This is a genomic window from Agrobacterium genomosp. 2 str. CFBP 5494, assembly GCF_900013495.1.
In the GTDB taxonomy this organism is placed as follows: Bacteria; Pseudomonadota; Alphaproteobacteria; order Rhizobiales; family Rhizobiaceae; genus Agrobacterium; species Agrobacterium pusense.
This window is the reverse complement of sequence record NZ_LT009719.1, coordinates 1,669,243-1,726,913: the sequence shown is the minus strand read 5'-3', so window position 1 is coordinate 1,726,913 and position 57,671 is coordinate 1,669,243. Positions and strand designations below refer to the sequence as shown.

The 57,671-nt window shown below is 60.4% G+C and carries 42 protein-coding genes and 2 pseudogenes (2 of these 44 only partly in view); 29 read left to right on the top strand and 15 right to left on the bottom strand.

Translation table 11 applies throughout. The features are described from left to right. The 6 genes from AGR2A_RS22830 to AGR2A_RS22805 all read right to left on the bottom strand — a co-directional run. Window positions 1–641, bottom strand: partial view of an ABC transporter ATP-binding protein gene (locus AGR2A_RS22830; protein WP_004445301.1) — the 5' portion only. Its footprint begins 385 nt before the window's first position; 641 of the gene's 1,026 nt are visible here — the first part of the coding sequence; the start codon lies at window positions 639–641; the stop codon falls past the left edge of the window. Further along, window positions 634–1,413 (bottom strand): ABC transporter permease, encoded by a 780-nt coding sequence (locus AGR2A_RS22825; protein WP_004445302.1) that lies wholly within the window; start codon window positions 1,411–1,413, stop codon window positions 634–636. Before AGR2A_RS22825 ends, AGR2A_RS22830 begins: the two co-directional genes overlap by 8 nt. Continuing rightward, complete coding sequence (locus AGR2A_RS22820; protein ID WP_004445303.1) at window positions 1,410–2,237, bottom strand: ABC transporter permease; 828 nt, start codon at window positions 2,235–2,237, stop codon at window positions 1,410–1,412. The genes AGR2A_RS22825 and AGR2A_RS22820 overlap by 4 nt, the downstream gene beginning before the upstream one ends. A gap of 172 nt (window positions 2,238–2,409) precedes the next feature. Further along, window positions 2,410–3,432: an ABC transporter substrate-binding protein gene (locus AGR2A_RS22815; protein WP_022562787.1), complete on the bottom strand. Its 1,023-nt coding sequence runs from the start codon at window positions 3,430–3,432 to the stop codon at window positions 2,410–2,412. Then, a complete protein-coding gene (locus tag AGR2A_RS22810; RefSeq protein ID WP_072493070.1) occupies window positions 3,429–4,490 on the bottom strand; it encodes a LacI family DNA-binding transcriptional regulator in 1,062 nt (353 codons plus the stop codon). Before AGR2A_RS22810 ends, AGR2A_RS22815 begins: the two co-directional genes overlap by 4 nt. Before the next feature lie 133 nt (window positions 4,491–4,623). Next, entirely contained in the window at window positions 4,624–5,544 is a 921-nt protein-coding gene (locus AGR2A_RS22805; RefSeq protein ID WP_004445308.1) for a LysR family transcriptional regulator, read from the bottom strand. 96 nt (window positions 5,545–5,640) lie between these two features. On the opposite strand from AGR2A_RS22805, the gene AGR2A_RS22800 reads away from it, so the two are divergent. Beyond that, window positions 5,641–6,828: an acyl-CoA dehydrogenase gene (locus tag AGR2A_RS22800; protein WP_072493071.1), complete on the top strand. Its 1,188-nt coding sequence runs from the start codon at window positions 5,641–5,643 to the stop codon at window positions 6,826–6,828. 87 nt (window positions 6,829–6,915) lie between these two features. Here AGR2A_RS22800 and AGR2A_RS22795 read toward each other — a convergent pair whose 3' ends face one another. Continuing rightward, complete coding sequence (locus AGR2A_RS22795; protein ID WP_080823379.1) at window positions 6,916–8,982, bottom strand: TonB-dependent receptor; 2,067 nt, start codon at window positions 8,980–8,982, stop codon at window positions 6,916–6,918. Between the two features lie 294 nt (window positions 8,983–9,276). On the opposite strand from AGR2A_RS22795, the gene AGR2A_RS22790 reads away from it, so the two are divergent. Then, window positions 9,277–10,053, top strand: a complete 777-nt coding sequence (locus AGR2A_RS22790) for an IclR family transcriptional regulator (protein ID WP_034496869.1) — start codon at window positions 9,277–9,279, stop codon at window positions 10,051–10,053. Here the strand turns inward: AGR2A_RS22790 and AGR2A_RS22785 are convergent. Beyond that, complete coding sequence (locus tag AGR2A_RS22785) at window positions 10,050–11,357, bottom strand: NtaA/DmoA family FMN-dependent monooxygenase (protein WP_072493072.1); 1,308 nt, start codon at window positions 11,355–11,357, stop codon at window positions 10,050–10,052. The two genes, AGR2A_RS22790 and AGR2A_RS22785, sit on opposite strands and share 4 nt — an antisense overlap. Window positions 11,358–11,571: 214 nt before the next feature. Here AGR2A_RS22785 and AGR2A_RS22780 point away from each other — a divergent pair, with 214 nt between their 5' ends. The 7 genes from AGR2A_RS22780 to AGR2A_RS22750 all read left to right on the top strand — a co-directional run bounded on the left by AGR2A_RS22780 (window position 11,572) and on the right by AGR2A_RS22750 (window position 19,659). Beyond that, window positions 11,572–12,372: an ABC transporter ATP-binding protein gene (locus tag AGR2A_RS22780; RefSeq protein ID WP_034496875.1), complete on the top strand. Its 801-nt coding sequence runs from the start codon at window positions 11,572–11,574 to the stop codon at window positions 12,370–12,372. Further along, window positions 12,369–13,382, top strand: coding sequence for a FecCD family ABC transporter permease (locus AGR2A_RS22775; RefSeq protein ID WP_072493073.1), 1,014 nt, complete (start codon window positions 12,369–12,371; stop codon window positions 13,380–13,382). The genes AGR2A_RS22780 and AGR2A_RS22775 overlap by 4 nt, the downstream gene beginning before the upstream one ends. Beyond that, on the top strand, window positions 13,379–14,443 hold the full coding sequence (locus AGR2A_RS22770; RefSeq protein ID WP_072493074.1) for a FecCD family ABC transporter permease: 1,065 nt from the start codon (window positions 13,379–13,381) through the stop codon (window positions 14,441–14,443). The genes AGR2A_RS22775 and AGR2A_RS22770 overlap by 4 nt, the downstream gene beginning before the upstream one ends. A 22-nt stretch (window positions 14,444–14,465) precedes the next feature. Continuing rightward, window positions 14,466–15,419 (top strand): ABC transporter substrate-binding protein, encoded by a 954-nt coding sequence (locus AGR2A_RS22765; protein WP_072493075.1) that lies wholly within the window; start codon window positions 14,466–14,468, stop codon window positions 15,417–15,419. A 233-nt stretch (window positions 15,420–15,652) separates the two neighbouring features. Next, window positions 15,653–16,492, top strand: coding sequence for a siderophore-interacting protein (locus tag AGR2A_RS22760; RefSeq protein WP_072493076.1), 840 nt, complete (start codon window positions 15,653–15,655; stop codon window positions 16,490–16,492). After that, complete coding sequence (locus tag AGR2A_RS22755; protein ID WP_034496885.1) at window positions 16,485–16,763, top strand: phosphopantetheine-binding protein; 279 nt, start codon at window positions 16,485–16,487, stop codon at window positions 16,761–16,763. The genes AGR2A_RS22760 and AGR2A_RS22755 overlap by 8 nt, the downstream gene beginning before the upstream one ends. 61 nt (window positions 16,764–16,824) lie before the next feature. Beyond that, the gene (locus tag AGR2A_RS22750; protein WP_072493077.1) at window positions 16,825–19,659 is read left to right on the top strand and encodes a condensation domain-containing protein; all 2,835 of its coding nucleotides are present in this window, start codon (window positions 16,825–16,827) and stop codon (window positions 19,657–19,659) included. A 112-nt stretch (window positions 19,660–19,771) separates the two neighbouring features. On the opposite strand, the gene AGR2A_RS22745 is transcribed toward AGR2A_RS22750, so the two are convergent. After that, window positions 19,772–21,118: a condensation domain-containing protein gene (locus AGR2A_RS22745; RefSeq protein ID WP_072493078.1), complete on the bottom strand. Its 1,347-nt coding sequence runs from the start codon at window positions 21,116–21,118 to the stop codon at window positions 19,772–19,774. Between the two features lie 60 nt (window positions 21,119–21,178). Continuing rightward, on the bottom strand, window positions 21,179–25,633 hold the full coding sequence (locus AGR2A_RS22740; RefSeq protein ID WP_072493079.1) for a non-ribosomal peptide synthetase: 4,455 nt from the start codon (window positions 25,631–25,633) through the stop codon (window positions 21,179–21,181). A gap of 81 nt (window positions 25,634–25,714) precedes the next feature. On the opposite strand from AGR2A_RS22740, the gene AGR2A_RS22735 reads away from it, so the two are divergent. The 8 genes and pseudogenes from AGR2A_RS22735 (at window position 25,715) to AGR2A_RS22700 (ending at window position 35,141) form a co-directional block, all read left to right on the top strand. Then, complete coding sequence (locus AGR2A_RS22735; protein ID WP_060942283.1) at window positions 25,715–26,890, top strand: isochorismate synthase; 1,176 nt, start codon at window positions 25,715–25,717, stop codon at window positions 26,888–26,890. Window positions 26,891–26,907: 17 nt separating this feature from the next. Next, window positions 26,908–28,533, top strand: a complete 1,626-nt coding sequence (locus AGR2A_RS22730) for a (2,3-dihydroxybenzoyl)adenylate synthase (RefSeq protein ID WP_072493080.1) — start codon at window positions 26,908–26,910, stop codon at window positions 28,531–28,533. Window positions 28,534–28,624: 91 nt separating this feature from the next. Further along, a complete protein-coding gene (locus AGR2A_RS22725; RefSeq protein ID WP_072493081.1) occupies window positions 28,625–29,494 on the top strand; it encodes an isochorismatase in 870 nt (289 codons plus the stop codon). 13 nt (window positions 29,495–29,507) lie between these two features. Beyond that, on the top strand, window positions 29,508–30,263 hold the full coding sequence (gene dhbA, locus AGR2A_RS22720) for a 2,3-dihydro-2,3-dihydroxybenzoate dehydrogenase (RefSeq protein WP_072493082.1): 756 nt from the start codon (window positions 29,508–29,510) through the stop codon (window positions 30,261–30,263). 30 nt (window positions 30,264–30,293) lie between these two features. Then, on the top strand, window positions 30,294–31,007 hold the full coding sequence (locus AGR2A_RS22715; protein WP_072493083.1) for a 4'-phosphopantetheinyl transferase family protein: 714 nt from the start codon (window positions 30,294–30,296) through the stop codon (window positions 31,005–31,007). Window positions 31,008–31,136: 129 nt separating this feature from the next. After that, window positions 31,137–33,050, top strand: coding sequence for a PhoX family protein (locus AGR2A_RS22710; protein WP_072493084.1), 1,914 nt, complete (start codon window positions 31,137–31,139; stop codon window positions 33,048–33,050). Window positions 33,051–33,275: 225 nt separating this feature from the next. Further along, window positions 33,276–34,216 (top strand): annotated as a pseudogene (locus tag AGR2A_RS22705) (LysR substrate-binding domain-containing protein). Window positions 34,217–34,385: 169 nt separating this feature from the next. Further along, the gene (locus AGR2A_RS22700) at window positions 34,386–35,141 is read left to right on the top strand and encodes an SDR family NAD(P)-dependent oxidoreductase (RefSeq protein ID WP_072493085.1); all 756 of its coding nucleotides are present in this window, start codon (window positions 34,386–34,388) and stop codon (window positions 35,139–35,141) included. 156 nt (window positions 35,142–35,297) lie between these two features. On the opposite strand, the gene AGR2A_RS22695 is transcribed toward AGR2A_RS22700, so the two are convergent. The 5 genes from AGR2A_RS22695 to AGR2A_RS22675 all read right to left on the bottom strand — a co-directional run bounded on the left by AGR2A_RS22695 (window position 35,298) and on the right by AGR2A_RS22675 (window position 42,251). Continuing rightward, the gene (locus tag AGR2A_RS22695; protein WP_072493086.1) at window positions 35,298–36,893 is read right to left on the bottom strand and encodes an ABC-F family ATP-binding cassette domain-containing protein; all 1,596 of its coding nucleotides are present in this window, start codon (window positions 36,891–36,893) and stop codon (window positions 35,298–35,300) included. Window positions 36,894–37,174: 281 nt separating this feature from the next. Beyond that, the gene (locus AGR2A_RS22690) at window positions 37,175–38,137 is read right to left on the bottom strand and encodes a PLP-dependent cysteine synthase family protein (protein ID WP_234797326.1); all 963 of its coding nucleotides are present in this window, start codon (window positions 38,135–38,137) and stop codon (window positions 37,175–37,177) included. Window positions 38,138–38,210: 73 nt separating this feature from the next. Next, complete coding sequence (locus tag AGR2A_RS22685; RefSeq protein WP_072493087.1) at window positions 38,211–39,464, bottom strand: acyl-CoA dehydrogenase family protein; 1,254 nt, start codon at window positions 39,462–39,464, stop codon at window positions 38,211–38,213. A gap of 46 nt (window positions 39,465–39,510) precedes the next feature. After that, window positions 39,511–40,602: a rhodanese-like domain-containing protein gene (locus AGR2A_RS22680; RefSeq protein ID WP_072493088.1), complete on the bottom strand. Its 1,092-nt coding sequence runs from the start codon at window positions 40,600–40,602 to the stop codon at window positions 39,511–39,513. Between the two features lie 41 nt (window positions 40,603–40,643). Continuing rightward, window positions 40,644–42,251, bottom strand: coding sequence for an ABC transporter substrate-binding protein (locus AGR2A_RS22675; RefSeq protein ID WP_072493426.1), 1,608 nt, complete (start codon window positions 42,249–42,251; stop codon window positions 40,644–40,646). Between the two features lie 398 nt (window positions 42,252–42,649). Between AGR2A_RS22675 and AGR2A_RS22670 the strand changes: the two genes are divergently transcribed. From AGR2A_RS22670 to AGR2A_RS22610, 12 genes and pseudogenes are all read left to right on the top strand, one after another. After that, window positions 42,650–43,492, top strand: a complete 843-nt coding sequence (locus AGR2A_RS22670) for an NADPH-dependent oxidoreductase (protein WP_072493090.1) — start codon at window positions 42,650–42,652, stop codon at window positions 43,490–43,492. Window positions 43,493–43,791: 299 nt separating this feature from the next. Next, entirely contained in the window at window positions 43,792–44,820 is a 1,029-nt protein-coding gene (locus tag AGR2A_RS22665; RefSeq protein WP_072493091.1) for a ketopantoate reductase family protein, read from the top strand. Between the two features lie 51 nt (window positions 44,821–44,871). Beyond that, entirely contained in the window at window positions 44,872–45,444 is a 573-nt protein-coding gene (locus AGR2A_RS22660; RefSeq protein WP_072493092.1) for a TetR/AcrR family transcriptional regulator, read from the top strand. Between the two features lie 12 nt (window positions 45,445–45,456). Next, window positions 45,457–46,059: a 2-hydroxychromene-2-carboxylate isomerase gene (locus AGR2A_RS22655; RefSeq protein ID WP_072493093.1), complete on the top strand. Its 603-nt coding sequence runs from the start codon at window positions 45,457–45,459 to the stop codon at window positions 46,057–46,059. A gap of 96 nt (window positions 46,060–46,155) precedes the next feature. Next, window positions 46,156–47,532, top strand: a complete 1,377-nt coding sequence (locus tag AGR2A_RS22650) for an FAD-binding oxidoreductase (RefSeq protein ID WP_080823378.1) — start codon at window positions 46,156–46,158, stop codon at window positions 47,530–47,532. A 38-nt stretch (window positions 47,533–47,570) separates the two neighbouring features. Beyond that, window positions 47,571–49,937 carry a molybdopterin guanine dinucleotide-containing S/N-oxide reductase gene (locus tag AGR2A_RS22645; protein WP_234797327.1) on the top strand — a complete coding sequence of 789 codons (2,367 nt, stop codon included), beginning with the start codon at window positions 47,571–47,573 and terminating at the stop codon, window positions 49,935–49,937. A 371-nt stretch (window positions 49,938–50,308) separates the two neighbouring features. Continuing rightward, on the top strand, window positions 50,309–51,964 hold the full coding sequence (locus AGR2A_RS22635; RefSeq protein WP_072493095.1) for an ABC transporter substrate-binding protein: 1,656 nt from the start codon (window positions 50,309–50,311) through the stop codon (window positions 51,962–51,964). 38 nt (window positions 51,965–52,002) lie between these two features. Continuing rightward, complete coding sequence (locus AGR2A_RS22630) at window positions 52,003–53,013, top strand: ABC transporter permease (RefSeq protein ID WP_072493096.1); 1,011 nt, start codon at window positions 52,003–52,005, stop codon at window positions 53,011–53,013. Next, on the top strand, window positions 53,010–53,855 hold the full coding sequence (locus AGR2A_RS22625; RefSeq protein ID WP_072493097.1) for an ABC transporter permease: 846 nt from the start codon (window positions 53,010–53,012) through the stop codon (window positions 53,853–53,855). Before AGR2A_RS22630 ends, AGR2A_RS22625 begins: the two co-directional genes overlap by 4 nt. Further along, a pseudogene (locus AGR2A_RS22620) lies at window positions 53,834–55,551 on the top strand (dipeptide ABC transporter ATP-binding protein). Before AGR2A_RS22625 ends, AGR2A_RS22620 begins: the two are co-directional and overlap by 22 nt. Further along, entirely contained in the window at window positions 55,548–56,681 is a 1,134-nt protein-coding gene (locus AGR2A_RS22615; RefSeq protein WP_072493098.1) for an LLM class flavin-dependent oxidoreductase, read from the top strand. Before AGR2A_RS22620 ends, AGR2A_RS22615 begins: the two are co-directional and overlap by 4 nt. Window positions 56,682–56,788: 107 nt before the next feature. Continuing rightward, a protein-coding gene (locus AGR2A_RS22610; protein ID WP_072493099.1) for an LLM class flavin-dependent oxidoreductase crosses the window boundary here: on the top strand, window positions 56,789–57,671 show its 5' portion. Its footprint extends 221 nt past the window's final position; only the first 883 of its 1,104 coding nucleotides appear in the window; its start codon is at window positions 56,789–56,791; its stop codon lies off the right edge, out of view.

Sequence of the window (57,671 nt, the reverse complement as noted above, 5' to 3'; positions counted from 1 at the left end):
TTGCCGCCCTTCATGACGACAATGCGGTCGGCAAGCGCGAGCGCCTCGATCTGGTCATGGGTGACGAAGATCATCGTGACACCCGTCTCCTTCTGCACGCGCTGCAGTTCGGTCCGCATTTCAAGACGCAGGCGGGCGTCGAGATTGGAGAGCGGCTCATCGAGAAGCAGCACTTTCGGCTCCATGACCATGGAGCGTGCCAATGCTACGCGTTGCTGCTGGCCGCCCGATAGTTCCGCCGGCTTGCGTGAGGCGAAATTGGACAGGCCGACCGACTTCAGGCCGGAGGCGACCTTGTCCTCCAGCGCCTTGCCGCTCATTCCCTTGAGTTTCAGGCCGAAGGCGACGTTTTCATAGACCGTCAGATGCGGGAAGAGCGCGTAGGACTGGAACACCAGCCCGACGGCGCGTTTGTTGGCCGCGACGCGGGTAATATCGGCGCCATCGAGATTGATCCGCCCGGCAGCCACCGGCATCAGCCCGGCGATGGCGCGCATCGTCGTGGTCTTGCCACAGCCGGAGGGCCCGAGAAGCGCAAGCAATTCGCCCTTGCGGATATCGAGATCGAGATCCTTGACGGCGACATTGCCGCCATAGGCGAGCGAGATTTTTTGGAGCGAAAGATAATTTGCGTCAGACATAACGGGAGAACCCCAGGAAACGTTCGGCCATGAAAACGATGCCGATGGAAAGGAAGGCGAGCAGCGAGGAAAGGGCGGCCACGGAAGGATCAAAGACGATTTCCATGTAGCCCAGCATGTCGATAGGCAGCGTGCGCACGCCGGGACCGGACAGGAACAGCGACACAGGCACCTGGTTGAAACTCGTCACGAAACCGAGAATGAAGGCCGACAGGATGCCGCCGCGGATATTCGGCAGCACAACGCGGAAAAATGCGCCAAGCCGCGACGAGCCGAGCAGCACCGCCGCCTCCTCGATATCGGAGCGCAGATTGTTGAGGCTGGCTGAAACCACGCGCACCGCATAGGGCAGGATGAGCGCGGTGTGGGCGAGAAACAACGCAAGCGTGATGCCGATGCCGAAGGGCACGACGAAATAACGCAGCAGCGCAAGACCCACGATAATGCCCGGCACGATGATCGGCGCGGACACGATGGTGCGCACCGTCTCGCTAAAGGGCAGTTTGTAGCGCGACATGGCGTAGGAAGCGGGAATGCCGAGGATCAGCGCCGTGAACGTGCCGCCGATGGCAAGGAACATCGACATCGCAAAGCTCTCGCGGAAGCTTTCGACCGTGAAGACCTTGGCGATCCACTTCAGCGAAAAGCCCTGCGGCGGAAAGGCGAGCGTATCGCCGGCCGAAAACGAGGCCGCAACGATGATGAGAAACGGCCCGATGAGGAAGCCGACGACAAGCAGAAGCGTGAGCGGAATGAAGAGCTGCCGGGTCATTTCTTGTTCCTTGCGGTGGCGATGCGCTTCAAGAGGATATTGGCGGCAAAGCTCATGACAATCAGGATGAAGGCGATGACGCTGGCGGCGACGAAATTATTGGAAACCGTGACCTGCTGGTAAAGCAGGGTTTCCAGCATCAGCACCTTGGACCCGCCGAGAATGGCGGGCGTGATATAGGCGGTCAGCGAACCGGTGAAGACCAGCGTGCCACCGACGACGAGCCCTTCCCGGGTGAGCGGCAGGATGACCTTCCAGAACACCTGAAACCAGTTGGCCCCGAGAACGCGGGCAGCAGCGATCGTATCCTTCGGCATGTTCTCCAGCGCGCTGATGAGCGAGATGATCATCAATGGCAGGAACAGTTGCAGAAGGCCGATGAAGACGGCCGTTTCGGAAAACAGGATGCGGATTGGCCCGTCGCTGAGGCCCACCGCCTGCAGCGCCTGGTTGACGATGCCGGTTCTGCCGAGAATGACGATCCAGGCATAGGTGCGGGCGACCGGCGAAATCATCAGCGGCAGCACGACGAGGTTGACCACATGGCCCTTCCTGGCCGGCGACAGGTTGACGATGGCGAAAGCCGCCGCGTAGCCCACCACCGCCGAAACGACGGTGACGAGCGCGCCGAGCTTCAGCGTGCGCAGGAAAACCGTCTGGTTCAGTGGATCGGAAAAGAAAGCGCCATAGGCCGACAATGTCCAGCCGTCAGCGGTGCGAAAGCCTTCCGACAAAAGCATGAAGACCGGCACGAGAAAGACCGCCGCCGCGAAAATTGCGGCGGGCAAGGCAAGCGCCAGCGCTTCGGCCCGGTTCTGAAACATATGGCATTCTCCGGTCTTGAAATTCCGCCGGCTACGTTTGGCGGAGGACTTGTTCATTTGGCGTCAGTGGGTGCCAGCATATCGATCTCCCCCCTTGTGGGGGAGATGTCCGGCAGGACAGAGGGGGGTGACGTGCGCCAGCACGTAACCCATTCCCGCCCCTTCGAGCTTGTTACTGCCCCACCTTGGCGTTCCACTCCGACAGCCACTTGTCGCGGTTATCGAGCGTTACGTCGGAAGGAATGAGCTGCAGGCTGCGGGCGGTTTCATCGCCATAGGTGATGTTGTTCGCCACCTCGTCGGAAACCTTGACTTCCCTGTTGGTCGGGCTGTCCACCAGCTTTTCCGCCAGCGCCTTCTGGACGTCGGTCGAGAGCCAGAAATCCATGAATTGCAGCGCAAGATCCTCGTTCTTCGTGCCCTTCGGTACGACGAGCACGTTCATGCCGCCGGTTTGGCCTTCCTTGGGCGTTGCCCAGGCGAGCGGCAGGTCGAGCTTGGTGAAAGGCGCCCAGGAGAAGCGGCCGATCGGCGCTGCCCAGATTTCCTCCTGCTGCATGAGCTGCACCAGCTGCGAGGACTTGACGTAGAAGGTGACGATATCGTCCTTCTTTTCGCCCACCGCCTCGATGGCGCCGGCAAGATCGGGCGTGTCCTTGCCGATGGCCTTGCCCAGCATGTAAAGCGCCGGCGGGCCCTGGTTGGTCGTGACATTCGGGAAGGCGACGTGGTCGACGATACCGTCCTTCAAAAGATCGGCCCAGCTGTCGATCTTCATCTTGTCGGTGCGGTAGACAATCGACGTGGCGTAGAAATTGACGCCGACGCTCATGCCATCGCCATTCGGGTCCTTGGCGATGTCATAGAGCTTTTCAATATTTGGCACCCTGGAAGCATCGATCTTCTGGATCAGGTCCTTGCGGGTGGCCGACAGCGCATCGGCCATGGAGACGATGGCGAGATCGACGACCGGACTGGCCTTGTTGGCCTCCATCTTGGCCAGACGCTCGACGCTGTTGCCGGTCTCGACGACGAGCTTGCAGCCGCATTTCTGCTCGAAGGGCGTATAGACCAGTTCCTTGAATTCATCCTGCGCGAAGGCGTAGACCGAGATCGTCAACGTCTTGTCCTGGGCCTCAGCGGCTCCCATCGTCAGCATCAGGGCGGCGCCCGATGCGAGAATGATCTTTTTCATGGTGTGAGTTCTCCTGCTGTCGTGTTCTTGGCTTCAATCGCATCATGCTTTGTCTTGCCGGTGGAGCCGCGCATGATCAGCGCCATCGGTACTTTCGAAACATCCGCCGTGACGTCGACGGCGGCCCCGTTTTCTCCGGCGCCATCGATCGCGCGCAAAAGCGCGCCAACGGCGAGATCGGCGATGCGGCCCATATCCATGCGCATGGTCGTCAAGGGCGGGGTGACCACGGCAGAAAAGATAAGATCGTCGAAGCCGGTGACACTCGCCTCTTCCGGCACCTCGATTCCCGCGCGCTGCAATTCGGTCAGCACGCGCAGCGCGTGCAGATCGGATACGGCGGCAAAGGCCGTGAAACCTTCGGCAACTTTCTCCGCAAGGCCCAGCCGGCAGCCCGCGCCACCGGCCTTTTCAAGGCCATCGATCCAGAGCGTCTGGGCCAGGCATGTTTTGCCGAGACCATCGCGAATGCCGCCGAGACGGTCATTCTGAACATTGGAATCCCTGTTCTTGCCGACTAGCACCACTTTGCGATGGCCGAGGCTCGCAAGATATTCACCCACCTGCCGGCCGCCATCCCAATGGTCGGCAGCAACGGTATTTCCCGGTGTCGACGGGCTGTCGATGACGGCCACCGGGCAATCAACGCCGGAAATGCGTGTGCCACGTCGGGGAACGACCACCATGCCGTCCACCCCGCGCTCGATCAGCCGGTCGATCGCATCCGTCTGCATGGCGATCTCACCGCGCGCATCGGCGATCAGCACGCCATAACCCGCGTTGACAGCCGCCTTCTCGATGGCCTGCGCAATCTGTGGAAAGAGAGGATTGGCAATATCGGGCAGGACGAGCCCGAGAACGCCCGATCTGCCGGTGCGAAGCGCCCTGCCTGCCGAACTCGGCACATAGCCCAGCTCGCTCGCCGTCTTGCGGATACGTTCCACCAGTTCGGGCGAAACGCGGCCCTTGCCGGACAGCGCATTGGACACGGTTGCCACCGACACGCCGAGTGCCGCTGCTATCGCGCTCAGATTGGTGGCAGGCCGTGACGACGCCATAATGGTCCGGAAGGGCTGATTAAACGTTTAATCACGATAATCGAGGCGCGAACCGCTGTCGAGTCCTGCGCTGGCAAAATAGGGCGAAAAGCTGGGCACAAAGGTTAAATGCCCGAAAAAAGAGCGATTATTTTTACGCGCTCTGGGTACTGGCTGCGCGATAAGCCTCCACCTGACGCACCAGCCAATCCCGAAACAGGACGACCGGGACGTGGTTGGCGCGTGAAAGCGGGGCCACAGCGTAATACGAGCTCGGGCTTCTGGCCTGATGATCGAAGGCTTTGACCAGCTGCTTCGATTTCAACTCGTTATCGATGAGGAAGAGCGGCATCAGCGCGACGCCGAGGCCGGCGATGCAGGCCTGCGCAACGCTGGAAAACTGTTCGAAGCGCATGCCCTGCGGCAAGACGAGTGACAGGCCGAGGCTTTCGAACCAGTGGCCCCATGCGCCCGGCCGCGAGGCCATGTGCAGCAATGGCAGGGCAGCGATGTCTTCTCCCTTTTCCACCGGATGGGCGCTGAGGAACTGCGGGCTGCACACCGGCGCCACCATTTCATGCATCAGAAAGGTGCTTTCCGCGCCTGGCCAATCGGCCTGGCCGATATGGATTGCCATATCCAGCTGCTCACGCTCGAAATCGAACTGGCCGATGCGGGTCGCAAAATTGATGGTGATCTCCGGGTGGTTCGCCACGAAATCCGGTATACGCGGCAGAAGCCAGCGGGTGCCGAAGGTGGGCAGCATGGCGAGGTTGAGCGTATTGCCATGCGTTTTGGTCATGATCTGCAGCGAAGCTGAGCGTATCTCGCCAAGCGCTGCCGCGATCGATTTTGCGTAGATCTGCCCCTCCGCCGTCAGCGCCACGCCGCGTGCGCCGCGGTCGAAGAGCCGCACGCCAAGCTGTTCTTCCAGTGACATAACCTGCCGGCTGATTGCCCCCTGCGTCAGCGCCAGCTCATCTGCGGCGGCGGAAAAGCTGCCGAGACGGGCAACGGAATCGAAAGCGGCAAGCGCACTTGTGGATGGCAGGAGTTTGCGGCTGAGAGATGTCATGAGCCATTACTATATGTAATGCAAAAATGAGTAAACATGGCTTGTGCCATCCGGGCTGAATACGAATAATCCTGCCAGCAAATCCGGAGGCATAAAGTGAGCGAACGCGTAGCATTCAATTGGCAGGATCCTTTCCTGCTCGAAGACCAACTGACTGACGACGAGCGGATGATACGCGACGCCGCGGCCGCCTTCGGCAAATCGGAGCTTTTGCCGCGTGTCTCCGAAGCCTATCTTTCTGAAACCACCGAGCCGGAACTGTTCCGCCTGATGGGCCGGCAAGGCCTTCTCGGCGTTACCCTGCCGGAAGAATATGGCGCGGCGAATGCGAGCTATGTGGCCTATGGTCTCGTCGCCCGCGAGGTGGAGCGGATCGACAGCGGTTACCGCTCGATGATGAGCGTGCAGTCCTCGCTCGTCATTCACCCGATCTTCGCTTACGGTTCGGATGAGCAGAAGAAGAAATACCTGCCCGGCCTCGTCTCGGGCGAACTGATCGGCTGTTTCGGCCTCACCGAGCCGGATGCCGGCTCCGATCCGGGCGGCATGAAGACCCGTGCTGAAAAGATTGAGGGCGGTTATCGTCTGCGCGGTTCGAAAATGTGGATTTCCAACGCACCGATCGCCGATGTCTTCGTGGTCTGGGCCAAATCCGAAGCCCATGACAACCAGATCCGCGGTTTCGTGCTCGAAAAGGGCATGAAAGGCCTCTCAGCACCGAAAATCGGCGGCAAGCTTTCGCTGCGCGCCTCCATAACAGGCGAAATCGTCATGGATGGCGTCGAAGTCGGCGAAAACGCACTGCTGCCCAACGTGTCCGGCCTGAAGGGCCCCTTCGGCTGCCTCAACCGCGCCCGCTACGGCATTTCCTGGGGCGTCATGGGCGCTGCCGAAGATTGCTGGTTCCGTGCCCTGCAATATGGTCTCGACCGCAAGCAGTTCGGCAAGCCGCTTGCCGGCATGCAGCTTTACCAGAAGAAGCTCGCCGACATGCAGACCGAGATCGCGCTCGGCCTTCAGGCATCGCTGCGCGTCGGCCAGCTGATGGACGAGCACAGGATGGCGCCGGAAATGATTTCCATCGTCAAGCGCAACAATTGCGGCAAGGCGCTGGATATCGCCCGCCAGGCCCGCGACATGCATGGCGGCAACGGCATCCAGATCGAATATCACGTCATGCGCCACGCGCAGAACCTCGAAACGGTCAACACGTATGAAGGCACGCATGACGTGCACGCGCTGATCCTCGGCCGGGCCCAGACGGGCATTCAGGCGTTTTTCTGAGGGGTATGGACCGTAGCGGTTCCGTCAAGAAAGAGGCCTTCGAAGATTGCTTTGAAGGCCTCTTTGTTTGTCGGGTTCGCTTTTGGCTCAGAATGTGCCGCGCACCCCGATGCCGAACATGCGCGGTTCGGTCATGCTCGCCTCGATGCCGCCAATGCCGCGGTTTTCCTTCATAAGGGTCGGCGCGCGCTCGTCGAAGACGTTCTTGACGTAAGCGTAGAACTCGAGTTCATCCTGGAACTTGTAGCTCGCCCGCACATCCGCGATCGTGTAGGGATCGATCGCATAGACGGCCTTGTTGTCCGTATCGGAATAATAGCCGTCGAGATGGCGGACCTGCCCGGACACGGTGAACTTGTCCGTCACGTCCCAGCTTGCGCCGACGGTGAAGCTGTATCCCGGCGACTTGGCGAACTCCTTGCCGACATAGGCGGCATTGCTGGAAATCTCGTCGATCTTCGTCTTCAGCAGACCGGCGCTGGCTTTCAGCGTGAGATTGTCGAGCACCCGATAATCCGCGCCAATTTCCAGACCATAGGCATGGGCTTCTTCTGCGTTAACGGTGTAGGATTCGCTGATGCCGGTGGAGACGACGACCGGTACGTTAAACTGGGCGTTCTTCATGTCCATGTAGAAGAGATTGCCGTTTACCATCAGCGTGTCATCGAGCAGGCTGGCGCGGGTGAACACTTCGTAGTTCCAGATGGTTTCCTTGTCGAAGCTCCGCCATTTGCTGGTGGTCAGGTCGAATGCGACGCCGCCGGGATTGTACCCGCGGCTGACAAGACCGCCGACAGTCCAATCATCATTGATGGCATAGGCGAGAGACGCCTTGGGCAGGATTTCAGAGAAGGTTTCGTCATAATTGACCGAACTTCTGCTGGTGGCGCTGAGCGTCCGGTAACCGGCGCGCTGAATCTGGTCCTGCTGGTAGCGCAGGCCACCCGTCAGGGTCCACTGGTCGGTCAGCCGATAGCTCAGCTCGCTGAAGAGGCCGAGATTGTCCTTGGTGTCGCTGAAGCGAGAGGTGCCGCGCAGATAAAGCACCTCGTCGGCTTTCGTGTGCGCATAAAAAATGCCGGCGACACCGCTCAGAACATCCTCCTGATCGCCGAAGGTGACGCGCGTTTCATGCGACGTGTTCCTGAGATCGACATCGGCGTCGCCGTTGTTGGCGATGCCGACCCGGCGTTTGGCGGTGGAGTCGGAAAACTGGGTCTGGTTGAACAGTTTCACGCCGTTCTCGAAATCGTAATTGATGTCGAGAATGCCCGTATTGGTATACTGGCTGAAATTCGGCATCGTCGTGGTGATGTGGTTGAGATCTTCGAAGGGACGCGACGCCGCTTCCTGGCTTGGCCGGTTGGAGGCGTTGTAGGAATAGGTCAGCTTTGTGGAAAGACCGGGAATTTCAGACGGTTCCCAAAGAAGCTTGAAGCGACCGTTGAATTCCTTGAAGTTTTGGTCCGTTCCCTCATGCGCAAAGGCGGAATTGATGTAATCGATGAAGGTATCGCGGCCGGAATAATCGATCGCCATGCGCGCCGCCAGCTCGTCTTCGATCAGCGGGCCGGAAAAGGCGAAGGAACCGCGCTTCTGGTGATAGTTGCCGATTTCCGCCTGATAGCTGGCTTCCGGCGTAAAGGTCGGGTCCTTGGTGTTGACAAGGATGGCGCCGGCAATGGCGTTGGCGCCCTGCGAGGTCGTCTGGGGCCCGCGGAACACCTCGATGGTGTCGACATCCCATATGGAAGTCGCCCCGTAGATGAACTCGTTATACCCGAGATAGTGACCGTCCACATTGATCGTCGCGCGCGGCACCGTACCGGTGAAGAAGGCGATGGAGCCGGTATTCGGGCCCTGCGTGTCCTGTCCGCGAATGATGGGGGCACTGACATTGTCGGTGTAGACGACGTTCGGAATATCCTTGATCGCTTCGGATACGGTCGGATCGCCGGTCTTTTCCTTTTTGATCTCCTCGGCGGTTTTGACTGACACGGACGAGGCCGTGTTCTTCATGTCGCGCGCCACTTTTTCACCGGTCACGACAATCGGCTTCAACACGGTCGTCCCTGCTGTATCAGCCTGCTGATCCTGACCGACAACCGGCGTCACGAACAATGTCGCCAACGTCAGAACACTGACCCCGCTCATCAAACGGCCGTTAGAGCTAAACCCCATCATACACCCCAAATAAACATGAGTATTAAAGTCATATTCAAGTAACGGAAGCGTTATCCGTTTCGCAATAGAGAATGCGTTCCGTATTGCGGACAAGCAGGCTTCCGTAACGGGATGTGCCATATTTACAACAAAGTTTAAGGGACCGCCTTTTCCGCCATGGCAGCCCGGCCGGAGAAGTCATTGAAAAGGCTGAAGACAGCCATTCCGATTTTCGTCGCAATGCGTTAGGCATTCTCGAAAGAGTGGGGCACGACCTTGAACGCCATGGATGACGAAACCGAAGAACGGCCGGAAAACGAAGGTGAAAAGCGCTCGGCGCTTATTCAATCCGTATCGATTGCGGCGCGGTTTCTTAATCTTCTCTCCAGATCCGATACGGGGCTGGCGCTTGGCGAACTTGCTAAACGCGCCGGCACCGGTCGCTCCACCGCGCATCGTTACATGCAAAGCCTCGTGCGGGAGGGACTGGTGATACAGGACCCCGCAAGCGGCAGTTACGATCTCGGCCCCGCAGCGCTGGGCATCGGCATCAGCGCCCTCCGACGAATCAACCCGGTCGAAACCGCCGGACGTGAGATGAAGGCGCTTGCCGCGCAAATCGGCGCCAGCTGCGGCGTGGCGATCTGGACCGAGCGCGGCCCGACCGTGGTGCGGTGGGCGCGAAGCGCCAGCTTTTCCATCAGCACCGTCGCTCTTGGCGATGTTCTGCCGCTGGACAACAGCGCCTGCGGTCTGGTTTTTCAGGCTTATCTGCCACCGGACAGGGTGGCTGCCGTGCGCAGGCTGCAACCACCCGCCTTTCGCGGCTCTCCTCCTGCTGCCGGCATTCTCGAAACCATCCGCGAGACGGGCGGCGCCGAACTCAATGAACATCTGTTCTCCGCCCTGACGGGCAAGGCGGCGCCGGTTTTCGATGCCCAGGGCGAACTCTGCTGTGTCGTCACCACCGTCTCTTTCGTAGCTACCGCCGAAGCGGAACGGCATTTTTCGCGACTGATCGAGGCCGCCCGGCAGGCAACCGCCGAATCCGGCGGCGGCTAGACACCTTCGGCCAGATGCTCCGCAAAGGTGCGGCCGGAATAGGCGGTGCGGAAAAGCCCGGCATCGGCGAGTTTCGGCAACAGCCGCTCCAGCACCAGCCGCATGGATGCCACCGAGCCGCCGGGCACCGCGACAAAACCGTCGATTGCCCCTGCGGCCGCCCATTCACGGATGCCCTTAAAGGCATCTTCAACGGTGCCGACGATCTGCCAATGGCCGGATCCCATCACCTCCGGCCGCCGCAGTAATTCCGCGACACTTAGCGTCTCCCGCTCAATCAGCCTGCGCAGCAGTCCGGCATGGGTGCGGCTTCGCGGTCTTTCGGGCGGCGGCGGCAGGTCGGAAGCGGTGACCACCCGCGTGAGCGGCCAGTCGGTGAGGTCGAGGCCCGTCATGTCGAGAACCGACGCCAGGGTTCGGGCGCGGTTGGCGCGGGCATGGGTCTCAGAAAATAGTTCAAGCGCCTCCTTGCCGCTATCCGCCAGATATAGGCTGAGGCCCGGCATCAGCTTCACCCCGTCAGGCTCACGGCCATGTCCTTCGGCGCGCCGCCGTAAGTCCGCTCTCAGTTCGATGGCTGCCCGCATGTCCGGCGTGGAAGCAAAGACTGCATCCGCCACCGAAGAGGCGAAATCGCGCCCCTCGGGAGACGCACCGGCCTGCACCAGCGGAATGCGGCTGGCGTGGGCTGGCAGGTTGAGCGGCCCTTTCACACTGAAATGCCTGCCCTCATGCGCTACCGGGCGCACCAGCGAGGAATCGGCAAATCGCCCACTTTCCCTGTCGAGTTTAAGGGCTTCATTTGGAAAACTCGCCCAGAGCTGCTGCACGACCTGCGTGAATTCGGCGGCGCGTCCATAACGCTCCTGCGGTGACGGCATTTCTCTCAGGCCGAAATTTTCGTGCCCCTCTAGTGCCGTGACGATGTTCCACCCGGCCCTGCCATTGCTGAGCCAGTTCAACGACTGAAGCTGGCGGGCCACCACATAGGGCGGCAGAAATGTGGTCGATACGGTGGACAACAGGCCGACATGGCTCGTTTCCCGCGCAATGGCCGAAAGAAGCATGGTCGGGTCCATGCTGGCAAATCCGCCGCCGGTTTCCAGCCCCTCGGTGCGCAGGAAAAGCGTATCCGGCCGGAACACGAAATCCACATGCGCAGCTTCCGCGCGCTGTGCCAGATCGACGAAATAATCGCTGGAAAATACCCGATTTATATCGCTGTCGGCTCGACGCCATGCTTCGCCGCTGAGCCAGGTTGGGGCCAGCGACATGCCCACATGAAGTTTGGCTGCGACTGACATGATGCACCTCGACTGAAATATCCGGGAAGAAAACCGCGCGTTGAATCGGCAAATTTCGATTTGTGGAGAGTTTTACTATAGTTTAGTGTCGCTTCAAGACCAGAGTGTCGCGCCCGTCGGGAAGGAGCCCGTTTCCCGCAGGTTCGATGTTAAGATTCAAAGACTTATAATCCTCATGTGGCGTCTCGACGCATGAGCGCATGACTAACAGGAGTTGTATCCGGTGCTTGACGCCACGGACCTTCACGCCAGCTATGGCCACGTTCCCGTCCTGCGTGGGCTTTCTTGCCGCTTCCACAGCGGTCGCGTCACGGCGCTGGTCGGCCCCAATGGCTGTGGCAAGTCGACGCTGTTGAAAACCATCATGGGTTTCGTGCCTTTGTCATCGGGCGCGATAAGGCTTGGCGAGCGTTCGCTGGGCGACATCGGACGCAGGGATCTCGCGCGCCGCATCGCCTATCTGCCGCAGGAATGCCATTGCCCCGACTATATGACGCTCGGCGAGTTGATCGAGCTTGCCGGTTATGCACGCTACGGCCTTGCCGGCGGCCCGAGCGAGCGTGACCGGGCGCTTTTCGCCGGGGCGCTGAAGACAGTCGGGCTGGAGGACAAGGCGAGAGCGCAGGTCAACACGCTTTCCGGCGGGCAGCGCCAGCGCGCCTTCATCGCCATGGTGCTGGCGCAGGATACGGACGTGATCCTGATGGACGAGCCGGTCAACCATCTCGACATGAAATATCAATATGCCGTTCTTGGCCTTGTGCGCGAGCTGACCGACAGGCACGGCAAGACCGTTATCGTCGTGCTGCACGATCTCAACCTCGCCGCCACTTTCGCCGACGACGTCATCATGCTGAAGGCCGGGCAGGTTCTGGCATCAGGGCCGGTAGCAGACACGGTCACACCCGAAAATGTCGCTGAAATCTTCGACCTCGAAGCCGATATATTTTCCAGACAGGGGCGTCTCATCTGCGTGCCCCGGCTGGAACGACAGGAACAGGCCATTCCGGCATGATCGCGAAAACAACGCTGATCCTTGCCGCGGCGCTGTTGCTGGCCGCCATCCTCGCCGTCAATCTGTTCGTCATGTCCGGCGACATGCCGCCTGCCGAAGTCATGGCGACACTCTGGCGCGGGGAGGCCGACAGCTATGAGCAATCGGTGCTCCTCTATCAGCAAATTCCACGGTCGCTGATTGCCATCTATGTGGGCGCCACAACCGCCGTCAGCGGCTGCGTGCTGCAGGGGCTTGCCCGCAATCCCCTCGCCTCGCCCTCGACCCTTGGGCTGAATGCCGGAGCGACGCTTTTCGTGATCGCCGGCGCGCTGCTGTTCGATCTCTCTGCTGAGGCACAGGGCCTTGCCGCGCTTGCGGGCGCCGGCTTCGGTTTTGCCGCCTGCTTCGTTGTCGCGCGTCTTGCCGGGCGGGTGAACGATCCGCGCGGTCTGTCGCTCATCCTTTCCGGAGCGCTGGTTTCCATGCTGCTGATCGGCGTGACAAACGCCCTGCTTCTTTCCAACCCCACGCGGCGGGCCGAATTCCTGAGCTGGGTTGGCGGCAATATCAACCATGTCTATATCGAACGGCTCACCGATTTCTGGTGGATCGGCGCCATTGCAATGGTGATTTTGCTATCGGTCGCGCGGCCGCTGACGCTCGTTCTGCTGGGCGCGGAAAAAGCCGCTTCCGCCGGCGTGAATGTCACGCGTATTTCCCGGCTCGCACTGTTTGCCACCATGCTGGCGTCAGGCTCGGCGGTAGCGATCTGCGGCCCGATCGGGTTCGTCGGCCTTATCGTGCCACATATGATCCGGCCGCTGGTCGGCGTGAATTTCACGCTTGCTTTGCCGGCCTCCGCGCTTGTCGGCGCGAGCATCTGCGTGCTCGCCGATCTTGGCGCGCAAACCCTGTTTGCGCCCTACGTGGTCAATACCGGGCTGTTCATGGACCTGCTTGGCGGCCTCGTTTTCATCGTCATCGTCAAGCGCTTCTATCTGTCGCCTTCGGCAAGGGGGCTATCGTGAAACGGGATTTCGCCACGGACGGGAAAGCCGTTCTCAGGTTGCCCGGCGGGCTGCAGATCGGCATTGGCAATCTGACGGCCGGCCTGACGCTGGTTGCGCTGGCGTTGACGATCGCCGCCGTGTCCGTCAGCCTCGGCAATACCGAAACGGGCCTTATTGATCTCCTGCACGGGTTTGCCGGCGGGCATCTCGGCGATGATCAGGCCTATGCGCTGTGGACGGTACGGCTGCCGCGCATCCTGCTCGGCTTCATGGCTGGCTGGAGTGTGGCGCTGGCAGGCGCGATGCTGCAATCCGTCGCGCGCAATCCGCTCGCCGATCCCGGCCTGTTCGGGCTGAGCCAGGGGTCGATGACCACTATCATGCTGCTTCTGGTGCTGGTGCCGACGGCCCCCAAGATGCTGGTGGCTCTTGCGGCTGTCGGCGGAGGCCTGGCCGTGGCCTTCCTTTTAATCGCACTTGTCGGGCGCGAACGCTCGAGCGGCCTTGCCATATTGCTGATGGGCATCGCAATTGAGTCGGCGCTTTCCTCTGTCTCATCGGTGCTTCTGCTCTATACGCCAGCCGAGACCTCGCTTTCGCTGGCGGACTGGATGGCCGGTTCGCTGTTTCAGGCAAGCTGGCCGACCATCATCGTTTTTGCTCCCCTCTTTGCAGCAAGCCTTGCCGGCATTTTCCTCATTGGCCGGGCACTTACCGTCTTCGATCTTGGCAGCGAGATGGCCATGGCACTCGGAGAAACCGTCAGGCATTCGCGACCGCTCGTCATTGTGTTTGCGGTAATTCTAAGCGCCTCCTCCGTTACCGCCGTCGGCCCGCTGACATTTCTCGGCGTCATCGCCCCGCATCTCGCCACCTTCGTTTCGCCCGCCGTCGGCCGCGCCAGGCTTTTCCTGTCGGGGCTTACCGGCGGCATTCTGGTGGTCGCCGCCGATACGCTCTCGCGCGGGCTGGTGGCGGATGTGCCGATGCCGATTGGCCTTGCTCTGACGCTGATCGGCGTGCCGCTCTTCATCCTCACGCTGCGCCTGCAGGCGTTGCGCAGAACCACCGCTCACTAATATATCGAATAAAGGGAATGCCATGCGAATTGCCATCCTCGTCGCCGCACTTCTGGCCGCCGGAACGAGTCTCGCCGCCGAGCGCAGCGTGACCGATGCCGCCGGCCGCACCGTCTCCGTTCCGGAAAAGCCGCAGCGCATTGTCGTCATGCACGAGCCGCTTCTGGGCGTGCCGCTGATGGATCTTGGCGCTGATGTGGTCGGCGCCTATGGCCGCAACAGCGACGGCAAATTCGCAACCGCCGTCGATTTCGTTGATACCGTGCTTGGCGAAGGCCACGCGAAACCGAAGGGTTTCGGCGCTGTCGGCCAAATCGACCTCGAAAAGCTGCGGGCGCTGCAACCGGACCTCATCGTCGCCACGGAAATGGACAGCGGCAAGGCCGAACAGCTCTCCACAGTCGCACCGGTCTATCTGCAAAAGGCAAGCGCCGGCAAAGCCTATGGCTTCAGCGTGGAGGAAGACCTTGCAGGTCTGGTTGGGCGAAGCGATGTCTTCGCTGAGCGTCGGAAGATTTATGACACCAAGCTCGCCGCCGTCAAAAAGACGCTGGGTGAAGATATCAACGGCAAGACTTATCTCGCGATCCTGCTGACGGACCAGATCAACGCCGTGGGGAACATGTCCGGCGCGGTGCAGGCAATAGAGGATCTCGGTTATGTCAGGTTGAAGATCGACAGTACCGCCTCTTCGGGCGGAATGGGCTCGACCCTGATGATGCCGCTGAGCGCCGAAGCATTCGGCAAGCTCAATCCCGATCTGCTTGTGGTGATGAACAGCTATACCAGCCCAGCCCGCGGCGAGGCGGGAACCCGCGCCGCGCTTGAAAAGATCATTCCCGGCTGGGAGCGTTTCGTAAAACCGGCACGCGAGAAAAGGATTGTTTTCCTCGATTCCACCAGGGTGACGACGCCTTCCATTCCGAGCGCGCTCCATACATTGGATGAAGTGGAAAGCTGGGCAGGCCGCCGCTGACCACCTTTCTGCCCGAAAAATCCCGGCACGATCACGTGCCGGGCATAAACTTGAGTTTTCGAAGAAACTTATATTGCCGGGGCGGAAACCGCCTGTTATGGTCCGCGCATCTTGACGCAACGACGCCGGAATATCGCGCCGGATGAGAACCCCAACGCGCGATCATCCGGCACGCCGACCCGGGACAGCGAGACCGCCGAACCCGCCGGCGTCATCCCAGGAAAGACAGCAGCATGAGCATGCCAGAAACCATGGATTCCGCCCTTCCGGACCGCACTCCCAAACGCCACCGCCACGCCGTGAAGCTGCGCGCGCTGGACGTGGCGCGGACCGAAAAACTCAGCCGGTCCATGGTACGCATCGTGCTGACCGGGCCGGAACTGGAGGGCTTTACGAGCCTCGGTTTTGACGACCACGTCAAAATGTTCTTCCCCCAGCCCGGCCAAACCGAACCGACCCTGCCGGTGATTGGCCCGAACGGCATTGAATTCCCGGAAGGCGCGCCGCGGCCGCTGGCGCGTGACTACACGCCGCGCAGCTTCGATGCCGAAAAAGGCGAACTCGCCATCGATTTCGCCACCCATCACGATGGCCCGGCCAGCAACTGGGCGAAGAGCGCGAAAGTTGGTGACAAGGCGTGGATCGCCGGCCCACGCGGTTCCTTCACCGTTCCCTTCACCTATGACTGGCACCTGCTGATCGCTGACGATACCGGCCTCCCCGCGCTGGCACGGCGACTGGAGGAGATGCCTGCGGGCACACCCGTCGTGGCGCTGATCGAAGTCGAAACGGAGGCGGACCGGCTGGAGCTCGTAACCAGGGCGGACGCATCGATCGTCTGGGTAACGCAGAGGCCGGACAACGGAACCGACCACGACGCATTAACGAGCGCCCTGCGCCAGCTCGAACTGCCAAAGGGCGACTTCTTCAGCTGGGTCGCCTGCGAATCGAAGACCGCAAAGGCGGTTCGCGCCCTTCTGGTCGAGGAATTTGGCGCCAACCCCAAATGGACCCGTGCTTCCGGCTACTGGCGGCGCGGCGCGAGCGGCGTTCACGATCATTTCGATGAGTAACCCGGCAATCACGACGGCTGCCATGCGGGATGCGGAAGCGATTATGACGCAACTCAGAGCCCTTCTCGCAAGGGTTCTGGAAGATGAAGTGCGCGATATCGAACCGGGGGACAACCTGTTCGGCTATGGGCTTCATTCGCTTGCCCTCATGCGCCTGATGCAGCCGCTTTCACAGCTTGCGGGAGCGCGGCTCGCTTATGACGATCTGGCCCGGCGGCCAACGCTTGCCGCGTGGCAGGCACTCATCGAACGGTCGCGCGCGGGACATTGATCCCGCGAACCGGCACGTTTCGCGCCGGAGCGCGATTTCCGACTATACCAAGGAGAGGACCATGGCAGCAGACAACACACGTATGCTCGCACGTCGCATCGAAGAAGGCTTCGACAACGAAGGGGAGGCCCCGCCGAGCCAATATGAGGAACGGGTCTGGTTCGAACAGTTTCAGGATCCCGATCAGGTTTTTCGGCAGCTTCTCGCCTATCGGATCGGTGAAGAATGCGATCTGCTGCGTCTAACCTCGGCACTGAAGACGGTTTGTGAGGTCTGGCCCGAGCTTCGTGCGCGCTTTGCCTTTGGCGAGGACGGTACGCTTGCCAAGAGTATTGAGGCTCCATCCGCATCCATCGTGCAGCTGCTGCATGTCCCCTCGGCAGAGGAGGCACTGACTTTGCTGCACGACCTTCAGGGGAGGCCCTTTGATTCCGAGACCGACCCGCCTTTCCAGGCCGTCGTGCTTTTGAGCGAAGGTGAAATCCTGCTGGCATTTTTGGTCCATGCCCTGCTGGGCGAGGTCCTCTCGCCGCAGATCCTGCTGGACGGTATTACGGCGGCCTATGCCGGTGGAACGCCGAAACCGCTTTCGCCGCGTGCGGTCGAAAGTGACAGCGTCGACCCGCTTCCGCTTGGCTGGCTGCAACGTCCGGCCACCGGCTCGACCGTCGTGGCGCTGCGGCAGAACACAATTGACAGGCCGGCGAGCCATAGCCATGGCGTCGACCTTGCGGCTTCCCTGCTCGGCCTCCACAGCTCCACGGCTGCAAACGCGATCCTCGCGCGTGCCGGATCGCGTTTTGCACTTTTCCTGGCAAGAAGCGGTGGCCCCGAAACAGTAACCCTTCGCCTGCGGCCCGGCCTCGGCGCAGCCACGCCGATTTCAGCCGAGTCCGTGGCGCGGATAGCGATCACCCGCGACCAATCGCCCGAACAGGCTGAAAATGCCGTGCTATCGGGGCTGGAGCAACGAATCGACAATGGAGGCGCAAAGGTCACCTTAACGCTGCAGGCGCTTGCGACACCTGTGCAGGCCATATCGGAACATGGTCTTCACTTCGAGCACCTGCCCCTGCCCTCCCTGCAATCCGGCCTCGGCCTGACACTTGCCGTCGGGCCGACGGCCGCGGGCGAGATCCGCCTTGAATTGACGGGCGGCAGGGAAACATCGCCACATGCGACGGCCTTCCTCCTGGAGCGCTTCGTCAGCCATCTTGAAGGCGGCACGGATTTTTCCGAGGTCGTCCCTCAAGACACCGCGGCAGCACCGCAGCAGGCAGCCCTTTCGCCCAGTGCGTCCGCTCAGAAGGACGACACCGTCGAAACGATCCTCGCCGAGTTCCGTGAAGCGCTCGTCTCACCCGACATGGGGCCGGATGACGATTTCTTCGATTTCGGTGGCCATTCGCTGATCGCGACCCGCATCATCGGCCGCCTTCTCGCCAATCACGGCATCGAGCTGCGTTTCAACGATCTGTTCAGCTACCCGACCGCCGCCACGCTCGCAAAACAGGCGACGCGGCTCGCAACCGCTGCGCCTGCGCAGGCGGACGCGACGGCGAGCGGCTCGCTGACCGCGCCGCTTTCGCTGGCGCAGATGTCGCTCTGGAAAGCCTATGCCGCTTTCGGTTTCGGCGAAATCTTCAACATTCCCTTCGCGCTCGATTTCCTCGATCCGGTCGATGAGACCGCCTTCGAATGCGCCTTCCTCGATATAATCGAGCGCCATCCTGGCCTGCGGACCCATTTCTACGTCGAAAACGATATGGTTCTGCAGAGGATCGTGCCAATGCATGATCTGCCCGGTTACAAATGGTTCTGGACCAGCGAAGAAAGCGAAGGGGTGGACCGCCACGCCGAGGCTGGCTGGCGCTTCGATCTGGCGCGCGAACTGCCGATGCGGCTGCGCTTCCTGCGCGACCCCCACACCGGCCGTCAGGTGCTTTCCTTCCTCTTCCATCACATCGTGCTGGACGAATGGTCGGTGAACCTGATGATGGACGAGCTGACCGAGGCTTACCGGGCAAGGGCGACGGGCATGGCCCCGGTCTTTGCGACCAGACCAGCCCCGTTCCACGAATTTGCAAGACAACAGGTCGCGTCAGGCGTCAATTCCAGCCACCTTGCCTACTGGACCGATATGTTGCGGGATGCGCCGAGAGGCCTTACTCTCAACGGACAGGAAAGCACACCGCACGAGGCATCGCAGGACGAAGCACCGGCAGGCGGCTGGATCGAGTTCAAGCTGGAAAAACATGTCAGCGACGGGCTTTACGCCATTGCCAGGCAGAACAGCGCCTCGCTGTTCAACGTGGTCTATGCCGCGATTGCCGCATCGCTGCGCCATCTCGGCGGGCTGAGCGATCTCGTGGTCGGCACCTCGGCTTCGGGCCGCACCGACAGCAACTATTTCGATACGATCGGTTATTTCACCACGGTCGTCGCCCATCGCGTTCGTTTCACGGAAACGATGACCGTCGGCGAACTGATTTCCTCGGTGAAGAACACCATCAATGGCTCGCTGGAACACAGCGAAATCCCGATCGATCTCGTGGAGGAAGCACTGGGCATGACGCCGGGTCGCGACCATTTGTTCGAGGTCTTCATCCAGATCCACGCCAAGAACAAGCTGAACGGCGCCCTTGCGGGGCCGGATGGCAGGGCGGTGGAATTCCGCCAGATCGATCCGGACAAACACGAATCCATGCTGGGGCTGCAGTTCGAGGTAATGGAAGAGACGATCGGCGGCGATCGCTCCATTCGCGTGCTGATGAGCTACCGCTCGGACCGTTACGGACCTGAGGATGTCGAGCGGCTGCGCAGCACCACCAGCGGCATCTTCAGCCGTTTTGCGGAAACCGGGGCTTCGGACCGCGTGCTGACGACGCTCGCCTGAGCCGGACCTGCCAAGGAAAACCCGGCTTCGCCTGACGGAGCCGGGTTATTTTGTCTTTGAACGCTGATGAGAATGTCTTTGCGCGGCCCCTGCATCCGCACGCCGTCACACCTCAGACCGCCAGGCGGAACGCCGTGGACGCCTCCACCGCCGCAAGCGCCAAGGCCTCCTCGCGCAGCATGGCATCGAGGAACAATGGCAGCTCTTTACGGTAGCGGGCGAAGTCTTCAGCTTGTGTCAGCGCCGAGTCCGCATCGATGTGCAGGTTCAGTTCGCTGCCGTCATCTTCACCACGGAAGGTAAGGTTGAACCCGTCGCCGGGACCATTCGCCAGAATGTGCCTGGCAACGGTGAGCCCGGCAAACACCGGCGCGCTGAACGGCAGGACATTGATGAGCGGCGAGAAGAAGAAGCGCCGGCCTTTCGGTATTTCCCGGTCGGAGGCGATCTGTTCAATGCGGTAGCGGCCGTGCAGGCGCTGCTTCCGCAGATTGGCGGCGTTGCGTGTCAGAAATGCGGCGACGTCCTCGCCCGGCTCGATGGTGAGGTGGAACGGCAGGATGTTGACGAGCATGGCCGGCATATGCGCGCCGACACTGCCCCAGCGGCTCATGAAAGGCAGCCACAGTGTCAGGACATCACGATCCGGACGGGGCAGCACCCGGTGGAGATAAAGACCGGAAAGCAGCACCAGAAGATCGGGCCAGCCAATCTCCAGTGCGCCGGCCAGTCGTTGCAACCGCGTGCTGAAACCGGGCAGCAAGGCCGCATCCGCATGCAGGCCGCCGCCGCCATAATCCTCGCAATCCTTGTCCAGCACCGGCAGATCGGCGGGTGCGGCGAGATAGGCTGTCCAAAAATCGCGATCCTTTTCGAAACGCCGGCTCCGCTTGTAGGCTTCCTCTTCCGCCAGGAAATCGCCGAAGGGGTGAAAATCCGGACCCGCTTCACCCTTGCCGCAATAGTGCCCGTAAAGCTGGCCGCAGCGCTGCTCCACCAGCGTCAGCCCATAACCATCAACGACGATATGATGGGCGCGGATATACCAAAGGTAACGATCATCGGCGATACGGTAGAGGAGCTGCGCCGAGAGCCTGTCGGCCGTGAGATCGAGCCGCGCTTCCACATCCGCGTTCATGCGCCGCAAAGCCTCCTCCAGCGGAGCGGTATTGCCGCGGAGATCGACAAGTTCCACAACCGGGGCATGGCTTGGGTCGCAGCATTGCTGCGGCGTCTCGCCATCATCGCCGACGCGGAAGCGGATAGACAGGACTTCGGATTCGCGCACGGTGCGTGTGATCGCCTGAAGGAGCGCGCTTTCATTCACCGCACCGGAAAGATCGATGTAATGGGCGACGGTTGAAACCGGTTCGTCGGGATGGAAGGAAAACTCCTCCCAGAAATCGAGCTGCGGCTGCGTCAGTGGAAGCCAGCCGCCGGCGGGATCGATATGCGCCATCTGTTTTTCCTTGCACTATTTTCGTTGCCGGGCGCGAAGTGCCACCCGAAATGATGGGATTCACGCCGCCCGTACGGCCATGAGCGACGTCACCTGCCTGGCGTTGCGGCACCGCAAAAGCTGCTGCGGTGTCAGGTCAACACCGAAGACAGCGCGAATTTCGGCCGAGACGGTTTTCAGGTGCGACGGCAAAAGTCCGAGCGCCAGCAGGTCGCTGTCTGCATCCACATTTGCCGGCTCTTTACCCAATACGCTGAGATAGATATCCAGCACCCGGCGGTCGCCGTGATCGACGTCGGGAACCACAGAGGCGGAGAATTTTGCCGGTTCCGCGTCAGCCGTTCCACCGGTCAAGAGTTCACGGGCGCGACGGCGGTCGGGCTTGCCATTGGTCGAAAGCGGCAGATCGTCAACCTTGAGAAACCGGCCGGGCACATGCGATTCCGGCAGATGCCGGCGGGCAAAGTCGCGCAGTTCGGCAGTGGTGAGTTCGAGGCCGGGTGCCGTGACATAAAGCACGCCGATGGCCGCCTCGCCCTTTTGCTCGACACCGTAATCCACCACCAGAACCCTCTGGAGAGAAGGGTGGCGGATCAGCTCGTTTTCCACATCCGGCAGCGAGACGCGCACGCCCCGCACCTTGACGTAACCGTTGACACGGCTCGCGAACATGATCTTGCCATCCGGCCGGTAGCGGCCGCGGTCCCCGGTTCGGAAGGCGCGCACGCTGTTTCCCTGCGGATCGGTAATCGTCACGAAATCCGTCTGGGTAATCGCGCCGTCCTCGAGATAGCCGATCGCGACATTCACGCCGGCCGTATGGATGCGGCCAACGACGCCCGCCGGGCAATGGCCGCCGTGATCGTTGAGGACGAAATAACGATTGGCGGGCAGCGGGTGGCCATAGGGCACGGCCGCCACATCTTCCGCAACAATCTCGTGCCAGATGCTCCAGATCGTCGTTTCCGTTGGCCCGCCGAGCGATATCAGCCGCAGGTCAGGCTTCAGCCGGCGAAGCTCTTCTATGATAACAGGCTTGATATAGTCCCCGCCCTGCGCGACAAGCCGGAGCGACGATAGCTGGTTACCGCGGCGGCAGGCGAGAAGCATTTCGAGGATGGCAGGCACGGAGCACCACAGCGTGACACCATGTTCTGCGACCAGCTCGTTCCAGCGTACCGCATCCTTTTCCTCTCCGGGTTCCGGCAGCACCAGCGTCGCCCCTGCAACGAGCGCGCCGAAAACATCAAAGACCGACATGTCGTGATGCAGCGGGGTGACCGAGATGAATACGTCGCGTTCCGTCACCGCCCATTCCGCCAGCGTGCCGCCAATGACATTGGCCGTGGCGCGGTTGGAAAGCACGACGCATTTCGGTTTGCCTGTCGTGCCAGACGTGTAAAGGAAATAGGCAGGCCCCTCGCTTCGGGAAAGCGCCGCTAACTCCGCCATGGAGACCGGTGCGCCAGCCGGAGCGGGCGTGGACAGAAGCACCGCCGGATCGACAGCGTCAAAACCCTGCGGAAGGCGGTGGGCGACGATGAGCGCCGGGCGGCAATTGGTCAGCAGATACTGCAGGCGATCGTCGGGTGAACCGGCGTCGACCGGCACCCAGACCGCCCCCATCAGGGCCGCGGCGAGCGTGATCGCCGTGTGTTCGGGGCTACGGTGCAGGCAGATGGCCACGACATCGCCCCGACCGATGCCGCGCGCCCTTAGGCCCGTAATCACGCGCGCCACCATCTCGCCAAGCTCGCTATAGGCGATGCGCCGCTTGCCGCTGACAAGCGCGGTGCGTGACGGCTCTCCTGCGAAAAGACGGCCGGCGATCCGTTCCAGAAATGGCGGGCAGACGAAGTTTCCTTCATCGCCATTCAGCCGGTAATGGGACAGGTCGACAATATCGCGTCCGTTGAGGACGAAAGCGCCGCTATCCGCGATCCCCGCAATCGCGCGCTCGACGGCTGCGAGAATATCCGCCACCATCGCCGCATCGATCGCCTGCTCCGCATAGTCGATATCGAGGACGAGATCGCCCTTCGGATTCTGCGAAAAGCGAAAATCCAGAGCGACCTGCGGCGTCTGCGTCAAACCGTCCGTCCAGCGCATGGCCGAATCCGGCGACAGCGTCGGCCACGTCAGACCATTGGTAATCACCACAGGCAGGGCGAGCCCGCCCGCATTCGCATTGAGAAGCACGCGATTGAGATCGATGCCGGAAAAAGCCAGATGGTTCAGCCCTTCCAGCACATCCCTCTGCAGGCCCGCCGCCCGCACGGCAAAATCGTCTTTTGCCGCGTTCCACTGGACGGCGATGAAGCTGGAGCGGTTGGCGAAGGCCCCGTCCACCTGCGGCGCAACCGGAATGCCGACCACCAGCGCACCCTCGTTCAGCCAGAGCGACAGCACCTCGAGAATGACCGCCGTGAGCGCCGAATTCTTGAACAGGCGCTCTTTCGCACCGGCCCGCGCAAAGGCGGAGAAGCGCTGCTTTTCGACAATCAGACTCTGGCGGCTATATCGCGACGTCGGAATGGTTTCGAGCGGTGCTTTCCAGGGCAACTGCGAGGGCACTTCAGCTTCTTTCAGCTTCTCGGTCCAATAGGCCGCGTCCCCGGCACGGGCGGCTGCGATATCCTCTCCTGGCGTTTCAGCCGCAGCGGCGATTGCGACCGGCAGGACACCGTCGAAAAGTTCCGTTGCGAGGCTGGCTATCGCCCGCCCGTCAAGGATGAGAGCGTCAAAACGCAGGAACACCACGACATGATCAGCCTTTGCTTCGGACGCCGGCAGGCGGAAGACCGTGACCCGCCAGGGAGAGGCGGCGAGATCAAAATGGGCGTGGGAAAAATCCCGTCTGACGGCGTCGATCCTCGCTTCCGCTGTCGCCGGGGAAATATCCGAGAGATCGATCATATCAAGGTTGATCTCCGCTTCCCCGGACACGATCTGCACGAGGCGCCGCTCGTCGATGCGGGTGCGCAGGCTTTCATGTCTCTCGACCATGGCAGAAAGGCGGGTCCGCAGCAGGGCGGGGTCGATGCTGCCGCGATATTCGCGAAACTCCTGCATCGCCACGCCGCTGAGCGGCAGATGTGTGCCGCGACCGAGAAGATATGCCTTCTGCAGCGGCGAGAGCGGACGTTCCATGGCGTTTCCTTTTTTCTCGGCCAGCTGTTCGGGCATCGCAGCGCCAAATCGTTCCACGCTTTCCTCAACGAGCTCCGGGTGATCAGCGAGCCGGCGAAGGAGACCCACGTAGGTTTTAAACAGGGCGCGAAGCCATGGTTCAGGCAGCGCATCGAGCCGCACATCCCAGTTTATCAGCAGGCCGCCATCAAGCCTCGCGACCTGCGCGTCCAGCGCAACCCCCGGCCCTTGCGATACCGTGTGGACCAGGGGGCCGAACAGCTGCCCAACCCTTTGTGAAAACAGATCGCCGCCCGGCAGGTCGACACCGGCGGTAAAAACCACGGGCGAGGTCTGCAAACCGCCGCGCAGGCGAGAGAGGTCGCGCATGATGCTGACGCCCGGATAGGCCTGATGGGCAAGCAGGCCGTTCATGTCATCGAAAACCCGCCCGAGAAGGGCTTCGACGCTTTCAGCGGGTCTTATATCGACGCCGAGCACCAGCACGTTGGAAAACTCACCGACGATGGAATCAACCCCTTCAACCAAGGGTGCACGCCAGAAAGCCGGGACGGAGAGCCGGAAATTTTCGGAATCGAGCGCCCGCGACAGCGCCACGGCAAAAACACCGAGCAACAGGGTCGACATCGTTACCGAGCAACGCCGCGCAGCCCGTTCAAGACCGTCACGTTCAACGACCGTAAGCATCGTGGCAAAACGGTCCGTATGAACGGCGCGTGACGCATCCTCCGGTAAAAATGGAAGCGGCGGCGCGTCCGGAATATCCGCAATATGCTGCCGCCACCACGACCGGTCGTATTCCCGCACGCTCTTGAGGTTAGGATCGGCCGCAAGGCGTTTCGTCCAGTCGAAGAAGGATGGCTGCGCCGCCGGGGGACGCGCGGTCTCATCCTTGTCCGCCTCGTCGTAAAGGCGGGCGAGGTCCTCCATCAATATCCGCACGCTGGCCGGATCGATGGCCAACATGTCCGTGTCCACATGCAGCCGGCTACGGCCATGCGGCAACAGGCTGAGCGCAATCGCCGCAGGCGGCGCAGTGCGAAGATCCGTCGCGCGATGGCTCCACGCGTGGCGCTTGATCTCGAGCCGGCGCGCAAGCGTCTCCGCATCAAGCGCCGTCATGTCCTCCACATCGAGATGCAGCGGGCGACCATCAGGATCGACGGATTGACGCCCTTCCGCATCGATCCTGAGGCTCAGCATCGGGTGGCGCCGGCAAAGCCTGCCGACCGCAACGGCCAGTTTTTCCAGCTCCAGAGCTCGCCCCTCGAACTCGAGATAAAGATGGGGCGTAACTTTTCCGAGTATCCCATCCGTCTCCCGACCGACCCAGTAGGCCACCTGCATCGGAGTTAAATTTAGCATGTGAATTTGCACCGATTGACAAAACATGATTATCATAATCAAGTATAAGCCATCGTCAACCACTCGAACAGGAGGCATCCCATGAAAACGGGAGCACTCAGGACGAATGACGTCGAATCCGACGAAATTGCTGATTTTAATAGAGATTTTCTTTTCACTTCCGGTACCGGGCAGTTGCGGGCCAAAGGAATCCGCGAAAGGATAACGCTTCCGGCCCGCGGCGGAGAAGATACGGGCAGCCCATTGCAGCAAGCGATTAAAGCCGCTTTCGAACGGGCCCGCCGGGCTGGTCAGGACAATCCGATCGCCATTGGGGCAATACCCTTCGATGTCAGCGAACCCTCATGCCTTTATATACCGAACAACCATGAGTGGAGCCCACGAGAAACCGCGCCGGTCGTCGCCGATTCGGCCATGCCCGCGCTTGTCGGCCAGAACAGCCTGCCGGACGAGACCGGCTTTAAACGCGCCGTAGAGCACGCCATCGTCAATTTCCGCCATTCCGATGTCCGTAAGGCGGTACTTTCCGTCATGCGCGAACTCACCTTCGCTTCCGAGGTCAATGTCGAGAGATTGCTGGCGAGTCTCGCCAAACAGAATCGCGAAGGTTACCAGTTCCGTATTCCGCTGCCCGATGGCGGCGACCTCATCGGCGTCAGCCCGGAACTCCTGATTCGCAAGCAGGGTGAGAACATCATCTCGAACCCGCTGGCGGGATCGGCAAAGCGGATGGTCGACCCCGCCGCGGACAAGGCCAACGCCGAGCGGCTATCGGCTTCGGAAAAGGACCACTACGAGCACAGCCTCGTTATCGAGGATATCCGCTCCCTGCTTTCGCCGGTCTGCGCGGAACTCGATGTCCCTGAAAAACCCTCCCTCATCAACACGGCAGCCCTCTGGCATCTTTCGACCCGCATCGAAGGCCGCCTCGCCGACCCCGAAACCAATGCCCTGCAGCTTGCGTGCCTGTTGCACCCGACGCCAGCCGTCTGCGGTTTCCCCACCGAGCGCGCCCATCGCCTTATCCGCTTCGTCGAGCCTTTCGAGCGCGGCCTCTTCACCGGCATGGTCGGCTGGACGGATTTTGAGGGCAATGGCGAGTGGGTGGTGACGATCCGGTGCGGCACCGTGCAGCGAAAAACGGTGCGGCTCTTTGCCGGCGCCGGCATCGTTGAGGCATCGGAGCCCGAATCCGAATGGGCCGAGGTGCAGACCAAACTCAAGACCATGCTGAACGCCTGCGGTCTTTCTGCCTGATTTCCCGGGGACAAACCATGACAATCGAATTTCAACGCTGGCCCGACGATCTGACGCGCCGGTACCGCGAGCGCGGTTACTGGATCGACAGGCCGCTGAGCGGCATCCTCACCGAACAGATCGAGCGCCGGCCGGACGCGACGGCCCTGATCTGCGGCGACCGCCGCTTCACCTACGCGGATATCGACCGGCAATCCTCCAATCTGGCCGGACATCTCTCCGCCGCTGGCATCGGCAAGGGCGACACCGCGCTGGTACAGTTGCCTAACATTGCCGAGTTCTATCTCGTCTTTTTCGCGCTGATTAAGATCGGCGCGGCGCCCGTCAACGCACTTTTCAGCCATCGCCGGCTGGAAATGACCTCCTATGCGGAGCAGATCGCGCCGAAGCTGGTGATCGGCTCGCGCAGCCACGAGCTTTTCGCCAATGACACATTTTTGGAGGCGCTGAAGGCGGCTTCTCCCGGGCTTACCGTGACCCTTCTGCATGGCGAAACAGATCCGCGGTTGAGCCTGGAACGGCAACTGGCCGCCCCTGCCGAAAACCCACCCGTTTACGCCCCTTCCGCCGCCGATGAAGTGGCGCTGTTCCAGCTTTCCGGTGGCAGCACCGGTACGCCAAAACTGATCCCCCGGACGCATAACGACTATGATTACAGCGTTCGGGCCAGTGCGGAAATCTGCGGCCTTTCGCCTGAGACCCGCTTCCTCTGCGCCATTCCGGTGGCGCATAATTACCCGATGAGTTCGCCCGGCGCGCTCGGTGTGTTCCACGCCGGCGGTGCGGTGGTCATGGCTGCCAATCCGGAACCACTTGCCTGCTTCGATCTCATCGAAAAACACGGCGTTAACATTGTGCCGCTGGTGCCGCCGGCCGTCGCGCTGTGGCTGCAGGCTGCGCCCGCCCATCGCGAAAGGCTGAAGTCGCTCAAGCTCCTGCAGGTCGGCGGTGCAAGCTTCGCCGAGGCTTTGGCCCGCCAGGTGCCGGAAGTGCTGGGCTGCGATCTGCAACAGGTCTTCGGCATGGCGGAAGGTCTGGTGAACTACACCCGCTTCGGTGACCCCGACCATATCGTCTTCACCACGCAAGGACGACCGATCAGCCCGGATGACGAAATCCGCATCGTCGACGAGGACGGCAACGACGTGCCCGAGGGCGAAGCCGGCATGCTGGCAACGCGTGGCCCCTATACCTTCCGGGGCTATTACCGCGCGCCCGAACACAGCGCCCGGGTCTTCGACAAGGATGGCTTCTATTATTCCGGCGACGTCGTGCAGCGCACCCCCGAAGGTTATCTGCGGGTCGTTGGGCGGGTGAAGGACCAGATCAATCGCGGCGGCGAAAAGGTCGCTTCGGAAGAGGTGGAAAACCTGATCCTGCGGCATCCGGATGTCACCCATGCGGCGCTGGTGGCCATGCAGGACGAACTTTTGGGCGAAAAGAGCTGCGTCTTCGTCGTGTCTCGCAATCCCGCTCTCAAGGCGCCGGCTATTCGCCAGCACCTCGCCGGCCTCGGCGTCGCGGATTACAAGCTGCCGGATCGTGTGCGCTTCATCGACGCCATGCCCCTCACCGCCGTCGGAAAAATCGACAAAAAACGCCTGCGCGATCTGCTGACGACCCCCGTCGCCGTCAGCGCCTGACATTCCGCACCCATCGAAAGGGATGCCAAAATGGCGTCCCCATGTTCCTAAATGCGCCAGCCCAGCCGGTGCCGCACAAACCGAGGTCATCATGACGATCCCCACCATTTCCGACTATCCCATGCCGGTCGCCGCGAGTTTTCCGGCCAACAAGACAAAATGGCAGCCCGATGCGAAACGCGCCGTACTCCTCATCCACGACATGCAGCGTTATTTCCTGCGGTTCTACGAGGCCGACGGCAAGCTGATGACGACCCTCATCGACAATCTCGCCAAAGTGAAGACATGGGCCGTTCAGAACGGTGTCCCTGTCATTTACACCGCCCAGCCGCATAATCAGCCGCCTGGCGACCGCGCTCTTCTGAACGACATGTGGGGACCGGGTCTGACTGTCGTTGATCCCGAACTGCAGAAGGTGGTGGACAAGCTCGCCCCCACGCCTGACGACGTGGTGCTGACCAAATGGCGCTACAGCGCCTTCCAGCGCTCCAACCTTGCCGAACGTATGAAGGGCTGGAACCGTGATCAGATCATCGTCGGCGGCGTTTATGCCCATATAGGCTGCATGATGACGGCAGTGGAAGCCTTTATGAAGGACATCCAGCCGTTCATGATCGGTGATGGCGTTGCCGATTTTTCCGAGGCGGAGCATCGCATGGCGCTGCAATATGTGGCCACACGCTGCGGCGTGGTGATCGATGCCGCAAGCCTTGTCGGCGCGGGAAAGGGCGACGATATCAGCGAATGGCTGAAAGCCCGCGTCCTGCAGATGGTGGAGGATGAGAGCGATATCGACCCCGACGAAAACCTGATCTTCTACGGGCTGGATTCCCTGCAGGTGATGAAGCTTGCCGGAGAGTTGAAGGAACGCGGCGTCACCCTCGGCTTCGATGAGCTTGCGCGTGTGCCCACTCTCTCCGCCTGGTGGACGCTGATCGACCAAAAGCGGCTCGCGGCCTGAGCGGACAAAAAAGATGACGCAACAGAGATTTACCGGGCGGCGCGTGCTGGTAACGGGTACGGCTCAGGGCATCGGTCGCCGCATCGCCGAACGTTTCATCGAGGAAGGGGCCGATCTCATCGGCCTCGACCTCCAGGCCAGAACGGCGGAAGCGCCCTTCCGCCAGATCGCACTCGACATCACCGATGCGGCGGCGGTGGAGACGGCCTGCAAGGCGATCGAGACCGAATGGGGCGGGCTCGACATTCTCGTCAATGCCGCCGGCATATTGCGGCTCGGCGACAGTGAAAGCCTGACGCCCGCAGACTGGAAGGCGTGCATGGATGTCAACGCTGCCGGGGCGTTCCATATGCTGAGACAGTGGAGCGCCACCTTCAAACGGCAGCGGCGCGGCGCAATCGTCAATATCGGCTCCAATGCCGCCGTCGTGCCGCGCATCGGCATGATGGCCTATTGCGCCTCCAAGGCAGCGCTGGTCAGCCTCAGCCATTGCGCCGCCCTCGAGCTTGCGCCCTATGGCGTGCGCTGCAACGTCGTTTCACCCGGCTCCACCGATACGCCGATGCTTGCCGGCATGTTGAGCGATCCCGCCGGCAAGGACCGGCTGGTCGCCGGCCTGCCCGAGCAGTTCAAGCTCGGCATTCCGCTCGGCAAGATCGCAAGGCCGGACGATATTGCCGATACCGTGCTGTTCCTCGCCTCCGATCAGGCCGGGCACGTGACGATGCAGCAGATCGTTGTTGATGGCGGTGCCACGCTTGCGGCTTGAATTCGAGCCGTTGGATTGAGAGTTAGGGACATGGACGTTGTAACGGCGTTTCATCGCGACGCCATCTCCGGCGATCCACCCGAGGCCATCTGGCCTTGGCCGGACGACATATGCGGCTGCCATTGCCTTACCCTTCGTTTCAGCGCCGATGAGGGCTGCGGCGGCGAGGTCCCTCCCTTGCCGCCGCAGCTTTCAAGCGCCACGCAAAGACGCAAGGCGGAATTCATCGCGGGGCGCAGATGCGCTGCGGAAGCCATCCGCCGCCTGACCGGCCGTTCCATCTTTCCCGGTATGGGCGAGGACCGTGCGCCTCTCTGGCCTGAAGGGGTGATTGGCGCGATTTCCCACAGCCAGGGTACGGCGATTGCGCTTGTCGGCTGCTGTCGACAGTTTCGCGCTATCGGCGTCGATATCGAAAAAATGCTTACAGAGGAGGAGGCCCGCGATATCGCCCCACAACTCCTGACCGCAAATGAGCGCTACAACCTTGGCAACATTATCGATCCCTTCATCACCGGCTTGATTTTCTCAGCCAAGGAAAGCCTGTTCAAGGCGCTGTATCCCATGGTGGAAAAGCTGTTCTTTTTCGACGCGGCCGAATTATCCCGCCTGGACGCAAATGGCTCGGGATCCTTGTGCCTGACGGCCGAACTCAGCGAGGAATGGCGGTGCGGAACGGAGGTTCCTTTCCGTTTCTGCCGCTTCGAGGGCCAGCTTCTCACCCGCGTGCTCATCCCGCATTGAGGGAAAAACAGCAGATTCATAACCGCGACAATCATATTTTAAACCTGTCTTCCCGTCATCCGAGTGAAACACTCGGAAGGTACGCAGCCTGTTGGAATGATTCCAAACATTGAACGGTGGAGACACGATATGACCGACATCGATACGAGCAAATTGTCCTGGGACGAGTGGGACGAACTGCAGAACCCGCCGCCGGCCGAAACCGATTTCGACCGCGTGGTCGAAACCGCGATTTCCCGCCGCGGCTTTCTGGGCGGCGTGCTCGCCTTCGGTTCGGCCGCAGCCGCAATGGGCACGCTCGGCAACCTGATGAGCAGCACCTCGGCCGAAGCGCAGGAAGCCGCCGTCGGCCGTTTCCCCTTCAAGCCGGTTGCCGCCGCCACCGACCACACCATCCATGTGCCGGAAGGCTATAACTGGAAGCCGCTGACGAAATGGGGCCAGCCGCTGTTCTCCAACGTTCCTGATCTCGACCCCGCAAAGGGCGTCAGCGTTGAAAATTCCGACAAGGTCTTCGGCGAAAATACCGACGGCATGGAACTCTTCGTGGTGGGCAACCACCAGCTGATCGCCGTCAATCATGAATATGTGAACCCGGAAACCAACCTGCCGCACGCCGAAAAAGGCAACCCGAAGACGGCCGACGACGTGAAGATCCTGCAGAACATGCAGGGCGTCACCGTCATGGAAGTCGCGGAAGACAAGGATGGCTGGAAAATCGTTCTCGACAGCCCTTTCAACCGCCGTATCCACCACAACACGCCGATGAAGCTTTCCGGCCCGGCCGCAGGCTCCGATCTCGTCAAGACCGCCGCCGACCCCAAGGGTGTCGACTGTCTCGGCACCTTCAACAATTGCGGCGCAGGCCGCACGCCCTGGGGCACCTACCTCACCTGCGAAGAGAACTTCAACGGCTATTTCGGCACCACCGACGCCGCCTTCAAGCTGCCTGACGATTACAAGCGTTACGGCATCGTCGCCGAGACCCGCTACGCCTATGAGAAGTTCGACGCCCGTTTCGACGTTGCCAAGAACCCCAATGAACCACGCCGCGCCGGTTACGTGGTCGAGATCGATCCCTCGGACGCCAAGTCCACGCCGATCAAGCGCACCGCGCTTGGCCGCATCAAGCATGAAAACGCCGCCGTGGTGATCGCCCGTGACGGCCGTGTCGTCGTTTACATGGGTGACGACGAGCGCGGCGAGTTCCTCTACAAATTCGTCTCCAGCGGCATCTACGTGCCGGGCGGCGACACCTCCAAGCTGCTGGACGAAGGCACGCTTTACGTCGCGAAGTTCTCCGATGACGGCGCCGGCGAGTGGCTTGCCCTGACGCCGGAAACCACGGGCATGAAGATCGACGAAATCTGCGTCTTCACCCGCCAGGCCGCTTCCAAGGTGGGCGCGACGACCATGGACCGCCCGGAATGGGTCGCCATCAACCCCGTCGCCATCGAAGCCTATTGCGCGCTGACCAACAACAGCCGCCGCGGCGAAATGAAGGACGGCAAGCTGCGCGCCAATGCCGGCGGCGACGCCATGGCGATCAATGCCGCCAACCCGCGCGAGAAGAACGAATACGGCCAGATCGTGCGCTGGTATCCGGAAAATGACGACCATGCGGACGGCAAGTTCAAGTGGGACCTGTTCTGCATGGCCGGTAACCCCGCCGTCCACAAGGACGCCTATGCCGGCTCCCCGAACATCAACGAAGGCAACATGTTCAATTCGCCTGACGGCATGATGTTCGACTCGACCGGCCTGCTCTGGATCCAGACCGATGGCGAGGACACCAATGAAGGCAACTTCGCCGGCCAGGGCAACAACCAGATGCTGGCGGGCGACCCGGCCACTGGCCGCATTGAGCGCTTCCTGACTGCGCCGAAGGGTTCCGAAGTCACCGGCCAGACCTGGTCCGCCGACAAGCGCACCCACTTCGTCGGCATCCAGCACCCCGACGCCCCCTTCCCGGACGGCGAAGGCAAGCTGCCCCGCTCGACCGTCATCGCCATCAAGCGCGACGACAATGTGAAGATCGGCTGACGCACAGGCATGAACGCAACCGGATCGCGAGGGAATTGCCATCCGGTTTCACGATAAATCGCCGCGTGCCCGAAAGGACACGCGGCGTTTTGCCTGTGTTCGTGAATGAACGTTCGGATATCGTCGTATGGCGCAGATTTATCCACCTTTCGCAAGAACCTGCATGGCAGGGCTCGCCGGGCATGTGTAGATGTAGATTATCTCCACCTGCTTGTTGGGCCTCTCTTGGATCAGATACTCGCCATTCGAACATTTGTCCGCGTCGCCGAAGCCGGGTCCTTCGCCAAGGCGGCGGATATGCTGAACCTTCCTCGGTCCTCAGTCAGCAAGCTGGTGCAGGATCTCGAGGCACATCTCGGAACAAAGCTCGTGGAGCGCACCACGCGGTCGGTCACGATGACCACGGAGGGCGTCGCTTATCACGAACGCGCGCTGAAGCTCCTCGCCGATCTCGATGACATGGACGGCACTATTGCCGGCTCCCGCAGCACACCCAAAGGAAAGCTGCGCGTCGACATCGGATCTGTGCTGGCGAACCAGATCCTCATCCCGGCACTTTCGGATTTTCAGCGCCATTATCCAGAAATCGATCTCATGCTCGGTGTCAGCGATCGCCCCGCCGATCTCGTCAGTGAGGGTATCGATTGCGTCATTCGCGGCGGGGCGCTGGGTGACTCATCAATGAAGGCGCGGAAGCTGTGCGAGCTGGACTACGTCATTTGCGCATCGCCCACCTATCTGGCTGGTCTGCAGTTGCCGGAGCGACCTGACGATATCGAGAAGCATCGGATCGTCTCCTACTTCTCCGCGTCATCTGGAAAGAGATTTCCATTGCGTTTTCAGCGCGGCGAAGAGCGAAGCGAGTATCTCCCGGCCTCTGGCGGCGTTTCCGTCAACGAGAGCACCGCGCATCTGAACGCGCTGCTGTCGGGACTGGGAATTGGCCAAAGCTTCGGATTTTTCGCGCGGCCCCATTTCAAGAGCGGGGCGCTGGTTGAACTTCTGCCCGCTGGAAGCCGGACAATCATCCCCTTCATCTCGTCTATCCCGCTGATCGTTTCCCAAATCCGCGGCTACGCGCCTTCACGGAATGGGCAGCGAAGGTGTTCGAAGCGGTCGACGCACGGCGCGATGTGACGAAGACGACTATCCATCCAGATGGATAATGTCTCCATCCTGAGCGGCTTCTCTCCACCGGGCTGACGAACTAACTTCTCCTCATCGGACGGTGACGAGGCCAATGGCCAGCGCCACATCCCGAGCAAATTCAGAACTTCAACAGGCCGTGCATTCGGGCTGAACCATTTCGCGCGCCCAAGCATCAGGAGAGTTAACATGGCCAACAGGCTTCGAAACAAGATCGCCGTCATCACCGGAGCAACCAGCGGCATCGGTCTTTCGACGGCCAAGTTGTTCGCTGCCGAAGGCGCACGCGTCTATATCACAGGCCGCCGCAAGGCCGCTCTGGACGAAGCGGTGGCAGAAATAGGACAGGGCGCGGTCGGCGTACAGGCGGACTCCTCAAGCAACGCTGACCTCGACAAGCTGTTCGCCCAGGTGAAGGCGGAACGGGGCCGCCTTGACGCCCTCATCGTCAATGCCGGTGGCGGCACCATGCTGCCGCTCGGCCAGATCACCGAGGAGCAGATTGACGACACCTTTGGCCGCAACGTGAAAGCTGTGATCCTGACCGTGCAGGCGGCACTTCCGCTGATGGGCAAGGGCTCGTCCATCGTGCTGACGGGTTCGACTGCCGGCACCGAAGGCACGGCTGCCTTTTCCGTCTATTCCGCTTCCAAGGCCGCGGTGCGCAACCTGGCTCGTTCCTGGGCTCTCGACCTCAAGGGCACGGGCATCCGCGTCAACGTCATCTCGCCCGGCGCCACGCGCACACCAGGCCTCGTCGAACTTGCAGGCGACGACAAGGAACAGCAGCAGGGCCTGCTCGACTATCTCGCCTCTCGCATCCCTCTCGGTCGCGTCGGCGAAGCCGAGGAAATCGCCAAGGCGACGCTGTTCCTCGCCTCCGATGATGCGAGCTTCGTCAACGGCGCCGAGCTCTTCGCGGACGGCGGCCAGGCACAGGTTTAACGCTGAACCGCAGTGGCGGGTGGCCTCCGTTTCGAAACAAGAAATCAAGATGCGTGCTGCCGTCAATCGCCTGCACAGAGAGCCTCAGGACGTTCTTCAGGCCGTCGAGCTGGCTTCTCGAATGACCAAATGCCGCGCTAAAATGCGCGGCGTTGCTCATGTTTGACGGCGTCCATGAAGCTCAAACCGCCGGGACACGCCGATCCCCTCCAGAAACGCCTCGTCGTGGCTGACGACCAGAATTGCGCCGTCATACGCTTTCAGGCCGGCCTCCACGATCGCGACGGAATCAAGATCGAGGTGATTGGTGGGTTCATCGAGTATGAGAAGCTGCGGCGGCTTCTGGTTGCCAAGGATGCAGGCAAGGCCGGCGCGTAGCATCTGGCCGCCAGACAGATGCCGCACATCCTGCAAACCGGCGTCGCCGCGAAACAGGAAGCGGGCAAGAGCGGCCCGGCAGGCGTTATCACTGGACCGCGGGTTGAGACGCATGAAATTGTCCCGAACGGATAGCCCGGGTCGCAGCAAGCTGACCTTCTGGTCCAGCAACGCGCAAGCAACCTCAACTCGGACCGAACCAGAAAATGGCGCGAGAGACCCGGTGATGACGGAAAGCAGCGTCGTCTTTCCCGAACCGTTCGGCCCCGCCACCGCAATCCGTTCCGGACCTGTAATCGCAAGCGACAGATCGGACAGGACAGGCGCATTGCGTTCGTAACCGGCAGTTACGTCTTCCAGCCGCAGAACCGTCTTTGACGCCACCAGTCCGGTGGACGGTATGGACAGCATGAATGGTTCAAGCACCTCAATGCGCCCTCGCGCCTCTGCGACGTCTGCCTTGGCCTCCCCCGTCATTCGGCGCGCCGTGGCGGCGTTGTCACCGCTTGTCTGCTCCGCCCGCATGGCGCGCCCTCCGGCCGAAATTCTCGGTATTCCTCCTTCCGCCGCCTTCCTTTTGCCTGCACCATCGCGACGAGCCTGCCGCTCGGCCGTCTCCTGCGCCTTGCGCTCGACGGCGCTGAGCCGCTTCTCGGCCTCGGCCAGTTCATGCCTGGCATTGTCAAGCTCCAGTGCCTTGCGATCGCTGTAGTGGTTCCAGTTTCCGCCATAACGGCTGATACCGAGCGATGTCAGTTCAGCAATGCTGTCGACCGTTTCGAGCAATTCACGATCATGGCTGACAATGATTGCGCCGTGACGCCAGCCGCTCACAAGTTCGATCACTGCAGTCCGACCGTCACGGTCGAGGTTGTTCGTGGGTTCGTCGAGGATCAGGAACTCCGGTGCATGATAGATTTGAGCGGCAAGCGCTGCACGGGTGCGCTGCCCGCCGGAGAGTTGGGCGAGCAGTGTCGTCGCGGGCATGGACAGGCCGAAGCGCGCGAGTGCCGCCTCGATATTCGTCTCAAGCATCCAATCAATATCGGCCAGTTCCTCCAACGTCGCGCCACCCGCCTGCGCCCGTTCAAGCACAGCGAGCGCATCACGCGCGCCAAAGAGATCGGCAATCGTCTCATCTTCGGCCACCTGGACGCTTTGACGCAGGATGTGGATACCCGACGGTGCAGAGACAGAACCCGAAGATGGTGTCAATTCGCCGGCGATCAGCTTCAAGAGCGTCGTCTTGCCGGCGCCGTTACGACCGACAAGCCCGATACGCTCCGGGCCGAATACAATATTCAGATTGGTGAAAAGCGAACGACCGTCAGGCGTGAACCAGGACAGATTGGAGAGTGTGATAAAGTGGGTCATGGACAAGATTTTCCCGCATGGCAAGGCAAAGTGGCGTTGCTATCGGGTTGAAATCCATTGTCGACCATCCTGTTTTTGCTGCGGGCCGATGCAATGTAGCGCTTGCAAATGGGGCATTCAAGGCCGCTTCAATAACGGCCTGCGCTCTTTTCAAGCATCGGCGGCTGACGGTCTTGTGTTCGCTCCACATCCGGCGTCAGGGGGCAATGATTTCGCCGACATGGTCATTCACGGGCACAGTTCAAACTTCTCCGGGGCCGCGAACCATGCGAGCAGACTTTTCAGTCAGGGGCATCAAAGAGCGAAAGATAGCGCTCGCCGCTATCCGGAAACACGACCGCAATCGTCTTGCCGTCGTTTTCCGCGCGGCGGGAAAGCTCGATCGCGGCAAAGATGGCCGCACCGGATGAGGTTCCCACAAGGAAGCCCTCCTCTCTGGCCACCGCAAGCGCTGCCCGCCGCGCCTCTTCGGTGGTAACGGCAATGACTTCATCCACGACGCTCTTGTCGTAGGTCTCCGGCAAGGTCCCTTCCTCCACCTCGGTCACCTTGTGGACGCCTTCGATCGTGGAAGCGTCGGGGTTTTCGGGGGATGGAACGGACTGCGGTGTCGGCTCGGCAACAACGATCCTTATCTCCGGTTTTTGCGCCTTCAGGAAGCGCCCGGCACCGGACACGGTGCCGCCCGTACCAACGGTGGCGACCAGGATATCGACGTCACCTTCGGTATCGCGCCAGATTTCCGGCCCGGTCGTCTCGAAATGAACCTGCGGGTTGGCATCATTTGAACGCTGGCCGGTATAAAATGCATCCGGATTTTCAGCCTTGATCCTGTCGATGATGCGATGGATGGCATCCGGCTGGAACAGCTCCTCATTTTCGATCAGTTCGATCTCGGAGCCGAACTGTCTGAGGATGTTGATCTTGTCTTCGCTGATGGTATTGCGAAGATAAAATTTCGTGCGATAGCCGCGTGCGGAGGCAACCGCCGCAATTCCGATGCCTGTATTGCCACTGGTCAAATCGAAAAGAAGATCGCCCGGCTTCAATCGGCCGCTCTTCTCAGCCTCACATATGATGCCCCAGGCGGTGCGGTCTTTGACACTGCCTGCGGGATTGAGGTACTCGATCTTGGCGAGAATGCGCGATTGGAGATTGTATTTCGTCCGAATTCTGGCGAGTTCCACCAGCGGCGTATTGCCGACGAGTTCTGTAAAATCCCGATAGATCCTGCCCAATTTCACTACCCTGTTTGCACTGCGTGGATACCGAACAACAGGCTCCAATGCGTATCGCCCGTCGGACCGCATGTTTTGATCATGCTTCGGATTTTTCCTTCTGCGTTTGCGGTGCTATCCCCACGCCTCCATTTGGCGCCGGTGAGGCGCCGTTCACGGCGAAATCTCCAACGATACGGTCGTGATAGATACGGGGATTGTGTGAGGTTATCGTGCGGGCGTTTCGCCAGTGACGATCAAGACCATGGCTGCGTTTTGCGGCTGAGGCGCCAAGCGCATCGAAGAGGACAGTGGACGCATCCAGGATAAGGTTGCTGACCACCGTAACCGACTGGCTGACCTCCAGCTCCGCGTCACGGTTCGCAGATGCAATGCGCTTCTCGTCTCCAGAGAGATTGGCATCATAGGCAGCCTGCAGGGCTTCTGCGGCCTTTAACACGATGGCGCCGGCGCTATAGGCCGCACCCCTGATCCGCCCCACGACCTGAAGCACCTGAGGGTCTTCAGAAAAACGCGCGGCGTTACTGCGTTGATAGACGCGTTTGCGCTCCGCAACATGGCGGGCGATTTCCAATGCGGCCGCGCGGCCGATCCCGGCAAGCGAGGCGAGATGGACGAGCTGGAAAAAGCCGCCAGAATAGCTGAAACGAAGCGCGCTTGGCTTGATCAGGTCTTCGGAAATCGCCACGTCGGTAAAACGCGCCGTGCCGCTTGCCGTCAGCGCCTGTCCGAAACCATCCCAGTCGTTGACGATCTCGACGCCTTCGGCCTTTGTGGGAACAAGCGCACCAACCGGTACACCATCACCATCAACGGCTCCAAGCGTGATCCAGTCGGCATAGAGCGAGCCGGTCGTATAATATTTCTCGCCATTCAGCCGCCAGCCGCCGCCATCCCGCGTGAGCTGGGTGGAATAGGTTCCAAGCTTTGCATCCCCGATTTCCGAAAAGCCGCTGCCAATGGTTTCGCCATGCCCGATCCGCTCCAGCCACGCATCCCGCCATGGCGAAGGTGGTGCATTCAGCAGATCCTCCGTAAAGCCGAGATGGCTGCGGTAAGCATTGGTGAGGTTGGGATCCGCCTGCGCGAGTTCAATGATCAAGCCAAAAAGCTCGGGAAGCGTCAGGCCCAGACCACCAAACTTCTCCGGCAGGCGCAATCTGGAAAAGCCAGCCTTTTTCAAAGCTTCGTAGTCATCGAAACGAAGCTCGCGTTCCAGATCGTGTCGTATTGAATCTTCGCCGATTTCGGAAAAAATTCCCCGAAACCTCTCGGCGATCGCGTCAAAACGTTTGCTGGGCGCAGAACCCCAGGCATGGCTGGCATTGGTCATTGCAAATTCCTGTCTGTGGAGCAGTCTGGCGAACACCCGGCCGGGTCTAGGCGGCTGCCGCTTCGGCACCCTGTTCGAAGTCGTGTAAATGGAGCGCGATTTCGAACCCTCTGCGTTTTAGCCAGTGGGCCACGACCCTGGCGCGGGCGCCGAGCAGGTCATCCACCAGAATGACCCGGGCACCGCGCACCGCGATCGTTCGATAGGCGACACCGAGAAGCTGCCCGCCTTCCGACGAAATTGAGCCCTGCAGATGGGAAGTCTCGAACTCTTCCGGTGTGCGCACGTCCAGGAAATAGGTCGTTCGTGATGGGTCCTTCAACCATGTCTCGGCAGTCGGACGGTCGATGAAGAGCAGATCGTCATCCCTGGAAAAGGCCTTCAACCGCGCCTCTGCAATCTCTTTCGCGTTGGCGCTCACATGCGAATATGTTCGGGAGGGGCCTGTTTCCAGCTCAAATCCATCATCCGTCCAGCCGCGCGTCCCATCATGCAGGTAACTGACATCGTTTTCTACACCGGCGTCGATCAATGTCTGCGCGCCGAGAATTGCGCGGGGCAGGCCCGCGCAGGAGACGACGACCCTAGTTTTTGGCGAGGGAACGAGATCGGAAAAGCGCAGCAGGAGTTCCGCACCCGGCACACCGATCGCACCGGGCACATGTGCCTTTTCATATTCCGGCAATGTGCGCGTATCGAGGATGACAACATCCTCTCCGGCGTCCCGCCACGCCTTGAGCTCACGCGCAAAAACCACAGGCGTGTTTTTCTCGCTTCTCACCTTCTGAACGAAAGGAACGCCAGGAATATCGAATGTCGGCAACGCCTCGACGCCACCTTCGGTCCATGCGGGAATTCCGCCGCGCAGAAAATGAATGTCGGTCCAACCCTTGGCGGCAAGCCGTTCGGCCGCCTGCTCAGCGCCGCCTTTTCCATCATCCACCAGCACGGTGCGCACGACGGGACGAGGAATGAAGCGATCGATTTCCGCCTCCAGCCTGTCAACCGGAAGGTTGGTGGCAAATAGCGGTGAAGCATACCCCACCTCCACGGCTGTGCGGATATCCAGAACCGCAAGTTCCCTGCCATCCCGCAGCCATTCGATGAGACGATCTTTTGTTACAGCAAATACGGACATTGCGTTTTCTCCTGACAAATCCTGAATTTTCATGCGGGGTTTCAAGCGGTCGGATCGAGCCACAGATCGCCGAAACTCCAGTTCAGCCCCTGCGCGCCGGTGACATAGTTCCTGACCCGCTTGTGCGCCACGATCTGGCTTCCCGCCGCCACGAGATCGACGGAGGCGACGTCGTCATGGATAAGATGCTGGAACTTGCTCCAGGTTACCCAGCGTTTCTTCGGATCCGGTTCGATGGCGGCCGCCTCAAGAAGCGCATCCGCCTCTGGATTGGCGTAGTTTGCCGCATTGGAAAAGGGCAGCCCGATCTTGAAATTCTTGCTCCAGTAGGCGCGCTGGATGCCGAGCGACGGGTCGAAGGTATTGGAGAGGGATTCCACCACCAGATCAAAGGCGCGGTCGGTGTAGACAGTTTTCAGATAGGTTGGCAGGCCGTATTTGCGGATTTCAACGGCAATGCCGATCTTTTCAAGCTGGCTGCGAAGAACATCGGCATAGCCTGGTGTCAGATAGGAATTATACGTCAATCGTACTGGAAAACGCTTGCCGTCCTCCTTGCGCGGATATCCCGCCGCGTCGAGTAACTTTTCCGCTTCTTTCGGGTCGTAGGCATATGGCTTGACCGAAGCATCATACCAGTTGGGAAGGGCCGTGCTGACGGGGCTGGGTGATATCTGCGCATAACCGAAGAGCGCCACATTGACGATCTCGTCGAGGTTTATTGCCTTCGCAATGGCCAGGCGAACATCTTTCTTGCGGAAGATTTCGTTATCGTAATTGAAGAACAACTGCTGCTGCGGACCCGCATAGGCATAGGTATTCGTATCCAGAACGAGATCGGGGTTCTGCTTCAGCCGTTCGAGATCCGCCAGCGGCACGGGGTTGTCGCCAAGATCCACTTCCCCCGTCTCCAGCGCCACTGCCCGCGCAGCCGGGTCGGTGATGATGCGCAGGATGATGCGATCAAGATAAGGTTTGCCAGCATCCCAATAATCGGGATTTCGATCGAAGATCAGATGGCTCCCCGGCGTCCATTCGGTCAGTTTGAAGGGGCCGGTGCCAATAGCAGTCTGCAGCGTCTGGCCATCGGCGGGCTTCAGCTTTTCGAAAATATGCTTCGGCACGATCGGCGATTCCGAACTCGATTGCGCAGCAATGAGAAACGGTGCGGGTTTGGACAGAACGATAATGGCAGTGAGGGGATCCGGCGTCTCCACCGCCTGAACGTTCTGGTAGGTTATGCGGCCGCGCGGGTGTGCTTCTTTCAGGCGGAAAATCGAAAAGGCAACGTCTTCCGACGTAAAATCTTTGCCGTCATGCCATTTCACATTTGGCCTGAGTTTGAACGTATAACGCAGGTGGTCATCGGAAACGGACCATTCCGTTGCCAGCAAGGGCTGCGGCTTGAGGTCGAAATCGAATGTGAGGAGGCCTTCAACAATCTTCGGGCCGATCGCCTGCCCCGTGCCTGACGATGTGTTGATGGCGAAAAGCGCGTTGCCGGGATCGACACGATAGAGCAGCCTGAGCGTGCCGCCGGAGACGGGCCGGCTCGCATCGCCACCCGCTGCGAAGACCGAACCAGGCAGGGCCGTTCCTGCCGTTGCCAAAAGAAGCATTTTATTGAACTGCCGGCGTCCGATCGTCATGAAAATCCCCGTTGGAAAACGTCGTTTCGATGACGAAAGCATCGGGGCAATGCAGCGCATTCCTAAGGATAAAATTCTTCCTCCTTGTCGAAGAAATCATTCCTTGCGGAATTTTATTTCAGTACTTACGCAAGCAGGCACCAAAACTCGCGCTGAATTGCCCCATCCATCGGGATCTTCGTTGCGCATCCGGAGCAGATGGTGGAATGCGAAGAAATCTCGCCGGCGTTTGTTTCAGCATTCCCGTGGAAATGTTGTTTCATCTCAAAATCGCGATTGAGAAGGACATTGCTCGGCAGATGCCTCGGCCGGCCATATCAAATCACAGGAATTTGCCACCTTTCTGATCCGCACATTCGAGCCCGACCCTTCCACCCCCAATTATGGAGTTTCATCCGATGACCCCGCCCAGTCCGATTACCAAACTGGAAATCCCACAGCAGCGCGTCGAGGCCCGTTATGGAACGCAGGCCGATTTTTCTCCGCCTTTCTGGAATGACACCATCGACGCCTTGCTGAACCATCGCACCGCCCGCGCCTATCTGCCCAAGGCTCTCCCGGAGGGCAGCCTGGAGCTTCTGGTCGCCGCCGCGCAATCAGCGCCCACATCATCCAATCTTCAGGCGTGGAGTGTGGTTGCGGTGCAGGACAAGGAGCGCAAGGCACGACTGGCGGGTTTCACCGGCGGCAACGCCCATATAAAGGATGCCCCCATTTTCCTCATCTGGCTTATCGACCTGAAGCGGTTGCGCACGGTCGCTTCAAGCCAGGGGAATGAGGGTGAAGGACTGGATTACCTGGAAAGCTTCCTGATCGGCGCCATCGACGCTGCATTGGCAGCGCAGAACGCTGTAGCCGCAATTGATTCAGTCGGCCTGGGCTCTTGCTACGTCGGCGGCATCCGCAACAGGCCGGAGGACGTGGCCCGCGAACTCAACCTACCTGCCGAGACGGTTGCCGTCTTCGGCCTGACGGTCGGCTATCCTGACCCGGCGGTAAAAACAGATGTCAAACCGCGCTTGTCACAATCATCCATTCTGTTTCATGAAACCTATTCGGAACCCGCCCACGATGACCTCAATTCTTATGATGAGGTATTAAAGGTGTTTCAGGAAAAACAGGGCCTGCCCCAAAATGGCTGGACAGGGCCCATTGCCCAGCGTGTGGAGAACGCCGCCGCGCTGAAGGGCCGTGCGGAACTGAGCCGGACGCTGCGCCGCCTCGGTTTCGCTATCAAATAAATTCCATTGCGGCTGACGGTATAACGAAGGCGCGCCCTTGCCCCGGCGATACAAGGGGCGGGCCGGGGCGGCGCAATCTCTCCCGAAATCACCGGTTTCGGGAACTTATTTTCTATAAAATTAGTAGATATAGAATGACCGGTCTTCCTTTGCCCCGCTCGAAGGCCTTACGATCCGTTGAGAATGCTCCTGAACGCATCCTGCCACCGTCCTCAACCGCCACCGAAACCGCCGAACCAATCACCACACCAATATCTCCGTAAATCCGGAGCGTAAAAAGACAGGACGAGAAACGACAGATGCCACGTTATGTTATCATTGGCGCCGGCGCGGTGGGCGCGAGCCTTGCAGCACAGTTTGCACTTTCCGGCATTGATTATGCACTTTTCGGGCGGGGAGCCCAGATAAGCCATATCAGGCAGCATGGCCTCACCTTTCAACGACCCGCACAGACGCGGCAGATCGATCTGAAGGTCTTCGACCTGACGGATCTTCCGGAATTGAGACGGGATGACATCCTCCTGCTCACCGTGAAGGCTCAGGATGCCATAAGCGCACTCGCCTTCTGGTCCTGGCAGAACGTCTCCAACACGACGGCACCGGCGGCTGCACAGCTGCCTATAGTGACTTTTCAAAATGGACTGGCGACTGAAGCCAATGCCCTGAGAACATTCTCCAGGGTGTATGGCGCAAGCATTCTGACACCGGCGCGGTTCACAGAAACCGGGAAGGTGGTGGTTGGCGGCGAGCCGCAACTAGGCATCGTGACGGTCGGGCGTTTTCCGCTCGGACAGGATGACGTGACGACGCAGGTCACGGCAGACCTCAACAGGGCGGGATATCTTGCCGAGGCCAGCGACGATATCCGCCGCTGGAAAGCAGCAAAGCTCCTTCACAACGTTCGCAACGTCCTCGAACTGTTCGACGGCCCGGCCGATCTGAACGACAAGATCAGCGCGGCGCTGGTGGATGAAGCCCGCCATGTGCTTGACGCGGCAGGTTACACCCTCGCCTCACCCTCCGAGCGAACCGTAGACATCTCGAACTGGCGAGTAGCGCCGAACAGCGGCATTCACCCGGGCCAGCAATCGACGTGGCAGAGTTTCAGGCGCGGAGCCTCAAGTGAGGTGGATTTCCTCAACGGAGAGATCGTATTGCTCGGCCGGCTTCACAATGTGCCAACGCCCTATAACGACGCTGTTCAGACGCTGGCCGGCAAACTGGCGCAACAGGGCGGATTTTCAAAGCCGCTGCCGCTCGATGCAATCACGTCGCTCATCACCGGCCCGGACAGGCCGGCGCAGCCCAATCCCGCCAGCCCTTCGTGACCGGCGGCCTCAAGCAGTGCGATTTATCAAACGACAGTGTGAAACGATATAATGAGAGAAGCCATATCAGACCATATACTCACCGCCGCCGGCACGCTCTTCTATCGCGAAGGCATCCGGGCTGTCGGCATCGATCGGATCATCGAGGAAGCGAATGTCGCGAAGGCGACGCTCTACCGGCATTTCCCTTCGAAGGATCATCTTGTTGCAGCCTATCTGGAAGCGCGTCATGAGCGGGTGATCCACGCGCTTCAGAACGTGGTGGATGCGGACATGGCTCCGAAGGAGCAGATCCGGCTGATTTTCGAGCAACTCCACGAAAAGGCCGACAGCGCGGATTTTCGCGGCTGCGCCTTCGCTCTCGCGGTTGCCGAACATGGCGAATCCGAGCGGGTCGTGTTCGTTGCGCGTACCCATAAGGCGAAGGTCAAGGACCTGTTCGCCGCTATCCTGGCAAGGGCCGGCAGCACAGTGGACATCGCCGCCGCCCATCTCTCACTTCTCTACGAAGGGGCGCTGGCGACCGTCGCGGTTGGACGTGACCCCAAGGCGGTGCTGATCGCGCGTGACTGCGCTCTCTCCGTTTTCGCCACGGCCGCCGCCTCCACCGATCAACCGAACTGAAAGCAGCAGACAATGACAAAGACGATCGATTATTTCTTCAGCATCGGCTCACCCTGGGCCTTCATTGGTGTTGAACCCTTTGCCGCCCTGGCGAAACAGCAGGGCGCCACTATCCGCCCTCACGTTATTCCGCTGATCGAGGAAAACGGTGGCATTTACTCAAAAAATCGCCCGGAGGCCAGACGCGCCTACTGGATCACGGATCTGAAGCGGTGGGCGGCATTGCGCGGAAAAGTGCTCAATTTCGACAATCGCGCTGCGCTCTCGGATCCGTCCCCGGCAGGCTTGATGGTTGCGGCGGCAATCGAAACCGGTGAAGACTGGCTGAAGCTTGCAGTTGCACTGCAGGAGGCTTTCTGGGTCCGCCGTGAAGACATCGGCAAGGCCGACATCCGCCAGGCCATCGCGACGGCTGCAGGCTTCGATGCTGCAGCCCTCGATGAACATGGCAAAAGCGACGCGGTTGCTGTCTTGCAGAAGGCGAGCTTCGAAGCTGCCAGGGCCGCCGGTGTGTTCGGGGTTCCGACCTATCGCTATCAGGATGAACTCTACTGGGGGCAGGACAGCCTTCCGTTCCTCGAGCGTCATCTCAGGGGCGAAAAACTGGCCGCCTGATGTTCACTGCCAGATGGCGTCGCCGGCCGCGCGCCTCGCCCTCAACGTTTGTAAGTCTGTCGCAGCGTTTTGCGACCCGCCTACACGGAATGTTTTATGCCTGACCTGTCTCCTTCTCTCATCCGATCCCTGCGAGACCTCCTCGGGGAGCGTCTTTCAACGTCGCCGACACTGCGCGAGCAGCACGGGCGCGGCGAGGCGCATCACGCAGCCGCCTTTCCCGACGCGGTCGCTTTCGCGGAAACCACCTCCGAAGTGTCCGAGGTCGTGCGGCTATGTGCGGCGGAAAGGGTGCCCGTCATCGCTTTTGGCGCCGGCACTTCGCTGGAAGGGCATCTGACAGCCGTCAATGGCGGGGTCTCGATCGACCTTTCACGCATGTCGAAAATCACCCGTATCAGCAGTGAAGATCTGGATTGTACGGTCGAGGCCGGGGTAACGCGGGAGCAGTTGAACACATATCTGCGAGACATGGGACTGTTCTTTCCCATCGATCCCGGCGCAAACGCTTCGATTGGCGGCATGGCTGCAACCCGCGCTTCCGGCACCAACGCCGTCCGCTACGGAACAATGCGTGAAAACGTACTGGGCCTGACCGTGGTGCTGCCGACCGGCCAGGTTATCAAAACCGGCGGTCGCGCCAGAAAGTCTTCTGCCGGATACGACCTGACGCGGCTTTTCGTGGGTTCGGAAGGAACGCTGGGGATCATCACCGAAATAACCCTTCGCCTCTATGGAATACCCGAAACCATCTCGGCGGCGCTCTGCTCTTTCGAGAACGTCGAACAGGCAGTCGCGGCGGCCATTCAGGTCGTGCAACTCGGCATTCCCGTCGCCCGCATGGAGCTCATGGACCGTGGAATGATCACGGCCGTCAATGCCTATTCCGGGCTGGAGCTGAAGATCGAGGACACATTGGCTTTCGAGTTTCACGGCTCGCCCGCCGGCGTTCAGGAGCAGGTCGATATGGTGTCCGCCATTGTGGAAGACCATGGCGGCAAGGATTTCGAGTGGGCCAACGCCCCTGAAGAACGCAATCGCCTCTGGAAAGCGCGCCACAACGCGTTTTATGCTGTCGTATCGCAAAGGCCAAACGCCAAAGGCTGGTCTTCGGATGTCTGTGTTCCGGTCTCGCAGCTCAGCAACTGCATATTGAAGACCCGCGAGCTCCTGCAGGATTGCAGCGTACCGGCTGCCATTCTCGGCCATGTCGGCGATGGCAATTATCATGTCGTCTTCGCGGTCGATCCCGGCAATGCGGAAGAGCTCGGCGAGGTGGCGGCCATCAACAAGAAGATGGTGCAATACGCCCTCTCGGTCGGCGGCACCTCGACCGGCGAACATGGCGTGGGCACCGGCAAGATCGCCTACCTGCGTGAAGAACATGGTGACGCGGTCGATCTTATGGCGCTCATCAAACATGCAGTCGATCCAGCCGGCATCATGAATCCCGGCAAAATCCTGCCGAGATAGAATGTTACTTTGCGATCCGCGACCGCTGGGGCGACACGATGAATTCCTTCAAGACTCACAGTTCTCACTGGGGGGCCTTCTCCGGGCGGCTCACAAATGGGCGACTGGAGATAAAGCCTCACTCCGGCGACCCCCATCCATCTCCGCTACTGGGCAATCTTCCGGCGATCGCCGACAGCCCCGTCCGCATCCGACGGCCCGCTGTCCGGCGGGGGTGGCTTGAGCGCGAAACCGACCATGCACAGCGACGGGGCGCTGACGACTATGTCGAGGTCAGCTGGGCCGAAGCGACGACACTGGTCGCCGACGAACTGAGGCGGGTCTACGACAGTCACGGTCCAAGCGCCGTGTTCGGCGGCTCCTACGGCTGGTCCAGTGCCGGTCGCTTTCATCACGCGCAAAGCCAGATTCACCGCTTCTTGAATGTCCTCGGCGGATATGTCCGGTCGGTCACCACCTATAGTTCCGGTGCGGCCATGGTCATAATCCCCCATGTCCTGGGCCCTTATGATAGCTTCGACCGAAAGAGCGTGACCTGGGATGCCATCGAACGCAGCAGCGAGCTGGTGCTCGCCTTTGGCGGGATGGCGATCAAGAATGCCGATGTCCACGGCGGAGGGATCAGCACGCACACGGTCCGGCAAAAACTTGCCGGCGCGAAGGCTCGCGGTGCGCATTTCACATTCATCAGCCCTCTGGCAGACGATTTCCCCGCTGAGGCGGATGCCGAGTGGCTTCCCATCATCCCGGGCACCGACGTGGCGATGATGCTCGGGCTGGCGCACGTCCTCGTTACGGAAGGGCTGCACGACCGGACGTTTCTGGAGCGTTATACGGTCGGATATGATCGGTTCGAAAACTATCTTCTCGGCAGGGAGGACGGCCAGCACAAGAGCCCGGAATGGGCGGCCGAAATCTGCAACATCGCGCCGGACGCAATACGCAAGCTGGCGCGCAGGATGGCCGGTTCGAGAACCCTGATCACCGTCAGTCATTCGCTGCAGCGGGCCGATTACGGAGAGCAGCCGGTGTGGATGGGCATTGTGCTTGCCGCCATGCTCGGCCAGATCGGATCGGACGGCGGCGGATTTTCTTATTCCCTTGGCGCGCTGGGCAATATCGGCAAGAATCTGCTCGCCGTTCCCCTGCCAACGCTGCAGCAATTCAAGAACCCTGTGCCGGACTATATTCCCTGCGCACGCATCTCCGATATGCTGCTCAATCCCGGCGCCGAGTTCCATTACAACGGGCGCACGCTTCTTTATCCTGACATCCGGCTTGTCTATTGGGCGGGCGGCAATCCATTTCACCATCATCAGGATATCAACCGGTTGCGAGCCGCTTTCAGGCGGCCGGAAACGATCATCGTCCACGAGTCCGCCTGGACCTCCACCGCCAGACACGCCGATATCGTGCTGCCTGCCACGACCACGCTTGAGCGTGACGACATCGGCGCCGCCGATCGCGATCCGCTGATGATCGCCATGAAGCGCCTGATCGCCCCCGTCGGCGAAGCACGCGACGATTACGAAATATTCGCCGGCATTGCCCGCGAACTCGGCAGGTTCGAGGCCTTCACCGAAAACCGCAGCAGCGGAGAATGGCTTGCCTTTCTATACGAAACGACCCGTCAGGCACTTGCCGCGTCGGGCCATGAGGCGCCGGACTTTGAAACCTTCTGGAAACGCGGAGAAATGCCCCTTCCAGTCAAGCCGGACGACGGTGGACCGGCGCGCGCTTTCCTTGAGAATCCCGCAACGAAACCGCTGGCGACCCCCTCAGGAAAGATCGAGATTTTTTCCGGGACCGTCGAGGGTTTCGGTTATGATGACTGCAAGGGTCATCCGCGCTGGTATCCACCCAGAATGGAAACTCCAGACGATGCGCACCTCTATCCGCTGCATCTCGTCTGCAATCAACCATATCAACGCCTGCACAGTCAGCTGGACTATGGCGATTTCAGCCGTTCCACCAAGATCATGGACAGGGAGCCCGTCCGTATCCATCCAGCCGACGCCTCGGCCCGTGGAATATCTGACGGCGATGTCGTGAGGCTTTTTAATCAGCGCGGCAGCTGCCTGGCAGGCGCCCTTCTCAGTGAAGACGTCATGCCGGGGGTAATGCAGCTCGCTACCGGCGCCTGGTTCGAATCAGAGGATCCAACTGCCGAAAACTCGATATGCATCCACGGAAATCCAAATATTCTGACCCGCGATATCGGCACATCGAAACTGTCGCAGGCATCGACCGGCCAGATCGCGAAGGTGGATATCGAGCGCTTCACCGGGGCTCTGCCGCCCGTGACAATTTTCCAGGCCATGCGATTTCTATCGCGAGAACAGGTCGGCCCAGACGCCGAGCCGTCGTCACTCCACGCCGGAACCCCGCATTCCAAGGGGCCCTGAAACACCAATCCAAACAGCCGCCGAAATGACGATAAAATAATTCACTAAATCCATAGAAAAAGAATAACCAGTCTTTCTCCCTCACGCCTGACTGCTAGGTTAAGGGCAAGACGGACAGCGCAGAAGGGATCGCGCCATGACTGGAATATGTAGAAGCGGGCGCGCTCCTCTGCCACGCAGGTTCTCGGGAACCGCTCGCTAGCGTCGCGTCGCCCAATCAGGCCACCAATGAACCTAAACATCTCCTGCTCGGCCGAGAGGCCGGCGCGGCAACGGTTTGACATGCGTTTGAGCAGCCACCGCAGAAGCACGCGCATCCCAGGAGATGCCGAAATTGCAACGAAAAACTTTGGAATTTTCAGGATCATACAATGACAAAGCGTCCTTTCTCATCGTCTCTTTCGCGTCGTCGGCTGCTTCTTACGGCTTCGCTCGCTGTTTCCGCCTCGTTGTTTTTATCGACGGCTGCACCTTTGAGTGCTGTGGCCGCAGACACGCCACATGATGGCGGTGACATCACGTTTCTGATCGATTCCCTGGGCGACACGTGGATCCCCAACAACAGCGCGATCTCCAGTTTCCAGGGCCACATATGGGGTCATGTCACGGATAAGCTGCTGTACGTCGATGCCGAAGGCAAGGTCAGCCCGTGGATTGCCGAGCGCTGGGAGCAGAACGACACCGCGACGGAGTTCACCCTCCACCTCAAAAGCGGCGTGACTTTCTCCGATGGCGAACCGCTGGATGCCAAGGCCGTCGTTGCCAATCTCGACATCTGGTATGCCGGCCGCAAGAACGAGGGCATCAACCCGATCGGCCTCTTCCCCAAGACCTATGATCACGCCGAAGCGGTTGATGCGACGACGGTCAAGGTTTTCTTCAAGAAGCCCACGCTCGGGTTCATTCCGACGCTTGGCTACCACGGCTCCATCCTGATCTCTCCCAAGACCATTGCCCAGCCTGCCGGCCAGCAGGCGGACCTCAGCAAGACCGCAGGCAGCGGACCTTATGTAGTGGAGTCCTGGAAAGAGGGCGACCACGTCACCCTGGTCAAGCGCAAGGACTATAATTGGGGTCCCGCCGCAGTCGGCCACACCGGCCCCGCCTATCTCGATACCATCACCTACAAGCTGGTCTCTGAGCCATCCCTTCGCGTCGCCTCCGTTCAGTCCGGTCAGGCGGATGTCGCGTACAACGCCTCGCCCCAGGAACTGAAATCGCTCAAGGAGGAAGGCTTCACCATCGCGACCCCGCGTTATCTCGGCTTCGTCAACGGCTGGGCCGTCAACACCAAGCTTCAGCCCTATGATGATGTGAAGGTGCGTCTGGCACTTCAGGCAGGTATCAACCGTCAGGAAATCATCGACACAGTCTATACGCAGGACTGGAAGCTCGCGACGTCCTTCATCCAGAGCAACGTCCCGGGAGCCACGGATCACAGCGATCTCCTCGCCTACAACCCGGACAAGTCGGAAAAGCTTCTGGACGAAGCCGGATGGGTCAAGGGTGCGGACGGCGTTCGCGTGAAGGACGGCAAGCCGCTGGAATTGACGATCCATTCCAATCCTTATCTGGCAACCTCGAAATCAGTCGATGAGCTGATTGCCCAGCAGCTCGGCAGGCTTGGATGGAAGGTCAATATCAGGGCTTATGATGTCGTGACCTATGGCGAGAAGGTCAAATTCGGTGGCGCTGCCGTTCCCACATATGAAGTCACGCGCAGCTTCATCGACGCCGGCACGGTCGCCAGCATCCTGACCAATGCCAATAATGGCGAGAACTGGTTTGCGCTGGACGAGCGTGATGCGACGCTCAACGACCTGCGCGACAAGATCGCTGGTGCAGGTTCCGTCGAGGATCGGAAGCCTCTGCTCGATGGCCTGCAAAAATACGTGCTGGAACAGGGTTACTTCATCCCGCGCACGCAAATCGTTCAGCGCATTTACGTGCAATCGCCGAAGCTGAAGGGCGAAGTCTATAACGGCGTCGCTTATGCCAGCTATTATACAGCGTTCATTGCCGAATGACGCCAGCACCCACCGAGTAACGTCAAGGAGGTGACGGCATGAGCAATGCCTACCTAACCTACGCCGCAAAGCGGCTCGGCCAGGCGATCGTCGTCATCCTTCTGGCCTATGTCTTCACCTTCGTGGTCGTCAGCGTCCTGCCTGGCGACCCGATCACCAGCGTTCTGCGCAACCCGCAAAACGGTTTTAGCGAGCAGGAGATTGCCGAAATCATTGCGGCGCAGGGGCTGGACAGGCCGATCATCGTGCAGCTCTGGCACTCCCTGTCGGCCTTCCTGACAGGCGATCTGGGCATCTCGATGCGCTCCAACCGACCGGTCTCGACGCTCATCGCCGAGGTGCTGCCATCGACGCTGGTCTTGGCCACCGCCGGGCTGACCGTGGCGCTGATCCTCGCCTTTGCGGTCGCCTACGGCACGCAGGTCGTGCCGAAGCGTTACGGACAGGGATTGCTGCGTGCCTTCCCTTCCCTGTTCCTGTCGACACCCAATTTCGTCATCGGCCTGTTTCTGATCCACCTTTTCGGTTTTCAGCTCAGGCTGTTCCGGGTCATCGAACCCGACAGTTTCTGGGCCACGCTGTTTGCGGCGATCACCATCGGCATACCGTTTTCCGCACAGATCGCGGAGGTCCTGATCGCCAATCTCGATCATGAGGCAGAGCAGGATTACGCAGCGGTTGCCCGCAGTCGCGGCATCGGGCCAAGACGGCTTTTTGCAACACATCTCCTCAAGCCTGCCTCCTTGCCCGTGGTGACGGTTATCGCCCTCACCGTCGGCGAACTTCTGGGGAACTCGCTGATTACGGAGACGGTATTCGGCCGCACCGGTATCGGCAGTCTCGTCCAGCGTTCCGTCAGCACTCAGGATCTGCCGGTCCTGCAGGCGATCGTCTCGCTGGGGGCCGTGGTGTTCGTCGTCGTCAACCTCATCGCCGACCTCCTCTATCCGCTGCTCGATCCAAGGGTGAAAATTATCGTTGGCCGAAAACGCCGCCTGTCGACGATCGATGACACGTCGCTTGGCCTTGAAACGGGGGCCAAACCATGAGCCTTATTTCCAGCCCGGCTTCCATCAGCAATCCGTTGGAGAGACTGAAAACTCTCAACATAACTGCAACGGTCGCCCTCTCCCTGCTTGTCATCGCAATCGTCGTCGCCTGGTCGATTGCACCGCAGCTTTTCACCACCCAAAGCCCGATCAACGGCGTCCCGGCTGACAAGCTTCTTGCGCCAAGTTTTGCCCATTGGTTCGGCACGGATCATCTCGGACGCGATCTCTATACAAGGGTCGTTTATGGCACCGCTTCATCTGTATCGAGCGCTTTGGTCGCTGTCGTCATCGGCGTCGTCATCGGCGGTGTGATCGGTCTGCTTGCCGGATTTTTCGGCGGCTGGGTGGATATCGTCTTTGCACGTTTTGTCGACGTGCTGTTATCCATCCCGAAGTTCCTGCTGGCGGTCATCATCGTCACGGCAATCGGCTTCGAGACAATCAACGCCGCCATTGCGACAGGCATATCGGCGATCGCCTTCTTCGCCCGTGTGACGCGCTCAGAGGTCATCAAGACGCGTCAGGCGACCTTCGTGGAGGCATCGTTTCTCTCGGGTGGCTCACGCGGCTACATCGTGCTGAGACATGTGCTGCCAAACGCATCCCGCTCGATGTTGCCGCTGGCCGTCCTGCAATTCGGCGAGTCCATTCTCGTCATCGCCAGCCTCGCCTTCCTCGGCTACGGCGATCCGCCGCCCTCTTCCGACTGGGGCCTGCTGATCTCGATCGGCAAGGACTACCTCAAATGGCCCTGGCTCGTTTATGCGCCCGCGTTCGTTACGATCGTGACCGTCCTCTCTGTCAACAGGATCAGCCGATGGCTTCGCAAATCGCATTGAAAACAGCGCCGACCCCTCCCCGGACAGTGGCAGAGGCTCCGCAGCCCGCCATACCCCTCCTCGGCGTTGAAAATCTTGCCGTGTCCTACGGGCGGCAGGAGGTCGTGCACGGTGTCAGCTTCGAGCTTGGGCGTGGCGAAAGCCTTGCGCTGATCGGAGAATCCGGTTCGGGAAAGTCGACCATCGCAAAGGCTGTACTAAGACTGCTTCCCAACGGCGCAAACGCCAAGGGCCGGGTCGTTTTCGACAGACAGGACATTCTGGCATTGCCGGAACGGCGCTTCAGGCCTTTTCGTGGCCGCGAAATCGGCTTCGTGCCGCAGGATCCGGGCAACTCTCTCAATCCAGTGAGAACAATCGGCGCGCAGGCGCTGGAGGCGGCAGCGCTGACGCAAGAGGCCAACCCCGCAATCCGCAAGCTCCTCATTCTGGAAACATTCGCGAAGGTGGGTCTCGACAATCCGCAACGGGTTTACGATTCCTATCCGCATCAACTGTCGGGCGGAATGCTGCAGCGCGTGCTGATCGCGCTCGCAATATTACCGCGCCCCGCGCTGCTGGTGGCGGATGAGCCGACTTCGGCGCTCGACGTCACAATCCAGAAACGCATTCTCGATCTCCTCTCCCGTCTTCGCGATGAGCTGAACATCAGCCTGCTTCTCATCACCCATGATCTCGCAATAGCGGCGGAGAGGGCGGACAATCTCGTCGTGCTGAAGAACGGCGTCGTGCAGGAAGCGGGCAGGACATCGGCTGTTTTTTCCTCCCCCTCCTCTCCCTATGCCAAAAAACTCCATGGCGACGTGCCCGCGCTCAACCCGGAGCGTTATGCCAAATTTCGCGATCCGGGGTTCAGCCTTCTCGATAGTGACAAATCGCCAAAGATCGCTGTCAGCGGCGTCACCAAGCGCTTCACCGTCGATGGCAAAACCCTGACCGCTGTGGATGATATTTCGTTTACGGTTCCGGCAGGCACGACGCACGCGCTTGTCGGCGAATCCGGCTCCGGGAAAACAACGACCATCCGCCTGCTGCTGGGGCTCGAGCAGCCGGAAAGCGGCACCATCACGGTTGCCGACGAGAGCGTTACAAGCAAGAGCCGCGCTTCCCTGCGGTCGGTATGGCGGCATCTGCAACTGGTTTACCAGAACCCGTTCACGTCACTCGACCCGACATGGAAGGTGGGCCAGCTTGTTCGTGAGCCGCTCGACAGATTCGAGATCGGTACTCCGAAGGAGCGATCCGAGCAGGTGCGGCAAGCTCTCGCAAATGTCGGCTTGAGCGAGCACCTCATGGAACGTAAGCCATCAGCCCTGTCAGGCGGGCAGCGTCAGCGTGTGGCAATTGCCCGTTCGCTGGTCCTCAAGCCTGATGTGATCGTGTTGGACGAACCCACATCCGCTCTCGATGTCAGCGTTCAGGCGGATATCGTCGAGGTCCTGCTGTCGCTGCAGGCGAGCTCGGACTGACCTATGTCTTTGTTTCGCATGACCTCGCCCTCGTCAGACAACTTGCGCACAGCGTTTCCGTGATGCAGCGAGGCCGCATTGTCGAACATGGGACCGTAACCGAGATTTTCGGCAATCCGCGACACGAATACACCGCGTCGCTGCTGAACTCCATCCCATCGGGCATCGCCGGAATGGCCCGCACCCATGCAGCCCCGCACGCGCTGCGGAAGGAACAACTCGCATGAATATTGCAGCAGCGTCGCGCGACCTTCCCGCATTGTTCCGGCCGAAAAGCCGGCTGGGTTTCAATACGCGGGTATCATTCAACGACGATGACGGTCCGGCACAGGGGCTCCGACAGGGCATAGAATTGTTCAGACAGGCGGAAAGGCTGGGGTATCAGTCCGGCTGGGCCTATCAGCGCCATTTCGACCACTATCTTTCTTCCCCGTTGCCCTTCTTTGCGGCGGTCGGCCAGCATACGCGGCACATTACGCTTGGCTCCGCCGTCATTCCGATGCGTTATCAGGACCCTATTCTGCTGGCCGAAGCGGCGGGCACGACCGACCTGCTGATCGACGGCCGGCTTGAACTTGCGATTTCAACCGGGGCAAATGGGGCGTTCGATGCCGTATTCGGATCCGTGGATACCGATGCCCGGACAGAGGCAAAGCGGCGACAGTCGCGTTTTCTTGCCGCCATTGCCGGTGATGTTCTGCACGTTGTTACGCCGAACGACGTTGGTGCGCCTCCGGGAGCCGAGTTGCGGGTGACCCCACACAGCCCTACCTTGCGCAGCCGTATCCGACAGGGCTCCGCCAGTATCGATTCAGCGATTCAGGCCGCCGAACTCGGTATCGGCCTGATTTCCGGTACCGTCCTTCACGATCAGGACGAAGGCGAGACGTTTGGCCAATATCAGGCGCGTATCATCGATGCCTATCGCACCCACTGGCTGCGAATCTGGAAGACAACGCCGCCTCCGGTCGCCGTTGCAGCGTCGATCCTGGTCGGCACCACTCCGGAACTGCGGGAAAAATATGCCGCCTATGACCTTGAACGTCGCACAGTCGGCATTGCGGCCTCACGCCCGAAGGGTGCTCTGGCTCCTGCCGGCCAACCGGCTGGTGCCATGATTTCCCCCGTTTTTCAGGGCGCACCGGATACGGTCATTGAGGCGGTACTGAGCGACCCCGGGCTGGCGGCCGCAGATGAGCTCGTCCTCTTTTTGCCTCCGGCTTTCGGATTGACCGAAAACGTAAGATTGCTCACCGATCTTGCGACGACGGTTGCTCCCTCCCTGGGGTGGAAACCCGGCCCTTATGACGCAGATGCAGGCCCGGCGGCAATCGCCGGTTCTAGGCCACCAGAATAGTCAGGCAATATTTTCTACATTTTCCATAGAAATAGAAAGACCTGTCTTCCTCATATGCCACGTCGGCTTTAGCTTTCACTCGACATTAGAAACAGCAAGGAGCTCCCATGGCTGCGGAATTCATCAGCGTCAGCTTTCCCAACGCATCCAATGATCTGAACCCCATCCCTGATGCTCCGGTCGATCCGCTGTTTCTGGAACGTTACGCGCGGGCACTGGATGACTACGGGTTCAACTACACGCTCATTCCCTATTCCTCCTCTTCGTTCGATCCTTTCACGCTGGGTGCGACGGTGCTTGCGCACACGAAGAACATCAAGATCATTGTCGCGCTCCGCCCCAACACGGTTTATCCGACGGTTGCGGCCAAGTCCCTCGCCACACTCGACCAGTTGAGCGGCGGACGCGTGGTCGTCCACTTCATCGCGGGCGGGAGCGACGAGGAGCAGGCACGCGAAGGCGATTTCCTCAACAAGGAAGAGCGTTACGAGCGTCAGGAAGAATATATCCGCATTCTTCGCCTTGCATGGGCTTCGACGGAGCCGTTCGATTTCGAAGGCAAATATTACCAGTTCAAGCAGTTCCGCAGCGCCGTGCGTCCGACCAATGGCCTTATCCCGATTTCGCTCGGCGGCTCTTCGGATGCTGCTTATCGTATCGGCGGCTCCCTTTGCGACATTTTCGGCCTCTGGGGCGAACCGCTGGCTGAAACAAAACAGCAGATTGACCGTATCTACGCCGAATCCGCAAAAGCCGGACGCGCCGACCGCCCCCGGATCTGGGTTACATTCCGGCCGATCGTCGCCGAAACGGATGAACTGGCCTGGGAAAAGGCGCACAGGGTTCTCGAACGTCTGAACGAGAACCGCCAGAAGGGCCTGTCTCGTGCCCCGGTCAATGCAGCCCCTCCTGCCAATATCGGGTCCCAGCGTCTGCTGGATATCGCCAAGCGCGGCGACGTCCATGACCGCGCACTCTGGTATCCGACAG

Bases quoted from the DNA above. Each gene is read 5' to 3' on its own strand.
- dhbA (WP_072493082.1), top strand. From the start codon at position 29,508: ATGACGCAACAGAGATTTACCGGGCGGCGCGTGCTGGTAACGGGTACG.
- AGR2A_RS22615 (WP_072493098.1), top strand. From the start codon at position 55,548: ATGAATATTGCAGCAGCGTCGCGCGACCTTCCCGCATTGTTCCGGCCG.
- AGR2A_RS22715 (WP_072493083.1), top strand. From the start codon at position 30,294: ATGGACGTTGTAACGGCGTTTCATCGCGACGCCATCTCCGGCGATCCA.
- AGR2A_RS22630 (WP_072493096.1), top strand. From the start codon at position 52,003: ATGAGCAATGCCTACCTAACCTACGCCGCAAAGCGGCTCGGCCAGGCG.
- AGR2A_RS22790 (WP_034496869.1), top strand. From the start codon at position 9,277: ATGGATGACGAAACCGAAGAACGGCCGGAAAACGAAGGTGAAAAGCGC.
- AGR2A_RS22765 (WP_072493075.1), top strand. From the start codon at position 14,466: ATGCGAATTGCCATCCTCGTCGCCGCACTTCTGGCCGCCGGAACGAGT.
- AGR2A_RS22675 (WP_072493426.1), bottom strand. From the start codon at position 42,251: ATGACGATCGGACGCCGGCAGTTCAATAAAATGCTTCTTTTGGCAACG.
- AGR2A_RS22725 (WP_072493081.1), top strand. From the start codon at position 28,625: ATGACGATCCCCACCATTTCCGACTATCCCATGCCGGTCGCCGCGAGT.
- AGR2A_RS22635 (WP_072493095.1), top strand. From the start codon at position 50,309: ATGACAAAGCGTCCTTTCTCATCGTCTCTTTCGCGTCGTCGGCTGCTT.
- AGR2A_RS22730 (WP_072493080.1), top strand. From the start codon at position 26,908: ATGACAATCGAATTTCAACGCTGGCCCGACGATCTGACGCGCCGGTAC.
- AGR2A_RS22625 (WP_072493097.1), top strand. From the start codon at position 53,010: ATGAGCCTTATTTCCAGCCCGGCTTCCATCAGCAATCCGTTGGAGAGA.
- AGR2A_RS22735 (WP_060942283.1), top strand. From the start codon at position 25,715: ATGAAAACGGGAGCACTCAGGACGAATGACGTCGAATCCGACGAAATT.
- AGR2A_RS22740 (WP_072493079.1), bottom strand. From the start codon at position 25,633: ATGCTAAATTTAACTCCGATGCAGGTGGCCTACTGGGTCGGTCGGGAG.
- AGR2A_RS22700 (WP_072493085.1), top strand. From the start codon at position 34,386: ATGGCCAACAGGCTTCGAAACAAGATCGCCGTCATCACCGGAGCAACC.
- AGR2A_RS22665 (WP_072493091.1), top strand. From the start codon at position 43,792: ATGCCACGTTATGTTATCATTGGCGCCGGCGCGGTGGGCGCGAGCCTT.
- AGR2A_RS22775 (WP_072493073.1), top strand. From the start codon at position 12,369: ATGATCGCGAAAACAACGCTGATCCTTGCCGCGGCGCTGTTGCTGGCC.
- AGR2A_RS22660 (WP_072493092.1), top strand. From the start codon at position 44,872: ATGAGAGAAGCCATATCAGACCATATACTCACCGCCGCCGGCACGCTC.
- AGR2A_RS22650 (WP_080823378.1), top strand. From the start codon at position 46,156: ATGCCTGACCTGTCTCCTTCTCTCATCCGATCCCTGCGAGACCTCCTC.
- AGR2A_RS22785 (WP_072493072.1), bottom strand. From the start codon at position 11,357: ATGTCAGTCGCAGCCAAACTTCATGTGGGCATGTCGCTGGCCCCAACC.
- AGR2A_RS22755 (WP_034496885.1), top strand. From the start codon at position 16,485: ATGAGTAACCCGGCAATCACGACGGCTGCCATGCGGGATGCGGAAGCG.
- AGR2A_RS22825 (WP_004445302.1), bottom strand. From the start codon at position 1,413: ATGACCCGGCAGCTCTTCATTCCGCTCACGCTTCTGCTTGTCGTCGGC.
- AGR2A_RS22670 (WP_072493090.1), top strand. From the start codon at position 42,650: ATGACCCCGCCCAGTCCGATTACCAAACTGGAAATCCCACAGCAGCGC.
- AGR2A_RS22645 (WP_234797327.1), top strand. From the start codon at position 47,571: ATGAATTCCTTCAAGACTCACAGTTCTCACTGGGGGGCCTTCTCCGGG.
- AGR2A_RS22815 (WP_022562787.1), bottom strand. From the start codon at position 3,432: ATGAAAAAGATCATTCTCGCATCGGGCGCCGCCCTGATGCTGACGATG.
- AGR2A_RS22745 (WP_072493078.1), bottom strand. From the start codon at position 21,118: ATGGCGCATATCGATCCCGCCGGCGGCTGGCTTCCACTGACGCAGCCG.
- AGR2A_RS22795 (WP_080823379.1), bottom strand. From the start codon at position 8,982: ATGAGCGGGGTCAGTGTTCTGACGTTGGCGACATTGTTCGTGACGCCG.
- AGR2A_RS22680 (WP_072493088.1), bottom strand. From the start codon at position 40,602: ATGTCCGTATTTGCTGTAACAAAAGATCGTCTCATCGAATGGCTGCGG.
- AGR2A_RS22820 (WP_004445303.1), bottom strand. From the start codon at position 2,237: ATGTTTCAGAACCGGGCCGAAGCGCTGGCGCTTGCCTTGCCCGCCGCA.
- AGR2A_RS22805 (WP_004445308.1), bottom strand. From the start codon at position 5,544: ATGACATCTCTCAGCCGCAAACTCCTGCCATCCACAAGTGCGCTTGCC.
- AGR2A_RS22655 (WP_072493093.1), top strand. From the start codon at position 45,457: ATGACAAAGACGATCGATTATTTCTTCAGCATCGGCTCACCCTGGGCC.
- AGR2A_RS22685 (WP_072493087.1), bottom strand. From the start codon at position 39,464: ATGACCAATGCCAGCCATGCCTGGGGTTCTGCGCCCAGCAAACGTTTT.
- AGR2A_RS22710 (WP_072493084.1), top strand. From the start codon at position 31,137: ATGACCGACATCGATACGAGCAAATTGTCCTGGGACGAGTGGGACGAA.
- AGR2A_RS22760 (WP_072493076.1), top strand. From the start codon at position 15,653: ATGAGCATGCCAGAAACCATGGATTCCGCCCTTCCGGACCGCACTCCC.
- AGR2A_RS22750 (WP_072493077.1), top strand. From the start codon at position 16,825: ATGGCAGCAGACAACACACGTATGCTCGCACGTCGCATCGAAGAAGGC.
- AGR2A_RS22695 (WP_072493086.1), bottom strand. From the start codon at position 36,893: ATGACCCACTTTATCACACTCTCCAATCTGTCCTGGTTCACGCCTGAC.
- AGR2A_RS22810 (WP_072493070.1), bottom strand. From the start codon at position 4,490: ATGGCGTCGTCACGGCCTGCCACCAATCTGAGCGCGATAGCAGCGGCA.